General features: G+C 64.1%; 52 protein-coding genes, 1 other RNA gene and 1 riboswitch. Of the genes, 30 read left to right on the forward strand and 23 right to left on the reverse strand.

Annotated elements, in window-relative coordinates:
- The 6 genes from CIC12_RS14950 to CIC12_RS14975 all read left to right on the forward strand — a co-directional run.
- Positions 1-171, forward strand: a 171-nt coding sequence (locus CIC12_RS14950; RefSeq protein WP_168664866.1) for a substrate-binding domain-containing protein, incomplete at its 5' end; no start/stop codon positions are given.
- Between the two features lies 1 nt (position 172).
- On the forward strand, positions 173-1,660 hold the full coding sequence (locus CIC12_RS14955; protein WP_168664867.1) for a sugar ABC transporter ATP-binding protein: 1,488 nt from the start codon (positions 173-175) through the stop codon (positions 1,658-1,660).
- Positions 1,641-2,654, forward strand: a complete 1,014-nt coding sequence (locus CIC12_RS14960) for an ABC transporter permease (RefSeq protein ID WP_168664868.1) — start codon at positions 1,641-1,643, stop codon at positions 2,652-2,654. The genes CIC12_RS14955 and CIC12_RS14960 overlap by 20 nt, the downstream gene beginning before the upstream one ends.
- 102 nt (positions 2,655-2,756) lie before the next feature.
- Positions 2,757-3,719 (forward strand): substrate-binding domain-containing protein, encoded by a 963-nt coding sequence (locus tag CIC12_RS14965; RefSeq protein ID WP_168664869.1) that lies wholly within the window; start codon positions 2,757-2,759, stop codon positions 3,717-3,719.
- A gap of 81 nt (positions 3,720-3,800) precedes the next feature.
- Entirely contained in the window at positions 3,801-4,850 is a 1,050-nt protein-coding gene (locus CIC12_RS14970) for a sugar phosphate isomerase/epimerase family protein (protein WP_168664870.1), read from the forward strand.
- A 14-nt stretch (positions 4,851-4,864) separates the two neighbouring features.
- Positions 4,865-6,016, forward strand: coding sequence for a Gfo/Idh/MocA family protein (locus CIC12_RS14975; RefSeq protein WP_168664871.1), 1,152 nt, complete (start codon positions 4,865-4,867; stop codon positions 6,014-6,016).
- Between the two features lie 14 nt (positions 6,017-6,030).
- On the opposite strand, the gene CIC12_RS14980 is transcribed toward CIC12_RS14975, so the two are convergent.
- The gene (locus CIC12_RS14980) at positions 6,031-6,291 is read right to left on the reverse strand and encodes a hypothetical protein (protein ID WP_168664872.1); all 261 of its coding nucleotides are present in this window, start codon (positions 6,289-6,291) and stop codon (positions 6,031-6,033) included.
- A gap of 789 nt (positions 6,292-7,080) precedes the next feature.
- Here CIC12_RS14980 and CIC12_RS14985 point away from each other — a divergent pair.
- Genes CIC12_RS14985 through CIC12_RS14995 form a run of 3 tightly spaced genes read left to right on the forward strand, consistent with a single transcriptional unit; the run spans position 7,081 to position 10,258 of the window.
- Positions 7,081-9,132, forward strand: coding sequence for an alkyl/aryl-sulfatase (locus CIC12_RS14985; RefSeq protein WP_168664873.1), 2,052 nt, complete (start codon positions 7,081-7,083; stop codon positions 9,130-9,132).
- Positions 9,133-9,140: 8 nt separating this feature from the next.
- Positions 9,141-9,668, forward strand: coding sequence for a hypothetical protein (locus tag CIC12_RS14990; RefSeq protein ID WP_168664874.1), 528 nt, complete (start codon positions 9,141-9,143; stop codon positions 9,666-9,668).
- 29 nt (positions 9,669-9,697) lie between these two features.
- Positions 9,698-10,258 (forward strand): hypothetical protein, encoded by a 561-nt coding sequence (locus CIC12_RS14995; RefSeq protein WP_168664875.1) that lies wholly within the window; start codon positions 9,698-9,700, stop codon positions 10,256-10,258.
- Positions 10,259-10,556: 298 nt separating this feature from the next.
- On the opposite strand, the gene CIC12_RS15005 is transcribed toward CIC12_RS14995, so the two are convergent.
- Both CIC12_RS15005 and CIC12_RS15010 read right to left on the reverse strand, forming a co-directional pair.
- Positions 10,557-11,717: an ABC transporter substrate-binding protein gene (locus tag CIC12_RS15005; RefSeq protein WP_168664877.1), complete on the reverse strand. Its 1,161-nt coding sequence runs from the start codon at positions 11,715-11,717 to the stop codon at positions 10,557-10,559.
- A 35-nt stretch (positions 11,718-11,752) separates the two neighbouring features.
- Positions 11,753-12,694 carry a CysB family HTH-type transcriptional regulator gene (locus CIC12_RS15010; protein ID WP_168664878.1) on the reverse strand — a complete coding sequence of 314 codons (942 nt, stop codon included), beginning with the start codon at positions 12,692-12,694 and terminating at the stop codon, positions 11,753-11,755.
- A gap of 226 nt (positions 12,695-12,920) precedes the next feature.
- Here CIC12_RS15010 and CIC12_RS15015 point away from each other — a divergent pair, with 226 nt between their 5' ends.
- The 6 genes from CIC12_RS15015 (at position 12,921) to cobA (ending at position 19,175) form a co-directional block, all read left to right on the forward strand.
- Entirely contained in the window at positions 12,921-14,600 is a 1,680-nt protein-coding gene (locus CIC12_RS15015) for a nitrite/sulfite reductase (protein WP_168664879.1), read from the forward strand.
- A gap of 22 nt (positions 14,601-14,622) precedes the next feature.
- Entirely contained in the window at positions 14,623-15,162 is a 540-nt protein-coding gene (locus tag CIC12_RS15020; RefSeq protein WP_168664880.1) for a DUF934 domain-containing protein, read from the forward strand.
- Positions 15,159-15,905, forward strand: a complete 747-nt coding sequence (locus tag CIC12_RS15025) for a phosphoadenylyl-sulfate reductase (protein ID WP_168664881.1) — start codon at positions 15,159-15,161, stop codon at positions 15,903-15,905. The genes CIC12_RS15020 and CIC12_RS15025 overlap by 4 nt, the downstream gene beginning before the upstream one ends.
- 119 nt (positions 15,906-16,024) lie before the next feature.
- Positions 16,025-16,987, forward strand: a complete 963-nt coding sequence (gene cysD / locus CIC12_RS15030; protein WP_168664882.1) for a sulfate adenylyltransferase subunit CysD — start codon at positions 16,025-16,027, stop codon at positions 16,985-16,987.
- A 20-nt stretch (positions 16,988-17,007) separates the two neighbouring features.
- Positions 17,008-18,324, forward strand: coding sequence for a sulfate adenylyltransferase subunit 1 (locus CIC12_RS15035; RefSeq protein ID WP_168664883.1), 1,317 nt, complete (start codon positions 17,008-17,010; stop codon positions 18,322-18,324).
- Positions 18,325-18,419: 95 nt separating this feature from the next.
- A complete protein-coding gene (gene cobA / locus CIC12_RS15040; RefSeq protein ID WP_168664884.1) occupies positions 18,420-19,175 on the forward strand; it encodes a uroporphyrinogen-III C-methyltransferase in 756 nt (251 codons plus the stop codon).
- A gap of 119 nt (positions 19,176-19,294) precedes the next feature.
- Here cobA and CIC12_RS15045 read toward each other — a convergent pair whose 3' ends face one another.
- From CIC12_RS15045 to lptF, 4 genes are all read right to left on the reverse strand, one after another.
- The gene (locus CIC12_RS15045; RefSeq protein ID WP_168664885.1) at positions 19,295-19,747 is read right to left on the reverse strand and encodes a hypothetical protein; all 453 of its coding nucleotides are present in this window, start codon (positions 19,745-19,747) and stop codon (positions 19,295-19,297) included.
- Positions 19,748-20,206: 459 nt separating this feature from the next.
- The gene (locus tag CIC12_RS15050) at positions 20,207-20,587 is read right to left on the reverse strand and encodes a sirohydrochlorin chelatase (RefSeq protein WP_168664886.1); all 381 of its coding nucleotides are present in this window, start codon (positions 20,585-20,587) and stop codon (positions 20,207-20,209) included.
- 11 nt (positions 20,588-20,598) lie between these two features.
- Positions 20,599-21,747, reverse strand: coding sequence for an LPS export ABC transporter permease LptG (gene lptG / locus CIC12_RS15055; RefSeq protein WP_168664887.1), 1,149 nt, complete (start codon positions 21,745-21,747; stop codon positions 20,599-20,601).
- 3 nt (positions 21,748-21,750) lie between these two features.
- The gene (gene lptF / locus CIC12_RS15060) at positions 21,751-22,848 is read right to left on the reverse strand and encodes an LPS export ABC transporter permease LptF (protein ID WP_168664888.1); all 1,098 of its coding nucleotides are present in this window, start codon (positions 22,846-22,848) and stop codon (positions 21,751-21,753) included.
- Positions 22,849-22,985: 137 nt separating this feature from the next.
- Between lptF and CIC12_RS15065 the strand changes: the two genes are divergently transcribed.
- From CIC12_RS15065 to CIC12_RS15075, 3 genes are all read left to right on the forward strand, one after another.
- Positions 22,986-24,512 carry a leucyl aminopeptidase gene (locus CIC12_RS15065; RefSeq protein ID WP_168664889.1) on the forward strand — a complete coding sequence of 509 codons (1,527 nt, stop codon included), beginning with the start codon at positions 22,986-22,988 and terminating at the stop codon, positions 24,510-24,512.
- 64 nt (positions 24,513-24,576) lie between these two features.
- Positions 24,577-24,993: a DNA polymerase III subunit chi gene (locus CIC12_RS15070; protein ID WP_168664890.1), complete on the forward strand. Its 417-nt coding sequence runs from the start codon at positions 24,577-24,579 to the stop codon at positions 24,991-24,993.
- 108 nt (positions 24,994-25,101) lie between these two features.
- On the forward strand, positions 25,102-25,908 hold the full coding sequence (locus CIC12_RS15075; RefSeq protein WP_168664891.1) for a DUF2486 family protein: 807 nt from the start codon (positions 25,102-25,104) through the stop codon (positions 25,906-25,908).
- Positions 25,909-25,982: 74 nt separating this feature from the next.
- Here the strand turns inward: CIC12_RS15075 and CIC12_RS15080 are convergent, their stop codons facing one another.
- A complete protein-coding gene (locus tag CIC12_RS15080; protein WP_168664892.1) occupies positions 25,983-26,324 on the reverse strand; it encodes a c-type cytochrome in 342 nt (113 codons plus the stop codon).
- Positions 26,325-26,506: 182 nt separating this feature from the next.
- Positions 26,507-28,180 carry a dihydroxy-acid dehydratase gene (gene ilvD / locus CIC12_RS15085; RefSeq protein ID WP_168664893.1) on the reverse strand — a complete coding sequence of 558 codons (1,674 nt, stop codon included), beginning with the start codon at positions 28,178-28,180 and terminating at the stop codon, positions 26,507-26,509.
- 199 nt (positions 28,181-28,379) lie between these two features.
- On the opposite strand from ilvD, the gene CIC12_RS15090 reads away from it, so the two are divergent.
- A complete protein-coding gene (locus tag CIC12_RS15090; RefSeq protein ID WP_168664894.1) occupies positions 28,380-29,357 on the forward strand; it encodes a LysR family transcriptional regulator in 978 nt (325 codons plus the stop codon).
- Positions 29,358-29,506: 149 nt separating this feature from the next.
- On the forward strand, positions 29,507-30,412 hold the full coding sequence (lgt, locus tag CIC12_RS15095) for a prolipoprotein diacylglyceryl transferase (protein ID WP_168664895.1): 906 nt from the start codon (positions 29,507-29,509) through the stop codon (positions 30,410-30,412).
- A 102-nt stretch (positions 30,413-30,514) separates the two neighbouring features.
- Here lgt and CIC12_RS15100 read toward each other — a convergent pair whose 3' ends face one another.
- The 5 genes from CIC12_RS15100 to CIC12_RS15120 form a co-directional block, all read right to left on the reverse strand.
- Complete coding sequence (locus tag CIC12_RS15100; RefSeq protein ID WP_168664896.1) at positions 30,515-31,246, reverse strand: SIMPL domain-containing protein; 732 nt, start codon at positions 31,244-31,246, stop codon at positions 30,515-30,517.
- Positions 31,247-31,444: 198 nt separating this feature from the next.
- The gene (locus CIC12_RS15105) at positions 31,445-31,903 is read right to left on the reverse strand and encodes an EVE domain-containing protein (protein WP_168664897.1); all 459 of its coding nucleotides are present in this window, start codon (positions 31,901-31,903) and stop codon (positions 31,445-31,447) included.
- A gap of 134 nt (positions 31,904-32,037) precedes the next feature.
- Positions 32,038-32,219, reverse strand: a non-coding RNA gene (gene ssrS, locus CIC12_RS15110) — 6S RNA.
- Positions 32,220-32,334: 115 nt separating this feature from the next.
- Positions 32,335-32,649, reverse strand: a complete 315-nt coding sequence (locus CIC12_RS15115; RefSeq protein ID WP_168664898.1) for a cell division protein ZapA — start codon at positions 32,647-32,649, stop codon at positions 32,335-32,337.
- Positions 32,646-33,002: an ATPase gene (locus CIC12_RS15120; protein ID WP_168664899.1), complete on the reverse strand. Its 357-nt coding sequence runs from the start codon at positions 33,000-33,002 to the stop codon at positions 32,646-32,648. The genes CIC12_RS15115 and CIC12_RS15120 overlap by 4 nt, the downstream gene beginning before the upstream one ends.
- 207 nt (positions 33,003-33,209) lie before the next feature.
- A riboswitch (cobalamin riboswitch) is annotated at positions 33,210-33,467 on the forward strand.
- A 91-nt stretch (positions 33,468-33,558) separates the two neighbouring features.
- On the opposite strand from CIC12_RS15120, the gene CIC12_RS15125 reads away from it, so the two are divergent.
- The 6 genes from CIC12_RS15125 (at position 33,559) to cobC (ending at position 39,959) form a co-directional block, all read left to right on the forward strand.
- The gene (locus tag CIC12_RS15125) at positions 33,559-35,514 is read left to right on the forward strand and encodes a TonB-dependent receptor domain-containing protein (protein WP_168664900.1); all 1,956 of its coding nucleotides are present in this window, start codon (positions 33,559-33,561) and stop codon (positions 35,512-35,514) included.
- A gap of 27 nt (positions 35,515-35,541) precedes the next feature.
- On the forward strand, positions 35,542-36,603 hold the full coding sequence (locus tag CIC12_RS15130) for a FecCD family ABC transporter permease (protein ID WP_168664901.1): 1,062 nt from the start codon (positions 35,542-35,544) through the stop codon (positions 36,601-36,603).
- On the forward strand, positions 36,600-37,442 hold the full coding sequence (locus CIC12_RS15135; protein ID WP_168664902.1) for an ABC transporter ATP-binding protein: 843 nt from the start codon (positions 36,600-36,602) through the stop codon (positions 37,440-37,442). The genes CIC12_RS15130 and CIC12_RS15135 overlap by 4 nt, the downstream gene beginning before the upstream one ends.
- 37 nt (positions 37,443-37,479) lie before the next feature.
- The gene (gene cobT, locus CIC12_RS15140) at positions 37,480-38,541 is read left to right on the forward strand and encodes a nicotinate-nucleotide--dimethylbenzimidazole phosphoribosyltransferase (RefSeq protein WP_168664903.1); all 1,062 of its coding nucleotides are present in this window, start codon (positions 37,480-37,482) and stop codon (positions 38,539-38,541) included.
- Between the two features lie 66 nt (positions 38,542-38,607).
- Positions 38,608-39,384, forward strand: coding sequence for an adenosylcobinamide-GDP ribazoletransferase (locus CIC12_RS15145; RefSeq protein WP_168664904.1), 777 nt, complete (start codon positions 38,608-38,610; stop codon positions 39,382-39,384).
- Positions 39,369-39,959: an alpha-ribazole phosphatase gene (cobC, locus tag CIC12_RS15150; RefSeq protein ID WP_168664905.1), complete on the forward strand. Its 591-nt coding sequence runs from the start codon at positions 39,369-39,371 to the stop codon at positions 39,957-39,959. Before CIC12_RS15145 ends, cobC begins: the two co-directional genes overlap by 16 nt.
- A 149-nt stretch (positions 39,960-40,108) precedes the next feature.
- On the opposite strand, the gene CIC12_RS15155 is transcribed toward cobC, so the two are convergent.
- The 4 genes from CIC12_RS15155 to cobU all read right to left on the reverse strand — a co-directional run bounded on the left by CIC12_RS15155 (position 40,109) and on the right by cobU (position 43,644).
- Positions 40,109-41,029 carry a cobalamin-binding protein gene (locus CIC12_RS15155; RefSeq protein ID WP_168664906.1) on the reverse strand — a complete coding sequence of 307 codons (921 nt, stop codon included), beginning with the start codon at positions 41,027-41,029 and terminating at the stop codon, positions 40,109-40,111.
- A 77-nt stretch (positions 41,030-41,106) separates the two neighbouring features.
- Positions 41,107-42,162, reverse strand: a complete 1,056-nt coding sequence (cobD, locus tag CIC12_RS15160) for a threonine-phosphate decarboxylase CobD (RefSeq protein WP_168664907.1) — start codon at positions 42,160-42,162, stop codon at positions 41,107-41,109.
- Positions 42,155-43,090 carry an adenosylcobinamide-phosphate synthase CbiB gene (gene cbiB, locus CIC12_RS15165; RefSeq protein ID WP_168664915.1) on the reverse strand — a complete coding sequence of 312 codons (936 nt, stop codon included), beginning with the start codon at positions 43,088-43,090 and terminating at the stop codon, positions 42,155-42,157. The genes cobD and cbiB overlap by 8 nt, the downstream gene beginning before the upstream one ends.
- Complete coding sequence (cobU, locus tag CIC12_RS15170; protein ID WP_168664908.1) at positions 43,090-43,644, reverse strand: bifunctional adenosylcobinamide kinase/adenosylcobinamide-phosphate guanylyltransferase; 555 nt, start codon at positions 43,642-43,644, stop codon at positions 43,090-43,092. The genes cbiB and cobU overlap by 1 nt, the downstream gene beginning before the upstream one ends.
- A 344-nt stretch (positions 43,645-43,988) precedes the next feature.
- On the opposite strand from cobU, the gene CIC12_RS15175 reads away from it, so the two are divergent.
- Positions 43,989-45,446 (forward strand): cobyric acid synthase, encoded by a 1,458-nt coding sequence (locus CIC12_RS15175; protein WP_174772060.1) that lies wholly within the window; start codon positions 43,989-43,991, stop codon positions 45,444-45,446.
- 60 nt (positions 45,447-45,506) lie between these two features.
- Here CIC12_RS15175 and CIC12_RS15180 read toward each other — a convergent pair whose 3' ends face one another.
- Complete coding sequence (locus CIC12_RS15180) at positions 45,507-45,926, reverse strand: PaaI family thioesterase (RefSeq protein WP_168664909.1); 420 nt, start codon at positions 45,924-45,926, stop codon at positions 45,507-45,509.
- Positions 45,927-46,153: 227 nt separating this feature from the next.
- Here CIC12_RS15180 and CIC12_RS15185 point away from each other — a divergent pair, with 227 nt between their 5' ends.
- Positions 46,154-46,792: a nucleotide-binding protein gene (locus CIC12_RS15185; protein WP_168664910.1), complete on the forward strand. Its 639-nt coding sequence runs from the start codon at positions 46,154-46,156 to the stop codon at positions 46,790-46,792.
- Positions 46,793-46,960: 168 nt separating this feature from the next.
- On the opposite strand, the gene panD is transcribed toward CIC12_RS15185, so the two are convergent.
- The 4 genes from panD to CIC12_RS15205 all read right to left on the reverse strand — a co-directional run bounded on the left by panD (position 46,961) and on the right by CIC12_RS15205 (position 49,512).
- Complete coding sequence (panD, locus tag CIC12_RS15190; protein WP_007175926.1) at positions 46,961-47,347, reverse strand: aspartate 1-decarboxylase; 387 nt, start codon at positions 47,345-47,347, stop codon at positions 46,961-46,963.
- Positions 47,348-47,390: 43 nt separating this feature from the next.
- The gene (gene panC / locus CIC12_RS15195; protein ID WP_168664911.1) at positions 47,391-48,224 is read right to left on the reverse strand and encodes a pantoate--beta-alanine ligase; all 834 of its coding nucleotides are present in this window, start codon (positions 48,222-48,224) and stop codon (positions 47,391-47,393) included.
- Between the two features lie 210 nt (positions 48,225-48,434).
- Positions 48,435-49,310 (reverse strand): segregation and condensation protein A, encoded by an 876-nt coding sequence (locus CIC12_RS15200; protein ID WP_168664912.1) that lies wholly within the window; start codon positions 49,308-49,310, stop codon positions 48,435-48,437.
- A 16-nt stretch (positions 49,311-49,326) separates the two neighbouring features.
- The gene (locus CIC12_RS15205; RefSeq protein WP_168664913.1) at positions 49,327-49,512 is read right to left on the reverse strand and encodes a DUF3460 family protein; all 186 of its coding nucleotides are present in this window, start codon (positions 49,510-49,512) and stop codon (positions 49,327-49,329) included.
- Positions 49,513-49,736: 224 nt separating this feature from the next.
- Between CIC12_RS15205 and CIC12_RS15210 the strand changes: the two genes are divergently transcribed.
- Both CIC12_RS15210 and CIC12_RS15215 read left to right on the forward strand, forming a co-directional pair.
- On the forward strand, positions 49,737-51,572 hold the full coding sequence (locus CIC12_RS15210; RefSeq protein ID WP_168664917.1) for an autotransporter assembly complex protein TamA: 1,836 nt from the start codon (positions 49,737-49,739) through the stop codon (positions 51,570-51,572).
- Between the two features lie 28 nt (positions 51,573-51,600).
- On the forward strand, positions 51,601-54,615 hold a 3,015-nt coding region (locus CIC12_RS15215), incomplete at its 3' end, for a translocation and assembly module protein TamB (protein ID WP_168664914.1).

Consider the following 54,615-nt stretch of genomic DNA (forward strand, 5'->3'; position numbering starts at 1 on the left):
GACATCTCGCTCGCCGCGCAAATCGATCCGCCGCTCACCACCATCGCGCAACCGATGCGCGAACTCGGCGAAACCGCCGCGCGGCTGCTTTTGCAGCGGCTCGCGAATCCGTTGGCGACCGTGCCGGGCGTGCTGCTGCCGCATCGGCTCGTGATTCGCGGGAGCGCGTGACATGAGCCTCGCGATCCGCTTCGACGACATCCGCAAAGACTTCGGGCCGGTGCGCGTGTTGCACGGCGTGAGTTTCGAACTTGCGCCGGGGCGCATCTACGGTCTGCTCGGCGAGAACGGTGCGGGCAAATCGACGCTGATGAAAATTCTCGCCGGCTATGAAACGGCGACCTCGGGCAGCGTGCTGGTCGACGGCCACGCGCAGCAGTTCGCCGGGTCGCGCGACGCGCAAGCGCTGGGCATCGTGCTGATCCACCAGGAGTTCAACCTGGCCGAGCATCTGACGATCGCGCAGAACATGTACCTCGGCCACGAGACGCGGCGCGGCTGGTTCGTCGACGACGCCGCGATGCGCGCCGAGGCCGCCCGCTATCTCGCGCAAGTCGGGCTGGAGAAAACGCCCGATACGAAGGTGCGCGAACTGATCGTCGCGGAAAAGCAGATGGTGGAGATCGCCAAGGCGCTGTCGCGCCGCGCGCGTCTGCTGATCATGGACGAGCCGACCGCGACGCTCACGCCGTCCGAAACCGAACGGCTCTTCACACTGATGGCGAAGCTCAAGGCCGATGGGGTGACGATCGTCTACATCTCGCACAAGCTCGACGAAGTGGAGCGCATCACCGACGAAGTAATCGTCATGCGCGACGGCCGCTTCGTCGCGCGCGGCGAAACGGCGGGGCTCGCGCGTCAGCAGATGGCGAACCTGATGGTCGGGCGCGAGCTGTCCGACATGTTCCCCGACAAGCTGACCGTTCCCGCCGACGCGCCGCTCGCGCTGAAGGTGGAAGGGCTCGCGGTGCCCGATTGGGTCGAGGACCTGAGCTTCGACGTGCGCGCGGGCGAGGTGCTGGGCTTTGCGGGGCTGGTCGGCGCGGGCCGTACCGAGGCGTTCGAGGCGATCATCGGCTTGCGCAAGCGCACGGCGGGGCGCATCGAAATCGCGGGACAGCGCGCCGATCTGAAGAGCCCGCGCCACGCGATGCGCCACGGCCTCACGTATCTCAGCGAGGATCGCAAGGGCAAAGGGCTGCACGTGAACCTGAGCCTGCAGGACAACGTCACGTTGATGACGCTCGAACGCTACACGCATCCCTTATTGGACTTGAAAGCGGGGCGCGCGGCATTGACAAAGGCGGTCGGCGAATTCGGCATCCGCACCGGCGACCTGTCGAGTCGCGCGCGCATGCTGTCCGGCGGCAATCAGCAGAAGCTCGCGCTCGCCAAATTCCTGCAACCTGAGCCGAACGTGATCGTGCTCGACGAGCCCACGCGCGGCGTTGACGTCGGCGCGAAACGCGACATCTACTTCCTGATTCACCGGCTCGCCGCGCAAGGCCGCGCGGTGATCGTCATTTCATCCGAACTGATCGAGCTGATCGGCTTGTGCCACCGCGTCGCCGTGATGCGCGCGGGACGCCTGCAAGCCACGCTGACGCTCGACCATCTGACCGAAGAGGAGTTGATCGCCCATGCGACCGGCACCCACTGAAGCCGTGCAATCCGGCCGCGCGCTGCGTGTGGCTCATCGTCTGTATGCGCTCGGGCCGCTCGTCGGACTGATTCTGCTGTGCGTGACCGGCACGCTGCTGAACCGCGATTTCGCGACCGTCGACAACATGATGAACGTGCTCACGCGCACGTCGTTCATCGGCATCATCGCGGTCGGCATGACCTTCGTGATCATTTCGGGCGGCATCGATCTGTCGGTCGGTTCGATGGCCGCGCTGATCGCGGGCAGCATGATCTGGTTGATGAACGGGCTCGCGTCGGGCCCAGGCGGGCACACGTTCGCGCCGCTCGCGATCGTCACGATCGGCATCGTCGCGGCGCTGGTGCTGGGCGGGTTGTTCGGCTGCGCGCACGGGTTGCTGATCACCAAAGGACGCATCGAGCCGTTCATCGTCACGCTGGGTACGCTGGGGATTTTCCGCGCGGTGCTCACGTGGCTTGCCGACGGCGGTGCGCTGACTCTGGATAATTCGTTATCCGATCTATATGGACCGGTGTATTACGCAAGCCTGTTCGGCGTACCCGTGCCGATCTGGGTGTTCCTCGTGATGGCCGCGGGCGGCGCGCTGATCCTCAATCGCACCGCGTTTGGCCGGCATGTGCAGGCGATCGGCTCGAACGAACAGGTCGCACGCTATGCGGCGATTCGCGTCGATACCGTGAAGATCGTCACGTATGTGCTGCTCGGCATCTGCGTCGGCGTCGCCACCGTGCTCTATGTGCCGCGGCTCGGTTCGGCCACGCCGACCACGGGGCTCTTATGGGAGCTGGAGGCGATCGCGTCGGTGGTGGTCGGCGGCACCGCGCTCAAAGGTGGAGAAGGACGCGTGATCGGCACGGTGATCGGCGCGATTCTGCTCTCCGTGATCGCCAATATTCTGAATCTGACCAGCATCATCAGCGTGTATCTGAACGCCGCGGTTCAGGGCGTGGTGATTATTTTCGTCGCGTTCGTGCAGCGCGGACGGCGATAGTTTTAGTGCTTCAGGCTGCAATACCAGGCAATAGCGGGCAAAACCAGCAGGTCCAAAAATCGGGGCGCCGGAACGCCTCACCAACTGGATGGAGACACAACCATGAAACACGTCATTCGAGCGGTCGGCGCCGGCATGCTGGCGTTGGGGATACTGGGCGCAGCGGGCGTCGCGCGTGCCGATGAGAAAGTCACGCTGGGCGTCGCGATTCCGACAGCCGACCACGGCTTCACGGGCGGCATCGTCTGGTGGGCGAACAAGGCGAAAGCCGATCTGGAGAAAGCGCATCCGGATCTGAAGGTGATCGTCAAAACCGCAGCCGGCGCGCCCGAACAGGCCAATCAATTGCAGGACCTCGTGACGGTCAACAAGATCAACGCGCTGGTGATCTTCCCGTTCGAATCGGCATCGCTGACGCAGCCGGTCGCGCAGGTGAAGAAGAAGGGCGTGTACGTGACGGTGGTCGATCGCGGGCTGACCGACACCAGCGCGCAGGACGCGTACGTGGCGGGCGACAACACCGCGTTCGGCAAGATTCCCGCCGAGTTTCTGGCGAAGGAGTTGGGCGGCAAGGGCAACATCGTCGCGCTGCGCGGCATTCCGACCACGCTCGACAACGAACGCTGGGCCGCCTTCACCGGCGTGCTGAAGAACTATCCGGAGATCAAGATTCTCGACGGCAAGTACGCGAACTGGAATCGCGACGACGCGTTCAAGGTGATGCAGGACTACCTGACGCGCTTCAAGCACATCGACGCCGTCTGGGCCGCCGACGACGACATGGCGGTCGGCGTCATCAAGGCGATCGATCAGGCCAAGCGCACCGACATCAAGATCGTGTTCGGCGGCGCGGGTTCGAAGGGCATGGTGAAGAACGTGATGGACGGCGCGCCGATGATCAAGGCCGACGTGTCGTACTCACCGAAATTCATCTACGACGCGATCAAGCTCACCGCCGAAGCGCGTTTAAAGGGCGAGAAGCTGCCGGCGACGACGATCATTCCGTCTGTGCTGATCACGAAGGAAAATGCGCAGCAGTTCTATTTCCCGGACTCGCCGTTCTGAGCGTGAGTGCTGAGCCAGCGCGCTCGCCGTGATTTTGCCGTACATGCACGGCGAGCGCGTGATCGTTCGAGGAACCGTACGATGAAAACCATCAAAGGGCCGGCGATCTTTCTGGCCCAGTTCATGGGCGACGAGGTGCCGTTCGACAATCTCGCGCATCTGGCGGGCTGGGCTGCGGGTCTCGGCTTCAAGGGCATTCAGGTGCCGTGCGATGCGCGCCTGATCGATCTGGAACAGGCGGCCGCGAGCCAGGCCTATTGCGACGAGTTGCGCGAGACCGCCGACGATGCGGGCATGACGATCACCGAACTGTCGACGCATCTGCAAGGGCAACTGGTTGCCGTGCATCCGGCGTACGACACATTGTTCGACGGCTTCGCCGCGCCGCAGGTGCGCGGCGATCCGGCAGCGCGCACGCAGTGGGCGATCGACCAGCTGAAGCTCGCGGCGAAGGCGTCGCAGCGTTTGGGCCTGAGCACGCACGTGTCGTTTTCCGGCGCGCTGGCGTGGCCGTATCTGTACCCGTGGCCGCAGCGTCCGGCAGGCCTCGTCGAAGCGGCCTTCGATGAACTCGCGCGCCGCTGGACGCCGATTCTCAACGCGTTCGATGAGGCCGGCGTGGATGTCTGCTACGAATTGCATCCGGGCGAAGACCTGCACGACGGCGTTACGTTCGAGCGCTTTCTCGACGCGCTCGGGCAGCACGCGCGGGCGAACATCCTCTACGATCCGAGCCATTTCGTTTTGCAGCAGCTCGACTACCTGGCGTTCATCGACATCTATCACGAGCGCATCAAGGCGTTCCATGTGAAGGATGCGGAATTTCGGCCGAACGGCAAGCAGGGCGTGTATGGCGGATATAGCGGCTGGGTCGAACGGGCGGGGCGTTTCCGGTCGCTCGGCGACGGGCAGATCGACTTCGGCGCGATCTTCTCGAAGATGGCGCAATTCGATTTCCCGGGCTGGGCCGTGCTCGAATGGGAGTGCGCGCTGAAGCATCCGCACGACGGCGCGCGTGAAGGCGCGGAGTTCATTCGCCGGCACATCATTCGCGTGGCCGAGCATGCGTTTGATGATTTTGCCGGGAGTGGCGTGAATGATGCGCAGGTCAGGCGTGTGCTGGGCCTTTGATGGGGAGTAACGCGATGCCACACAGAAGGCTCAGATTGGGCATGGTCGGCGGCGGGCAGGGCGCGTTCATCGGCGCGGTGCATCGGATCGCCGCGCGGCTCGACGATCGTTTCGAACTGGTGGCGGGCGCGTTGTCGTCCGACCCGCGGCGCGCGCAGGCGAGCGCTGCCGAGGCGGGCGTCGCGCGCAGCTATACGGACTGGCGCGAGATGGCGCGCGCCGAAGCCGCCCGCGACGACGGCATCGACGCGGTCGCAATCGTCACGCCGAACCATCTGCATGCACCGGTGGCGACGGCGTTCCTCGACGCGGGCATCCACGTGATATGCGACAAGCCACTGGCGATTTCACTCGCCGAAGGCGAAGCGCTCGCGAAGCTCGCACGCGACAAGGGCAAGCTCTTCGCGCTGACGCACACATACTCCGGCTATCCCATGGTGCGTCATGCGCGCGAACTGGTCGAGCGCGGCGAGCTGGGCGAGATTCGCGTGGTGCAGGTCGAATACGCGCAGGACTGGCTGGCCGAGCCGGTCGAGACGGGGGGCGCGAACAAACAGGCGGGCTGGCGCACGGATCCGTCGCTGGCGGGACCGGCGGGCTGTCTCGGCGATATCGGCACGCATGCGTATCAGCTCGCGTCCTTCGTCACGGGGATGACACCGCGGGCGCTGTCGGCGGAGCTGCACACCTTCGTGCCGGGACGCCGCATCGACGATCACGTGCAGGCGATGCTGCGTTACGCGAACGGCGCGCGCGGCATGTTGTGGGCGAGCCAGGTGGCGAGCGGCGCGGAGAATGCGCTGCGTCTGCGGGTGTACGGAACGAAGGCCGGCCTCGCATTCGATCAGGAGCAGCCGAACGAATTGTGGTTCACGCCGCTAGGCGGGCTCGCGCAGCGGTTGACGCGAGGGCGGGTGCAAAGCGCGCTCGCCGCGCACGCGACGCGCGTGCCGTCGGGGCATCCCGAAGGTTATCTGGAAGCGTTCGCGCAGTTGTACAAGGATGCGGCGTTGCAAATCGAAGCGTTGGACCAAGGTCGCGCGTTGCCTGTGCAAAGTCTGCTACTCACGACGGTGGACGATGGCGTCGCGGGGCTGCGCTTCATCGATGCCGTGCTCGCGAGTAGCGCGGCGGATGGGCAGTGGCGCGAAATCGTAGGGACGTGAAGCGGAGGGGGCGCTTAGCCACCCTTACTTTTCTTGATCTGCTCTTCGAACGCGATATCGAGCTTACTCGCCTTGCGCGGCTTCTGCGGACCGTATGCGTCGACGAACTTGACGAAGTCGTCGAGCGTCAACGGGTCGGAGACTTTCTTGTCGGAGCCGCTCGATTTGTCGACCAGATAGAACAGGCCGCCGGACAGGCTGATCGCGGCAAACAGCGGATTGCCGCTGCGCGTTTTCAGCCGTTCGACGGCGTGGATGGCTCGGGTGGTGCGCATGGTGTGGGACTGCTGATCGGGGAGAGACTGCTACTTTAACAATTTCGCCGACGCCGCGCGGCAGGGCGTCGGCGGGCATCATCCGGATCTCTCTAGCGTCGATGTGCTTTGAGCGGTCAGGAAACGGAGCGGCTGGCCATATTCGTTCCCTTCGAGATGGATCTGATTTTTACCGCGCGCGCACTCTGATCGGGCAAGGTGACCGGAAGATGACGATGGTCAAGCTCCACGAAGTGATCAGCGGGTGGCTTGACAGCAGGCAGCCGTGACAGCGCAGCGCTTGCGATGAGTGCTACGGCCAGGCATCTTCCTTGGACCGACTCGTATCGTTGAAGAACAATCAACGAAGGCGCCCCGGATAACTTCGCGGCGCCGTATCGTGGACACCCATCCAAGTGACTTCCGGCTTTGCGAACTCCCGGGGGATAAATTCGCGCAAAAAATGCGAGGCATATTAAAAAAAATTGTCCTATGTTTACAAACGCGGACATGTGAACCGCGTTTTGAACCCTCCTCTTTCGTCGGTCATTCATACGTTACGAGGTAGCGGGCATTGATCGCTCTGGCAATTCGCCATCGAGGCGGCCTGTGACGAGCGCATAACCTTCATTGATTCCGCTTTACATGGCCGGAGGCCAAAAAGCCTGCTTCAGGCGAACGGTGCTACAGATTGCGGTGTAGTCAGCTGTCAGTTGAATAATCCATCGAGTTTCTGGATCAATAAGAGGGCGGGCAGGGCACTCTCACCGGCCATCAAGCGTCCGCTCTTCCAAATGACGGGAGGTGGGCATGTCCCAATCGGATGATGCAGCAAAGCCTGTAGCACGCAGGGCGTTCCTGAAAAACGTGGCGGTTGTCGGCGTAGCAACCGGATTTTCCGGGGTAGTAGGTGAAACGCTCGCGCAAACCAGTTCGACAAACTCAACCAGTCCGGCCTCAAAGCCCGCGTCGCCTTCGACCATTGCATTGAATAAGCAATACGCGGATTTTCTTTCTTTCGCTGACGCCCAGGATTTCGAAGACGCAAAGCGCGGCCTCATCGCCACGCTCCCCGAGCCGGTCATCATCAAGGGACAAGGCGAATTTCCGGCGTGGGACCTTCAGCAGTTCGCGTTTGTGAACGGCGGTCCGGAAAACAACGCTCCATCGACGGTCAATCCGAGCCTCTGGCGTAACGCCAAGCTGAACATGAATCACGGGCTTTACACGGTGGTCGATGGCATCTGGCAGGTGCGCGGCTATGACCTCTCCGTGATGAGCATTATTCGCGGAGATCACGGCTATATCGTCGTCGATCCGTTCATTACGACCGAAGTAGCCTCGGTGGTGTGGAAGCAGCTCGTCATCCCGCATCTCGGCGACAAGCCGATCACTCACGTCGTCTACACGCACAGCCATGTCGATCACTATGGCGGTGTGCGAGGCCTCGTCAGTGACGACGATCTGAAATCGGGCAAGGTGCAGATTGTGGCGCCGGTCGGTTTCACTGAAGCTGCGGTCGGCGAGAACATCATCGCCGGCAATGCAATGGGGCGCCGCGCCAGCTACATGTATGGCTCACTGCTACCGCGCAGCCCGACGGGGATTGTCGATGGTGGTCTGGGAAAGACGACTTCGGTCGGTACCATCACGCTCGCCGTGCCTTCCATGTTTGCGGAAAAGACCGGCCAGAAACTTACGCTTGACGGTGTGGACATTGAGGTTCTAATGGCGCCGGAATCGGAGGCGCCTTCAGAGTTCATGTTTTATCTGCCGAAGTTCAAGGCGTTCTGCGCGGCGGAAGATGCCACCCACACGCTGCACAATCTCTATACGTTGCGAGGCGCAAAGGTTCGTGACGCTCTGCTCTGGTCCAAGTACCTGCAAACGGCGCTCGACCTGCACGGTGACGATATGCAGGTCATCTTTGCCTCGCATTACTGGCCGACCTGGGGCAACGACCGAATCAACGCGTTCCTGCGTGCGCAACGCGACATGTATCGCTATCTGCACGACCAGGTCATGCGCATGGCCAACATGGGCCAGACGCCGCTTGAGATTGGTGAGGCCATCCGTTTGCCGGACAGCCTTGCAAAACACTGGTATTGCCGAAGCTACTACGGCACGGTCTATCACGACGCCGTTGCACAGTACAACCTGCGCCTTGGATTCTTCGACGGTGTCCCTGCAAATCTGCACCGGTTGCAGCCCACCGACAGCGGCAAGCGCTATGTCGAGTACATGGGTGGAGCGGCTGCCGTTCTGCGAAGGGCGCACGATTCGTATAACCAGGGCGACTACCGTTGGGTCGCGGAAGTCGTCAACCACGTGGTGTTCGCAGACCCGCAAAATACGGCTGCGAAACAACTGCTGGCGGACGCCTATGAACAGCTAGGCTACCAGTCGGAGTCTGCGCCCTGGCGCAACTTCTATCTGACGGGAGCCATGGAATTGCGCAACGGCGTCAGGAAGGGACAGGCGCCCGCGCCGCAGAGCCCGGATACCATCCAGGCCATGCCGCTCGACATGTTCCTTGATTACCTAGGTATCCGGCTTAATGCTGAGCGCGCGAACGGTAAAACGGCGTCGTTCAATCTTGTGCTGACCGATACGAAGGAAAACTGCGTGCTGGGGGTCGAGAACAGCGCGTTGCACTATTCAAAGGACCGAACCTCGAAATCAGCGGACGCGACGGTCACCATGACGCGCGCGGACCTCAACAGCATCATGATGGGACAAACCAACATGCAGAAGCTGGTGATGGCAGGCAGCGCCAAGATCGACGGCAATAGTCAGAAGCTCGGCGAGTTCGTCTCATGGCTCGACAATTTCGATTTCTGGTTCAATATCGTCACGCCTTGAGGCTAGCCATGTGCGCAATCTGCAACTTCAACATCGATTTCGGGGTCGGCCATCCGTTTGCGCTGACGGTCGCAGTGTCGACCCGAAATGCAATCGAGGCCGGACTCATCGAGCCGATCGATGCCACGCAAGGCGCGCTCTCCGCGGCGCGAATGCGAATGTCCTCCGTCGAAGCGATGAACCTGCTTCAGGCGCGCATAGAGGAGACTCATAGTGAAGACGCGCTTCTGGCGCTCCCGGACTTCTATGTGTTGCTCATCGAGAATGACACGTGGGGGTTTTTTCATGCGACCACAAATGGCTTCGACCCGGACATCGTTCCCGAGATGCCTGACGTAACGACCACGGACGAAGCGAAGCGCGGCAACATCGTCCTCACGTCCGAGGCCTGCTTGCGAGCGTGGCTGGATTACCGTTTTGATATCGAAAAAGCGTTGCGCGAATCGCTGTTCATGATCGACGCGTCTGCTAACGCGAACGTGTCGCTGACGCAAATGCTCACGATGGCGGAGTCGACGGTCACCGACAGTTACTGATCCGTCCGGCGGGCAGCGAGGAACACATCATGAGTACGCTGACAAACAAGATCAAGCATGAATTCATGAAAGCGCTTCCGCCGACAATCTTCTTTTTCATCATCCTTCACATTGTCGCGATCGTCAGGGCGCTCATGATCAGAGGCTCGGGTATCTCGCTGCCTACGTCGACTTCGGTGCTCGTCGCGTCATTGATATTGGGTAAATCGGTTCTGGTTGCAGACATGTTGCCGTTCATCAATCGCTTCCCCGACAAGCCGCTTGTCTGGAACGTCGGCTGGAAGACGCTGATGTATGCGACCGTCGCGCTCATCGTTCATTACCTTGAGCGGCTCTATGACTACTGGAAGGAAACGCCCAGTCTCATCGCGGCCAATGCGCAACTCTGGGCCGATGTCAGTTGGCCTCGCTTTTGGGCCGTCCAGATCCTCCTCGCAACGCTGATCTTTATGTATTGCGTCATCGCCGAACTTGCGCGGGTGATCGGCCGAAAAACGCTGAGCGCGATTTTCTTCGGGCCGGTACCTAAAGGCCCGAATGAACAAACTTGTATGAACCGCCCGTGGAGAGCCACTGGCACGTCGCATTGAAAGGCCGCGCCGCGGACGGTCCTGACAGGGAGATATCGAATGGCAGCGTTCGTAGCCTGTTCGCGCTTCAAGTTGATCGCGACGATCGGCTTGTTGGCCGACAGGTTCGAATCGAGATCGACGAGCCGAGGAATCTTCGCCATCCGGACTTGCGCGGCCTCCGGGAGCCGCCGCAGTTCGCGATGTCGTCGCCCTGCAAGCTCCACTGGCTCGCCTTGGTGCCGCCCGATGCGTCCGGCAGGCCGAGTTCGGTCATCGGGATGTCCCCATCGCCGCCTGCACGGGCGTATCCGCGTGCTTACTGGCTCAGATAAACAAACTTGCCGTTCTTGATGGTGCCCATCACGCTAGCGCGCTGATCCAGACCGACGTGGTCCTTCGGGCTCGTGTTCACCACACCGTTCGGCACCACCAGTTCATGCGCGTGCTCCAACTCGTCGCGCAACGCGACGCGAAACGCCGGCGTGCCCGGCTGCGCCGTCTTCAGCGCGCGCGCTACCGCGTCCTGCAAACGCGGATACACGCCTGCCGCGTCGCCCGCGAACTGGGTCACGCTGCCTGCGCCATACTTCGCTTCATACTCGTTGGTGAAGGCGAGCGCCGCTTTCTTCGCCGGATGATCGGCCGGCAGCGTGCGCGCGACCACCACCGGCTGGGTCGGAAACAGCGTGCCTTCGACGTCCTTGCCGCCCAGCTTGATGAACTCGGGTGTGGCGATGCCGTGCGTCTGGTAAATCGGCCCCTTGTAGCCGCGTTCGATCAGCGTGCGCTGCGGCAGCACCGTCGGCGTGCCGGCACCGGCGACCAGGATTGCATCGGGCTTCGCGGCCATCAGCTTGAGAATCTGCCCAGTGACGCTCGCGTCCGTGCGGTTATAGCGCTCGGTCGCAACCAGCTGGAGATGGCGCAGCGCCGCGAACTTGCTGAACTCGTTGAGCCAGCTCTCGCCGTAGCCGTCCGCGAAACCGATGAAGCCCACCGTCTTCACGTTGTGATTGGCCATGTAGCGCGTCATCACGTCGGCCATCGCGCTGTCGGTCTGCGCCATCTTGTAGGCCCACACCTTCTTGCCTTCCTGCGGCTCGACGACGCTGGCCGAGCCGATCAGCGTGATCATCGGCGTCTGGCTTTCGGCGACCGGATCGAGCGCGGCCATTGCGGCCGGCGTGATGTTCGGGCCGACGATCACGTCCACGTGGTCCTCGTTGATCAGCTTGCGGATGTTGCGCACGGCAACGCCCGGGTCGGATGCGTCGTCGAGGAAGATGTAGTCGGCTTTCTGGCCGGCGATCGTCGCCGGCCACATCAGCATCGCGTTCTTGCTGGTGATGCCGATCACGGCCGCCGGGCCGGTGCTCGACAGATCGATGCCGACCTTGAGGTCGGCATGGGCTGCGGTGGCGAGCAACAGCGCGCCGAGAGCGGCGATGCCGCGAAGTTTGTTTTTATGCGACTTCATCGGGGAGGGTCTCCGTGGCAGGAAGCGGGGTGATATCAAAGTTCGTAGGTTTCGTGCTCGCCCTTGAGCGCCTGTTCGATCAGCTTGCGGTTCATGCTCGGCGACAGCAGCTCGACGAGCGTGTACACGTAGCTGCGCAGATAGGCGCCCTGTTTGAGCGCGACGCGCGTCACGTTGCTGCCGAACAGGTGGCCGACCGGCATCGCGCGCAAATGGCGGTCGCGCTCGGCGTTGAACGCGATATCCGCCATGATGCCGACGCCGAGGCCCAGTTCCACGTAGGTCTTGATCACGTCGGCGTCGATCGCCTCCAGCACGATGTCCGGATGCAGCCCGCGCAGACGGAACGCCTCGTTGATCTTGGTGCGGCCGGCGAACGCGTTGTCGTACGTAATCAGCGGATACTGGGTCAGATCATCCAGCGCCAAAAGTTTGCGCTCAAGCAGCGGATGATCCGGCTGCATGACCGCGATGTGGTGCCACTGGAAGCAGGGCAGCGACACCAGTTCCTTATAGTTGGCGATTGCTTCGGTGGCGATCGCAAGATCGGCCTGGTCGTGCAGCACCATCTCGGCGACCTGGGTCGGGCTGCCTTGCAGGATTGAAAGGTGGACCTTGGGGAAGCGTTTTTTGAACTCTGCGATCGCGGCCGGCAGCGAGTACCGCGCCTGGGTATGGGTCGCCGCGATGACGAGATTGCCCTGATCCTGCGCCGCGTAATCTTTACCGACGCGCTTTAAGCTCTCGACTTCCTGCAGGATCTTCTCGACCGACTGCAGGATGATGCGTCCCGGCTCGGTCAGCGAGCGTACGCGCTTGCCGTGCCGCGTGAAGATTTCGACGCCGAGTTCGTCCTCGAGCTCGATGATCGCCTTGGAAACGCCCGGCTGGCTGGTGAACAGCGCCTTGGCAGCTTCGGTGAGGTTGAAGTTCTGCCGCACAGCCTCGCGGACGAAGCGGAATTGATGCAGGTTCATATATAACCTCTCCGCATATAAAAAGAATTTTTTAGTCGTTTGAAATATAAGGCGAGTTTATTACGATCTGTCCATCTTTTTCAATATGGATATCTGTATTTGTCATAAGCAAATGAGAGATGGGTCTAAACCCTCGTTTGCGGTTGCTGACTAACACGGATATTCAAGGCACGGCGGAACCGGACCGCCGTGTGTCTCGCAAGTTACGAAAAATTGGGGTCCCCGAATGTACCAATACGATCAGTACGACCAGACCATCGTCGATGAACGGGTCGCGCAATACGCCGATCAGGTTCGCCGCCGCTTGTCGGGCGAATTGAGCGAAGAGGAGTTTCGTCCGCTGCGCCTGCAGAACGGCCTGTACTACCAGCGCCACGCATACATGCACCGTATCGCGATTCCGTACGGCAACCTGCGCAGCGACCAGATGCGCGTGCTCGCGCAGATCGCACGTGAACACGACCGCGGCTATGGCCATTTCTCGACGCGCTCGAACATCCAGTACAACTGGATCAAGCTCGAAGAAACGCCGGAAATCCTGCGCAAGCTCGCCGCAGTGCAAATGCACGGCATTCAGACCTCGGGCAACTGCATTCGCAACATCACCGCCGACCAGTTCGCGGGCGTCGCGCCCGACGAAGTGGTCGATCCGCGTCCGTGGGCGGAAATCCTGCGCCAATGGTCGACGTTTCACCCGGAATTCGCGTGGCTGCCGCGTAAGTTCAAGATCGCCGTGTCGGGGTCGAAGGAAGACCGCGCCGCCGTGCAGATTCACGACATGGGCGTGTATCTGAAGAAGAACGAGCAGGGCGAACTGGTGGTCGACATCCTGGCCGGCGGCGGCATGGGCCGTACGCCGATCATCGGCGCGATCATCCGCAAGGATTTGCCGTGGCAACATCTGCTGACGTACTGCGAAGCCGTGCTGCGCGTGTACAACCGCTATGGCCGCCGCGACAACATGTACAAGGCGCGCATCAAGATTCTCGTGAAGGCGTTGAGCCCGGAGAAATTCTCGGCGCAGGTCGAAGAAGAATGGCAGCACCTGAAGGACGGCCCGTCGACGCTCACGCAAGCCGAAGTGGATCGCGTGGTCCAATACTTCCAGCCGCCTGTCTACGAGAAGCTGCCGGACACCGACGCGTCGTTCGAAAACCATCTGCTGGAAAACCGCGCGTTCGCGCGCTGGGTCGAGCGTAACGTGCGGCCGCACAAGGTGTCGGGCTACTCGTCGGTGACGCTGTCGCTGAAGCCGACCACGATCGCCCCGGGCGACGCGACGGACGTGCAGATGGAAGCGGTCGCCGATTGGGCCGACGAGTATTCGCTCGGCGAAATCCGCGTGTCGCACGAGCAGAACCTGATCCTTGCCAACGTCAAGAAGCGCGATCTGTTCGCGCTGTGGGAAAAGGCCAAGGCGCAAGGTTTCGCGACGCCGAACATCGGCTTGCTGACCGACATCATCGCGTGCCCGGGCGGTGACTTCTGCTCGCTCGCGAATGCGAAGTCGATCCCGATCGCACTGGCCATCCAGGAACGCTTCAACGATCTCGACTACGTGTACGACCTCGGCGACGTGTCGCTGAACATCTCGGGCTGCATCAACGCGTGCGGTCACCACCACGTCGGCAACATCGGCATTCTGGGCGTCGACAAGGACGGCTCGGAGTGGTATCAGGTGACGCTCGGCGGCGAGCAGGGCACGGGCGCGACAGGCGCGCACCTCGGCCGCGTGATCGGCCCGTCGTTCTCGGCGGAAGAAATGCCGGACGTGATGAGCAAGGTGATCGACACCTTCGTGGAAAACCGCCACGAGGGCGAGCGCTTCATCGAAACGTACAACCGCATCGGCATCACCCCGTTCAAGGAACGTGTGTACGCCTCGCGTCAACCGGCTCACGCGTAACCGCGAAAAGGATACTGAACAGATGGCTTCTATCATCAAGAACCGCGCAATCGTCAACGATGACTGGACCGTTGTGCGTCCGGCGGAAGACGGCGCGCTGCCTGCGGTGAACGAATTGCCGGCCGGCAAAGTGCTGGTGCCGCTCGCGCTGTGGCAGGCCGAACGTGAAGCGCTCGCTGCGTCGCGCAGTGCCGCCGAGATCGGCGTGTGGCTCGCGCCGGACAGCGAACCGGCGGATATCGTCGCCGACTTCGACAAGATTGCGCTGATCGCCGTGGATTTCCCGGTGTTCCGCGACGGCCGCGGCTACAGCATCGGCCGCCTGCTGCGCGAGCGTTATGGCTACAAGGGCGAACTGCGCGCGATCGGCGACGTGCTGCGCGACCAGATCACGTTCATGTTCCGTTGCGGCTTCGACGCGTATGCACTGCGCGCGGACAAGGACTTCGACGACGCGCTCAAAGCATTCGACGAATTCAGCTTCAACTATCAGGGCGCGGTGAATTCGTCGCCGCTGTTCCGCCGCCGCGAGGCGGGCGAACTGCAAAAGGCGTCGGCATGACCGGCGCACACACGCTCACGCCGGAACTCGCTGCGAAGGTCGAGCGCCTCGATGCGCTGCTCGACTCGATCGCCGCGCGTCACGCGAACGTGAAGCTTGCCAGCAGCCTCGCAGCGGAAGACATGCTGCTCACGCACGCGATCCTCTCGCGCGGCGTGAGGATCGGCATCTTCTCGCTGAACACGGGCCGTCTGCATGCGGAAACGCTCGGTATGCTCGATCGCGTGAAAGAGCGCTATGGCTACGAGATCGAACAGTTTCATCCGCAAGCGGCGGCAGTCGAGGAATACATCGGCTCGTACGGTTTGAACGCGTTTTACGAAAGCGTCGATCTGCGCAAGCGCTGCTGCGAGATTCGCAAAGTCGAGCCGTTGAATCGCGCGCTGTCTGATGTCAGCGCCTGGGTGACGGGCCAGCGCCGTGAACAGTCGGTGACGCGTGCCGAACTGCATGCGGAAGAGCACGATGCCGCGCGCAACATCGCCAAGTTCAATCCGCTGACGGACTGGACCGAAGCAGAGGTGTGGGATTACCTCAAAGCGTTCGACGTGCCGGTCAATCCGCTGCATGCGCGCGGTTATCCGAGCATCGGCTGCGAGCCGTGCACGCGCGCGATCCGTCCCGGCGAGGACAGCCGCGCAGGGCGCTGGTGGTGGGAGTCGCGTGATACGAAGGAATGCGGCCTGCACATCACGACGATTACCCCGATAGCGGTCGAACGCGGCGAAAACGCTTCGGTCTGATATCTCGCTACACTAAGGGCAGGCTCCCGGTTTGAACGGGTTGAACGCCGCCCGGATCGATTTGAATACTTGTGCTCCGGCGGGCAACCGCTCGCCGGGCAATCAACGAAGGACCCGACATGAGCACCACGCTCGATTCCACTGTGAACGCTCCGCTTACCAACACGGCGAACCGTATGGATCACCTCGACTGGCTCGAAGCCGAGTCGATCCACATCCTGCGCGAACTGGTCGCCGAATGCAGCAAGCCCGCACTGTTGTTCTCGGGCGGCAAGGACTCGGTCGTGGTGTTGCACCTCGCGCTGAAGGCCTTCGGCATCGGCGCGAATCGCAAGACCGTGCTGCCCTTCCCGCTCGTGCATATCGACACCGGCCACAACTACGACGAAGTGATCGACTTTCGCGATCGCCGCGCGCAAGAGATTGGCGCAGAGCTGGTGGTGGGCCACGTCGAAGATTCGATCAAGCGCGGCACCGTGCGTCTGCGTCGCGAAACGGATTCGCGCAACGCCGCGCAAGCGGTGACGCTGCTCGAAACCATCGAACAGTACGGCTATACCGCGCTGATCGGCGGTGCGCGCCGCGACGAAGAGAAGGCCCGCGCGAAAGAACGCATCTTCTCGTTCCGCGACGAGTTCGGTCAATGGGACCCGAAGGCGCAACGCCCGGAACTGTGGAGCCTGTACAACGCGCGTCTGCATAACGGCGAACATCTGCGCGTGTTCCCGATCTCGAACTGGACCGAACTCGACGTGTGGCAGTACATCGCTCGCGAACAGCTCGAATTGCCGTCGATCTACTACGCGCACCAGCGCGAGATCGTGCGCCGCAACGGCCTGCTCGTGCCGGTCACGCCACTTACGCCGATGCGTGAAGGCGAAGTCAGCGAAAACGCGCAGGTGCGTTTCCGCACGGTCGGCGACATCAGCTGCACGTGCCCGGTGGAAAGCGATGCGGACGATATCGAGAAGATCATCGCCGAAACGGCCGTGACCGAAATCACGGAGCGCGGCGCGACGCGGATGGACGATCAGGTCTCCGAAGCCGCGATGGAACAGCGTAAGAAGCAAGGTTATTTCTAAGCACACGAGGTAAGACAATCATGAGCAGTATTCACCAACCAGAAGACCTCGGCGTGCTGCGTTTCATCACTGCGGGTAGCGTCGACGACGGCAAGAGCACGTTGATCGGCCGCCTGCTGTACGACAGTAAGGCTGTGCTGTCCGACCAGCTCTCGGCGCTGTCGCGCGCGAAGAACAAGCGCACCGTCGGTGATGAAATCGATCTGTCGCTGCTGACCGACGGCCTCGAAGCCGAACGCGAGCAGGGCATCACGATCGACGTCGCATACCGTTACTTCGCTACCGCTAAGCGCAAGTTCATCATCGCCGACACCCCGGGCCACGAGCAGTACACGCGCAACATGGTGACGGGTGCGTCGACCGCGCATGCGGCGATCATTCTCGTCGACGCGACGCGCGTGACGTTCGTCGACGGCGTCGCGCAATTGCTGCCGCAAACCAAGCGTCATAGCGCGATCGTCAAGCTGCTCGGTTTGCAGCATGCAATCGTCGCGATCAACAAGATGGATCTGGTCGACTACAGCGAGCAGCGCTTCAACGAGATTCGCGACGCGTATGTCGAACTCGCGCGCCAACTGGGTCTCGCCGATGTGCGCTTCGTGCCGGTGTCGGCGCTCAAGGGCGACAACATCGTAACGGCGAGCGAAAGCATGCCGTGGTATGCGGGCGAACCGCTGCTGGACCTGCTCGAAGCGCTACCGGTCGAAGTGCCGACTGGCCAGGCGCTGCGTTTCCCTGTGCAATGGGTGGCGCGCCAGGACGGCAGCCAGGCCGACGATTTTCGCGGCTACATGGGCCGTGTCGAAGCGGGCGAAGCGAAGCTCGGCGACACGATCGTCGTATTGCCGGCCAACCGCGAAGCAACGGTTGCCGAGATCATCGCGCCGGTGGTGGGCGGCACGGCAGCAGTGGATCGCGCGTTCGCGGGCCAGACGGTGACGATCCGTCTTGCGGAAGACGTCGACGTGTCGCGCGGCGACACCTTCGTGCTGCGTGAAGCGGCGCCGGAACCGGCGAAGAAGCTCGAAGCCGACCTGTGCTGGTTCGACGACACGCCGCTGTCGACGCAACGCAAGTATCTGTTGAAGCAGACCACCAACACGGTGTTCGCGCGAATCGGTGCGATCAAGGAAGTGCTCGACGTGCATACGCTGTCGCAGGCGACCGATCGCAAGGAACTCGCGATGAACGATATCGGCCGCGTTGCGCTGACGTTGCAGAAGCCACTGGTGTGCGATGTGTACGACTCGCATCAGGGCACGGGCGCATTCGTGCTGATCGACGAAGCGACCCACCACACCGTCGCGGCCGGGATGATCCGGGCGTTTTCGGCGTAGGCGGCGAGGGGCGGCCGGCGGCGCGATGCAGCGTTGCGCTGTGATGCAATGCGTCATACCGCGGCGCTCGCACCCTAACCAACAGGTTGATGCAAATGGGTAAGGTTTATCTGATCGGCGCGGGACCGGGAGCGGCGGACCTGATTACGGTGCGCGGCGCGCGGCTTCTCGGCGCCGCCGATGTCGTGCTGCACGACGCGCTGGTCGAGCCGGCCATGCTCGACTACGCGCCTTCGCACGCAAAGCGGATTGCGGTGGGCAAGCGTTGCGGGCAATTGTCGACGGCTCAGCAGTTCATCAACAAGCAGATCGTCGATGCCGCTTTGGAGCACGAGGTAGTGGTGCGTCTGAAGGGCGGCGATCCGATGCTGTTTGGCCGGGCCGATGAAGAAATGCGCGCGCTGGAAGCGGCGGGCATCGAGTATGAGGTGGTGCCCGGGATTACCGCGGCGCTCGCAAGTGCGGCTTCGCTGAAGCGTTCGTTGACGCTAAGAGGCGTGTCGCGCAGTGTGGCGCTGGCGACGTTCAGCCGTGCGCCCGGGTCCGATGAGATTCGCGAGCAGGTGAATGCGGATTCACTCGTGTTTTACATGGGCCGTGATAGCGGGGTGGAAATCGCGCAACAACTGATCGATGCGGGGAAGCCAGTCACGACGCCGGTCGCGATCGTCGAGGCTTGCAGCACGGCGCGCGAGCGGATGCTGACGCTGACGCTCGAGGACCTGGCTGCGGGTGAGGCGCAACAGTGGGTGGATGCCTCGCAACCGAGTTTGCTGATGATCGGCGAGGCGTTTGCTGAGCGGCGGCAGACGGAGGTTCGGATCGTGGATGGAATGTTGGTGGCGGCTTAGGTTTCTCTTGCCCGAGCGGCCGGAGTGACCGGCGTTCGGCGACATCGCTTGCTTGCTACGGGAAAGGCGCATTGATTGCGCCTTTTTTCACGTCTGGGGCACGGTGCAGCGAGGCGGGGTCAATGTGCTGTAGCGTTGGACCTTGGAGTGGTTTTGAAGCGAGCCTGCTTGATCTGCACGGCCTTGGAGGCGCTGATCCGCTTGCGACGCTCTGATGCAGCCCTTGCCGCTTTTGCCAGGAGGCTTATTGCGCGGCGGGCGGTGATTCGGCTTTGCGGGATTCCCTTCGCATCCAGTGCGATGACCCGGTACAACTCGAGGTCGGTCTCTACTTCTCGCTGGTAATCCTCGCCGGTATCGATCAATAGTCCCAGCAGTCTCCGCTGGCGGGACCTTTCGTCACGCGTCAGAGGGGGGCTTCTGTAGATCGATGCTGCGAGAGTGACCAGCTTGTCCAACTGGCTTATTTGTCGTTCGATGAGTCCGAAAGCGGATAGCGCGAGTTTTTCGTATTGGAGAGCGTCGACAGGTGGGCGCGAGGCGGTTCCAAAATGCTTGGCGAATTTACTCATGTGCGTTCTCCCTGAAACTTGACTGGATCACCCGACACTCGCATGCAAGGGGTGAGCGGGCACAGTGACAAGGTTGGCAGACTGGCTCACACCCACACCAGCAGACCCCGGAGGTCTCCTACATCACGGCCCGCCCGCAGAAGGACGTGCAGAAGCAGACGCATTCTGCTGAGCCCAGGGTATGAGGTGTGCAGGCTGCCAAGCCTGGCCGTCGCTGTCTTGACGGCAAAATGAGTTTAGAACGTATCGCTTGGAGAGCGATTGCAGGGGCACGCTAAAGAGTGCGCGAAGCCAACATTTCTGAAATTTCCGAATGAATGAAGGCCACCGCGCCGAGGAAGAAATTTCAGCGAAAACATAGAGGATGTTTGATGAAGTACTGCGCCAGCGAGCGCAGCGTCGAAAAAAGGCCAACGCCCAAAGAGCACCCGCAAAGCGCGCAACAGAAAGACAGGACGGTCAAACCTGCCGCAAACAATAAAGCGCGACGGCATCGAGCACACCCTCATCCTCACCCACAGCGCCGGCGCATTTAATCTCGACAGAAGGGTGCAACTCACGACACCGCTGGATGATCTCAGGCAAATCCTTCCTGACATGCCCACCTTGCCCAAAAAAAACAGGCACGACGGTAACCCCATCACATCCCTGAGCAACAAGCCCACCCACCGCAGTCGGCAAATCCGGCTCCATCAACTCAAGAAAGGCCAACATCACAGGGCCGCCAGCATCGCCAGAACCACGCACGGCCCGCAGCTTGTCGGCAAGCCTCTCAAACGGCTCCCGCCACCGCACATCCCTCGCGCCATGCCCAAACAGAACCAACCCACGCATAGCCATGACGATAACCCCTAATGCCGGTCAACCCACTTCAGCCCAACCAACCCAAGCACCAGATAAACGAGCCCAGGCGTCGCGGCAGTCAAAGGCGCGGGCCAGGTATTCAACGTCCCGATATGCGAGAACAGTGTATTGAACAACTGGAAGCTCATGCCGAGCATAATCCCGCCGAACACCTTCACACCCACCACCCCAGCCCGCGTGTGCAAATACGCAAACGGCAACGACAACACCAGCATGACGAACACCGCAAACGGATACAGCACCTTGCGCCACAGCGCGATCTCATAACGCTGCGTGTCCTGATGATTCTCGGTCAAATGCTGAATATAGCGGAACAGATTGAACATCGACATCCGATCCGGCGCCACCAGCAGCACCGACAGAATCTGCGGCGTCAATTCCGAGCGCAGCGAGTACTCCGGCAACGAGACCTGCTTTGCGCGATATACCGGATTGAGTGCATCGGCCGGCGTGCCGGCAGGAGGGGGCACATCGATCAGTTGTGTATCGGTCACGCCCGTCAGTTGCCAGTGCCCCGGCGGCTGAAAGCGGCCGCTCTGCGCGGTCCGCACGTTCGACAACCGGAACTTCGAATCAAACTCGTAAATCCGCACGTTGGCGATCGTCGCGTCCGGCTTCAACTCGCCGACGTTCACGAAGCGCGTCACCTGCTCGCCGTCCGCGCGCGCGGTGAGCGTGTCCTTCACCCACACGCCCGACTGAAAGTTGGTCGACACCGACGAACCCAGCGCCTCGAGCCGCACCCGCTCCGACAACTGATCCGTGTACGGGCCGACCACTTCGCCGATCAGATACGTGAGGAACACGAGCGGAATGCCGATCTTCATCAGCGAGCGCAGCGCCTGATTGGTGGCGAGGCCCGACACGCGAAAAATCGTGTACTCGGAATTCGCCGCCATCTGCGCGAACACGTAGATCGCGCTGATCAATGCGGCGACCGGAATGATTTCGTAGAAGCGCGACGGCGTTTGCAACGCGACGCGCAGCACCGCGTATTGAAACTTGTAGTTGCCGTGCCCGACCGAGTTCAGTTCGTTGATCAGGTCGAAGAAGAAGAACAGACCCGAAAAGGCAAACAGAATGAAGATGAACGTGAGATAGATCTGACGCGCGAAATACCTTTCATAGATGCGCATCGGTCAGGCTCCCTGCGAACGGCTGAACATGGCCCGCGTGAAGAGCGGCCGGTTGCGCACGCGCAGCCAGAAGATGAACGCGACGATCGCCGCCACGATGACGTGCAGGATCACGAGCCCCACCCCGAACGACATCTTGCCCTGCTCGATCCACGACTGCACCACGTTCAGCAGATTCGAATACGTCAGATAGATCAGCACGGCCATCACCAGATTGATGGTGCGGCTGCGGCGCGGATTCTGGTGCGCAAGCGGAATGGCCAGCAGCATCAGGTTGATCGCGATCAGCGGCAGCCCCGCGCGCCAGGCGAATTCCGCGAGGTTTTCTTTGGTCGGATTGCGCAGCAGCGTGAGCGTGGGCGTGCCGGTGGTGGTCGGCGTATTGACGACCGGCTGGCTCTGGATCTTCACGCCATAGCGCTCGAACTCCATGATGCGGAAGTCGGGATGGCCAGGCTCGCCGTCATAGCGCCGCCCGTTCTCCAGCACGACGAAGCGGTCGCCATTCTTGTGCGTCTCGGTATGGCCGAACTTCGACACCACCACGTTGACCTTGCCGCCTTCCGTGCTGGTCACGAACACGTTCTCGACGCGCCCCTGGTCGGGCGACATCTTCTCGATGAAGAACACCCGGTGACTCGCAGCCGACTCGCGGAACTGCCCCGGCGCGAGCAGCGAGACCTCGTCGCGCTGCTGGAAGCGCGCGCGGATCAGCTTGCTCTGCTGGTTCGACCACGGCCAGCCGACGAACACGAAGAACATGATGAGGATGATGATCGGCGTGGCAAAAATACCGATCGGCTTGATGAATTGCGTGAGGCTCACGCCCGAGGACAGCCACACGACCATCTCGGAGTCTTTGTACCAGCGCGTGAGGACGAACAGGATCGACACGAACAGGGTCGCGACGAGCATGATCGCCAGATAGCCGATCACGGTGAGACCGATCAGGACCAGCACGTCGCGCGGGTCGATCTCGCCCTGGGCCGCGAAGCCGACGATGCGGATCATCATCGTCGTCAGCACGAGCGTGAGGAGAACCATGAACACGGCACCAGCCGTATACGCGAGTTCGCGCTGGAGGGAGCGTTCGAAGATCATTATTGATGACGAGAGGGGGCGCTCTCAGTGACGCGCGGGTTCGTTCCCGTCACGCCTCCGGTGCAGCCGCCGCGGGAAAAATAGCGGATAATTGCGGCTTTCATCCTAAGCCCAGATTTTATCCGAGGACAAGCGCGATGGACTTTAGCATAAAAGCCTGTGATTGGACCAAAGGCTCGTCAAACGGTTTCCTGACCGGGAAGTCGGATTGCATCGTAATCGGTGTGTTCGAGTCGCAAACGCTCTCGGGCGCGGCGCTTGAGATCGACGAGGCCACCCGCGGCCTGCTGACCCGCATCATCAAGGCGGGCGACATGGACGGCAAGGCCGGCACCACGCTGTTCCTGCACGAAGTGTCGGGAATCGGCGCGTCGCGCGTGCTGCTCGTCGGCCTCGGCAAGCAGGATGCCTTCAGCCAGAAAGCCTACGGCGACGCCGTGCGGGCCGCATGGCGCGCGCTGCTGCCCACCAAGATCGTCCAGGTCACCTTCACGCTGGCCCAGTTGCCGGTGCTCGAGCGCACCGCCGATTGGGGCGTGCGCGCCGCGATCCTCGCCCTGCGCGAGCTGACCTACAAGTTCACGCAGATGAAGAGCAAACCGGACAACTCGGCGCGCGCGCTAAAGCGCATCGTCTTCAGCGTGAACACCGGTGACGAGAAAGCCGCCAAGCTGGCCGCGAAGCAGGGCGCGGCGCTCGCCAACGGCATGGACCTCACGCGCGACCTCGGCAACCTGCCGAGCAACGTCTGCACGCCGACTTACCTCGCCGGCACCGCGAAAAAGCTCGCCAAGGACTGGAAGCTGAAGGTCGAAGTGCTCGGCGAGAAGCAGTGCGAAGCGCTCAAGATGGGCTCGTTCCTGTCGGTCACGGCCGGCTCGGTCGAACCGGCGCAGTTCATCGTGCTGCAGTACCAGGGCGGCGGCGCCAAGGCCGCGCCGGTAGTGCTGGTCGGCAAGGGCGTCACGTTCGACACGGGCGGCATCTCGCTGAAGCCGGGCGAGGGCATGGACGAGATGAAGTACGACATGTGCGGCGCCGGCTCGGTGCTGGGCACGTTGCGCGCGGTTGCCGAAATGGGCCTGAAGATCAACGTGGTCGGCATTATCCCGGCGGTCGAGAACATGCCGTCGGCCACCGCCACCAAGCCGGGCGACATCGTCACCAGCATGAAGGGCCTGACGATCGAAGTGCTGAACACCGACGCCGAAGGCCGCCTGATCCTGTGCGACGCGCTGACTTACGCCGAACGTTTCAGGCCGGCCGCGGTGATCGACATCGCCACGCTCACGGGCGCGTGCATCATCGCGCTCGGCCATCACAACAGCGGCCTCTTCTCGAAAGACGACGCGCTCGCGGGCGAACTGCTCGATGCCTCGCGTGAGGCGTCCGACCCGGCCTGGCGTCTGCCGCTCGACGACGAGTATCAGGACCAGCTGAAGTCGAACTTCGCCGATATCGCCAATATCGGCGGCCGCCCGGCGGGCAGCGTCACGGCGGCCTGCTTCCTGTCGCGCTTCACGGACGCTTATCCGTGGGCGCATCTGGATATCGCTGGCACCGCGTGGAAGAGCGGCGCGGCGAAGGGCGCCACCGGCCGCCCGGTGCCGTTGCTCGCACAGTTCCTGATCGACAGGGCCGCTGACGGTCGCGCTGCACAATGACGCATTGCAGTCAGCCCGCGGGAGCAGTCACAACCGCCGAGGCAGAAGCAGGGAAGAGCCGCCGATGACGAGAATCGATTTTCACTCGAACGTCGGCGACTCGCTGCTGTATGCGTGCCGGCTGTTGCGCAAGGCATATCAGGCGGGCCAGCCGACCATCGTGCTGGCCGAGCCCGCGCGCCTGCGGGCGCTCGACGAACAGCTGTGGACCTTCTCGCCGCTCGACTTCGTGCCGCACTGCATGGCCGGCACGCCGCTCGTCGCGCAAACCCCGATCGTGCTGACCACGGGTCTCGACGACGTGCCGCATCACCAGATACTGCTCAATCTCGGCGCGACGGTGCCGGCGCAGTTCGCGCGCTTCGAAAGACTGCTGGAAGTGGTCGGTAACGCACACGAAGAACTCGTTGCGGGCCGCGAGCGTTATCGCTTCTATCGCGATCGCGGCTATGCTTTGAACAACTACAAGCAAGGCAGTTAGGTTTCATCCGCCTTCATCGCGCCGGGTTCGTCGTGCGGAGTTGCATGACCGCCGGTTTCGATTTGCTGGCATCCTGCTTCGGCTTCGACCCAAACACGGAGAGCGCACGTGTCCGACCCCAACGACAATTCAATTCCGGTTCTGCACGAGATTCTCGTACCGGGCCGCGTGCCCGCGGCGCGCGAAGGAACCGCTGGTGCATCGGCGGCTCAGCCGGCGCCGCCTGAACAAGCCGACATGCCGCGGGAACCCGGTTTCAGGGTGGAATCGGCGCTTGCGCCGCAACCGGCGCTGGCGAATGAACCCGGCCTGACACCGGAGCCCGCGTTGGCGCCGCAACCGGTGCTGGCGCCGGAGCAGACGCGCGCGCCGAAGCCGGTTCTTGTGCCAGAGCCTGCGCATGCGGCAGAACCTGTTTTCCCGCCTGCCTCGTTGGCCCCCTCACAAGCCGTGCACCCTGCGGAGCCCGTGCTCGCACCGGAGCCGCAATCGCTGCATGCGGCGGAGCACGCTCATCCGAAGAGGCGTTTGCGGCTGCATCACGGCACTGAGCACGAAGACCACGGGCATGTATCGCCGGGTGTTTTCGACCGAACCGAACCCGCCGCACCGCTTGAAGCAGGCACGATCGTGCCGCCGGACATCGCTCGCGAAGCCGCAGTCGCAGCGCCACCGCGACAGGATCTCGATGCGGACGTGATCGCCGGGCGTCTGCGCGGACGCTTCGCGGATTTCCTGACAGGCGAGGGACGCGGCATCATCGAAGCGCGTTGCCATGACGCCTTGCAGGAGCACACTACGTTGCTCGTCAGCCGGATCACCCGTGAAGTGGCGCTGACGCTGGAAACCGAAATGGCCGGCTGGGTGCGGGAAGCGGTGGAAGAGGAGATCAAGCGACGCGCGGGCCGCGGCTAGGCGTGCGCGACTGATCATACAAGGCGGCGTGGCTAAGGACGCTCGCACCGGGCGCCTTCAATGCGGCGCCCGCTTCATTTGAGCGTCAGCACCCAGACCGCCAGCGTGGCCGCCTGATCGGGCGTGAGTTGGGTATTCGCGGGCATCGGCACCGGACCCCACACGCCCGTGCTGCCATCCAGAATCTTGCGCTTCAGGTAAAGGGCGGCGTCTTCGCGTCCCGCATATTTCGCCGCGACCTCGTGCAGTGCCGGTCCCATGAAGGAGCGCGTGACCGAATGGCAACTCATGCAGTTCTGCTGCTGGGCCAACACGAGGCCGGCGGCGGCCTCGGCATGCGCCGCCGGACTGCCGGTGCTCAACGTGGTGCCCAGCATGACGGCTGCTGCGACCGCTGCATACGACATTGATTTCATTGTGGTCTCCGTCGGTGCAGGTGCCCGACTCGTGGTGCGAGCATTATAAAAGGAAAGGGGCGCACGTTTTTCCGTGCGCCCCTTTGCGCTTTTACGTAGCACTCGCAGGCCCTTTGCCGCCATCAATGCCGCGTCGAACTTGCCCTGAAAATTGCGCGTGCCGACAGTTCACCTCCCTGGGCTCAGCCTGTCACCGCGCCCCGGTTCGCCGGCAGCGCCAGCGCGAAATACTTCGCGAGCACGCCACGCGTGTAACGCGGCTGCGGTTGCTGCCATGCGGCACGGCGGCGCTGCAATTCGGCATCGTCGACGTTCAGTTGCAGCAGCAGCTTGTGCGCGTCGATTGTGATCGAGTCGCCTTCCTGCACGAGTGCGATCGTGCCGCCCACGAACGCTTCCGGCGCGACGTGGCCGACGACCATGCCCCACGTGCCGCCCGAGAAGCGGCCGTCGGTGATCAGGCCGACGGTTTCACCTAGACCTTTGCCGATGATCGCCGAGGTCGGCGCGAGCATTTCCGGCATGCCGGGGCCGCCCTTCGGGCCGAGGTAGCGCAGCACTACCACGTCGCCGGCGACGATCCTGTCGGCCAGAATCGCTTCCAGCGCGCTTTGCTCGTCGTCGAAGACACGTGCGGGCCCGGTGATGACCGGGTTCTTCAGGCCGGTGATCTTTGCAACCGCGCCGTCGACGGCGAGGTTGCCCTTCAGGATCGCGAGATGGCCTTCCTTGTACAGCGCCTTCTCGATCGGGAAAATCACCTGCTGATCGGCGCGCGGCCTGGCCGGCACGTCCTTGAGTTCTTCGGCCAGCGTCTTGCCGGTGATGGTGATGCAATCGCCGTGCAGCAGACCCGCGTCGAGCAGAATCTTCATGACTTGCGGGATGCCGCCGGCCTTGTGCAGATCGGTCGCGACGTATTGGCCCGACGGCTTCAGGTTGCAGATCACCGGCACTTTCTTGCGCATGCGCTCGAAGTCCTCGATCGACCATTCCACTTCCGCCGCGTGCGCGATCGCCAGATAGTGCAGCACGGCATTGGTCGAGCCGCCGGTCGCCATGATCAGCGCGACGGCGTTTTCAATCGACTTCTTCGTGATGATGTCGCGCGGCTTCAGATCCTGTTTGACCGCTTCGACCAGTACGCGCGCCGATTCGGCGGCCGAGTCGACCTTTTCCTGATCCGGATTGGCCATCGTCGACGAATACAGCAGCGACATGCCGAGCGCCTCGAACGACGAGCTCATCGTGTTGGCGGTGTACATGCCGCCGCACGAGCCGGTGGACGGGCACGCGTTCTTTTCGATCCCTTCGAAATCCTCTTGCGACATCCGGCCCGCGGTGAATTCGCCGACCGCTTCGAATGACGATACGATGGTCAGGTCGGTGCCCTTCCAGTTGCCCGGACGGATCGTGCCGCCGTACACATAGATGCCCGGCACGTTCATACGGGCGAGGCCGATCATGCCGCCCGGCATGTTCTTGTCGCACCCCCCGATCACGACCACCCCGTCCATCCATTGGCCTTGCACGCAGGTCTCGATGCAATCGGCGATCACTTCGCGCGACACGAGCGAGTACTTCATGCCCTCGGTGCCCATCGACATGCCGTCCGAGATGGTCGGCGTGCCGAAGATCTGCGGGTTCGCGTCGGCGCGCTTGACTGCGACCACAGCCGCGTCGGCCAGACGCTGCAGGCCGGCGTTGCATGGCGTGATGGTCGAGTGGCCGTTGGCGATGCCGATCATCGGCTTGTCGAAATCGTCTTTCTGGTAGCCGAGCGCGTAGTACATCGAGCGGTTTGGCGAACGCGCCACGCCTTGCGTGATGTTCTTCGAACGACGGTTGTATGCCATGGGGAATCTCCAATCTGTTTTGTTTTGAGCCGCGCTGCGCGCTGCATGCACTCCGATCTGCGGTATCGCCGCATCGGCCGGCCTGCTGGCCGATGCTCCAGTCCAGTGTAGTTCCGCAGCGTCGAGCAAGGTTGCAGATTTGCAAACTGCGTGTCCAATATATTATTCACACGCAATTAGGTCGTAAAATGTATTAATCATGCTGCCTGCCGTTCCCGACCTGCGCCAGTTGCGCTATTTCGTCACCGTCGCCGAAGAGATGCACTTCGGGCGCGCGGCCACGCGCCTCGCGATGACCCAGCCGCCGTTGTCGCAAGCGATCCGCGCGCTCGAAGAGACGCTCGGCGTCGAGCTGTTCGCGCGCACCAAGCGCTCGGTCGAACTGACCGCGGTCGGCGCGGATCTGCTGCCCGAGGTGCGGCGTCTGCTGGCGAGCGCCGAGGGCTTGCGGCCGCTCGCGCAGAGCCTCGCGCGCGGCGAGGCGGGGGTGTTGTCGCTGGCGTTCGTGTCCACCGCGGATTACGGCCTGCTGCCTCCGCTGCTGCGGGATTTCGGCGCGCGCTATCCGCGGGTGCGGCTCGAATTGACCGAGGCCACCAGCGATGTGCAACTGGACGAGCTGACGGCCGGCCACATCGACGCCGGCCTCGTGATCGCGCCGCTGCCGTCGCGTCATGCGAAGCAACTCGCGTGGCTGCCGATCGTGCGCGAGCCGCTGGTGATCGCGATGTCGGCGGACATGGCGGAGCAGGTGAGCCACGCCACCGGCTCGGACTCGCGCGCCGAATGGCTCGACACGCCGGTCAGCCTGCGCGATGTCGGCGACACGCCGCTCGTGATCTTCCCGAGACGTCTGGCGCCAGGCTTTTATGACATCATTATGGATTGCTATGGCGTGGCGGGCCTCGCACCACGGATCGGCCAGGAGGCGATCCAGATGCAGACCATCGTCAGCCTCGTGTCGGCCGGCATGGGCGTCGCACTGGTGCCGCAATCGTTACGTAATCTGCGCCGCACGGGGGTCGTGTACCGGCCGCTGTCCGAGGCGGTACCCGCGATCGAGACGGGGCTCGCGTGGCGCACCGACGAGGTGAGTCCGGTGCTGGCCGGCTTCATCGACATCGTGCGCGCGTATGCCGCCACCGTCGGCGCGCAGGGTCTCGCGTCAGATGATTAGCGGCGCCCCGGCGAACGCATCGTGGCCCGCACCGTCCAACGCATGCGCCGGATAATGCGCGAACCGCTGACGACCGACTAACCAGCCGCACGCAATCCGACCCATTACACCCACCCCGCTTCTGAACCTGAACTGCCCATAACAACACGATGCTCATTCATCCGAATTTCGACCCTGTGGCCATTCATCTGGGGCCGCTCGCCGTGCGCTGGTATGGACTGATGTACCTCGTCGCGTTCATCGCGGCGATCGTCGTCGGCCGGCTGCGGCTGCGTTTGCCGTTTGTCGCGGCGCAAGGCTGGACCGTCAGGGATATCGACGACATGCTGTTCTACGGCGTGCTGGGTACGATCCTCGGCGGCCGGCTCGGCTATGTGCTGTTCTACAAGGCGAGCTTTTATTTCGCGCATCCGCTCGACATCTTCAAGGTGTGGGAGGGCGGTATGTCGTTCCACGGCGGCTTTCTCGGCGTGACGCTCGCGATGGTGCTGTTCGCTTATCAGCGCAAACGCTCGTGGCTGCAGGTCACCGACTTCGTCGCGCCGATGGTACCCACCGGGCTCGCGGCAGGGCGCCTCGGCAATTTCATCAACGGCGAGTTGTGGGGCCGCGTGACCGATCCGTCCGCGCCGTGGGCGATGCTGTTTCCCGGCGCAGCGCCCGACGACGCCGCCTGGCTCGCCGCGCATCCGCAACTGGCCGCGCAATGGCATCTGAACGAGGTGTTCGCGCAATATCACATGCTGCCGCGGCATCCGTCGGAGCTGTATGAGATCGCGCTCGAAGGCGTCGCACTGTTCTTCGTGCTGTTCTTCTTCTCGCGCAAACCGAAGCCGCTGGGCGCGATTTCCGCGGTGTTCCTGATCGGCTACGGCCTCGCGCGCTTCACGGTCGAATTCGCCCGCGAGCCGGACGACTTCCTCGGACTGCTGGCGATGGGTCTGTCGATGGGCCAATGGCTATCGCTGCCGATGATCCTCGCAGGCATCGGCATGCTGGTGTGGTCGTATCGCCGTGCGCGCCGTGAGCCGGCGCAGGCGGTCAACGCGAGCTGAGCGCTACGGTTTGTCGTAGCGAGCGCATGATGAAAAAACGCCACGGCATGCCGTGGCGTTTTCTTGTGCAGGAGAAATGCTGAGCGCGCCAGCGCGTTAGCGTTATTTCATTTGCACCGAGCCCGATACGTTGACCGTTACCGTCGACGTGCCGCCTTCTAGTGGCATTGGCGCCATGGTCTTCGCGTCGGCGCTCATGGCGCGGGCGCTCATCATCATCATGGGGCGGGGCATCACGCCGCCGTGATTCACGTTGACCTCGCGAATCGAATAGCCGCTGAAGCCGAATGCCTGCGCCGACGACGCAGCCTGATCGCGGAACGACCGGATCGCTTCGCCGGTGAGCTTCTGCTCGGCGGCGCGTTGCGCCTCCGGCGACAGCGAGAACTGCACGTTGCCGACTTGCATGACCGAGGCCATGTGTCCCGCGAGCTTCGACGCCGCGGCGAAGTCGTGCGATTCGAGCACGACCTCCGTGCGGCCGCGCCACGCCGAAATGCGCCCATCACGATCGGTGGACGGGAAGATGGCGAACGAACCCGTGCGCGCCGTCACGCCGCTCACGCCGCGCGCCTTCTGCAACGCCGCGTCGGCGCGCTGATTCAGCGTGGCGGTGAGCGCGGACGGGTCGCTCGCTTCCTGCTCGTAAAACAGCGTGATATCGACGACGTCCTGCGGGATTTCCGCGCTGGCCTGAGCGTTTAGCGACAGCACGCCCGATGGCTGGGCCTGCATGACGCCCTGCGCGCGAGCCATGGCCGGGGTGAGCGCGAGCGCGACCGGCGCTGTGCAGACGAGAGCGAATGCGAGTGCCCGTGCGGTTTTTTTCGACATTGCTGGACTCCTAGCTTGAACAGGGTTGTGCACGATTGGCGCGAATGCCATGCAAGTGGTGGCATGACGTTTGCGGCCTCGTTTGTGCGCCTGTTAGGCGCTTGTAACCGGAGCTTGGTTCCCTGATTGATGTTGCCGGTCAGTCGCGACCGCTCGTCGAAGCACAGCGTTCGACGCTTCCCCGAGGTGATCGAGCCTTCAGGCGAGCCGCGTGGTGATGAAGCGCCATTCGGCTTCGGTCACGGGCGTGATCGACAGGCGATTGCCTTTGGCGAGCACGCGCATGTCCTGCAGTTCCGGATGCTCGCGCAGCGCGGCCAGCGGAATCAGCGGGATTTTCTTCTTGAACACCACGTCGACCAAGACCCAGCGCGGCGTTTCCTGCGACGACTTCGCGTCGTAGTACGGACTCTTTTTATCGAACTGGGTTGGGTCCGGATACGCGGTGGACGACACTTGCGCGAGCCCCGCAATGCCGGGTTCAGGGCAGCTCGAGTGATAGAACAGCACGCCGTCGCCGACCTGCATCATGTCGCGCATGAAGTTGCGCGCCTGGTAATTGCGCACGCCGGTCCACGGCAACGTGCGATGCGGCGCGCGGGCGAGGTGGTCGATGCTCGCCTCGTCCGGTTCGGACTTCATTAGCCAGTAGCGCATGAATCGAATTGAACGTTAAGGGTTGGACGATGTGAAAAAAATCGAAGCCGATGAGGCGAGGCGCGCCCACAGACACGCGAGCGGACGCACAAAGAAAAAACGGCATCGAACCGAAGTCCGATGCCGTTCTAGATAAGGTCCCCGCCTTAGCCGCTAGGCCGGCATCCTGAACCGGGGGTTCAGAATTGGTCGCAGTTAGCAACACTTCGGGTACATCAGACAGAGTGACGCGCACACCCGTGCTACAAATTTCCGCAACCGTGCACATGGCATTGGTTCAAGGAATATATGACCTTGGCGAACCAGGCAGGGAAGCTAAACCGATGAAGCTTAAACGATAGAACTCAAACGTTTGCGAAGACTTGACTCATACACCTGCTTTTAACTTCGCTTCGTTTGAATTCGCGGCAGATCTCAAGACCGGCCGATACTTACTGCATGCTGTACTGCTGAATCACAGTACCCAGTTGTTCGTTCATTTGCTGCATTGTACGCCGGATTTCCTCAGCGGGAAATGCTTCTCCGTGTCGTACGCTCGATTGCAGCTTAAGCAGTTCCGATGCCAGCGACAGCGCAGCCATGACAGCAATGCGATCCGTGCCGCGCACGTTGCTGTTATTGCGGATCTTCGACATTTCCGCGTCGACGCGCGCCACCGCTTCGAGCAGTGCGCCTTCCGTTTCCGGCGAGCACGCGAGGCGATAGGGCACGTCGAGAATCGATACTTCGATCTGCTTGGCGGTCATGCGTTTTCTCCGTGGCGGGTAACCTCGCTTTGCGCGTCGGCGGTGTCCTGAACCGGCTCGAGCAGATCGAGCTGGTTGTCAGGCTCGCTGCTCGCGCGGGCCCGCGGCAATTTCTCGAGAATCGCATTCAGGCGCACCTGAGCGTCGTCGATCTTGGCTGAGAGCGTGTCGCGCTCCGCTTGCAGTGCATCGCGCTCCTCGCGCAGCAGCGCAAGTTCCGTGCGCGTGGCTTCCGCTTCGGCACGCGATTGGGCGAGTTGCTCTTCGAGCGCGAGCCGCGCTTCATTGTGGCGCTGGCTGATCGCAATCAACTTGCCGATATTCTGTGAGAGTGATTCGAGTTCGGTGAGCATGTGCTGCGTCCTCTAAAGACATCGCATTTTAGCGCGGAATATTGCAGGTTCCGACAATTGTCTCGTTTCGAGACGTAACAACATCGCTATGTGCAGGCTTTTCCCGACCATATGATGAAAAAGTACTCGCCCATCGGACAATAACCTGCACTTAACAGAACGGATTGCGGCCGGTTTGACCTTTCTTGACGCGCGCCGAGGGCGCTCCTAAACTGCCGGCACTCTGGTGCCCGCGCCGCTGTTCACAGCGCGCGCAGTTAAACGGGAAGCAGGGCGCGCCATTATCGAACTGAACGCGCGAACCTGCGCTGCCCCCGCAACGGTAAGCGACCGCATTCGTCATGCAGGTCGATCCTGATCGCGTGTCTGACGTTCGACATGCGAGTGTGCCACTGCGCGTTACGCGTGGGAAGGCGGGATCGATGTGTCGTTAGCCCGGATACCGGCCAGAGGGAGAGGCACGTCCCCCGCGAAATGCAAAAAGCGTGGGCGCTTCGTTATGCATCGGCCTGCGGGGAAGCGGGCCGCGCGAGCTATCCACAGGAATCGTCATCCCATGCTGTCCCCCATCGCCCGCGCGACGCTGCTCGCTTTTGCGGGCTTGCCGCTCGTCGTGCACGCGCAAACCGCCGACTCGTCGCCGGGTTCGTCCTCTGATTTGTCGGCTGCTTCGGCCAGTGCTTCGTCCGCCTCCGATGCCGACGCGCAAACCGACATACCTGCGAACGCCGTCGCTCGGAAAGCCGTGCCCGCCGTGTTGTCACCAGTCGTCGTGACCGCGGAGCGCGGGCCGCAAGCGCTCGCGGACGCGATCCCGCAGACCTCGCTGTTCGATCAGCAGGATCTCGCCGACACCACCGCGACCGACTTGCCCGGCCTCCTGCAACTCGCGCCAGGTGCGCAAATCTCGCGTACCGGTGGTCCTGGCTCGACGACGAGTCTTTATTTGCGCGGCGCGTCGTCGACGCAATCGCTATTGTTGATCGACGGCGTGCGCGTCGACTCGGTGAGCCTCGGAGCGCCTCAGCTCGCGCAGATTCCGCTCGATCAGATCGACCACGTCGAAGTAGTGAACGGCAACGTGTCCGCTTTATACGGTTCGGGCGCGATCGGCGGCGTGGTGCAGGTGTTCACGAAAGAGGGTGGCGATCATCCGCCGCGTTTCAATTTTTCGGTGGGCTACGGCAGCTATCACACGCAGACGCAGCAGGCCGGCGTGAACGGGGCACTCGACAAAGACGGCCGCACGACCTTCAGCCTATCGCTCGCGCGTTCGAAGGACGACGGCTTTTCGTCGCTTGATCCGCAGCGTGCGCCCGGCGCCAATCCGAACGCGAACGGCTATCTGAACGAGAGCGTCACGGCGTCGTTGCGTCACAAGTTCACCGACCGCTGGGACGCGGGCGTCAACTATTTTCAGTCGAACGGCAATAACAGCTACGACAACGCGTACGGCGTGCCGACCGATCTGAACAACCTGTACAGCAAGGTGCGCCAGGCGTCGGTGTTCGCGAACGGCAAGCTGACCGACTGGTGGACCACGCACTTCATCGTCTCCGAGGGCGACGACCGCAGTGTGTCGAAGACCAACGGCATCTACAACGGCCGCTTCGATACCGACAATCGCCAGTACACCTGGCAGAACGATTTCGCGTTCGCCGCGCGGCAGAAACTGCAGGTGGGCTACGAGCATCTCGATCAGAGCCTTGACTCAGATACGTTCGCAGCGCCGGACCGTCATGTGGATTCGGGCTTCGTCGGCTACACGGGACGCTTCGGGCGCAACCAGTTTCAGGCCAACGTGCGGCACGACCAGTATTCCGATTTCGGCGGGGCGAACAGTTACTATCTCGGCTACGGTTTCGACATCACCGAACACTGGAAGGCAACCGCAAGCTATTCGGATTCGTTCCGCGCGCCGAGTTTCGACGATCTGTACTATCCGCTCAGCGGCAATCCGTCGATCCAGCCCGAGCATAGTCATTCGCTCGAAGCGGCGTTGCAGTACGCGTCGAACGCGCTCGGCGTGATGCGTCTGAGCGCGTTCCAGACGCGCTATTCGAATCTGATCGACTACGCGCAGGTGACGCCCGGCATCTATCTGGCCGAGAACGTCGGTCGTGCGAAGGTGCAGGGGATCGAAGGATCGTGGAGCGGACATGTCGGCAAGACGGACTTGCGCGCGTCGTTGACGCTGCAAAATCCCGTCGACCTCGACAACGATGTCGACCTCGTGCGGCGCGCGCGGCGGTTCGGCTCGCTGACGGTGAATCGCAGCATCGCGGGATGGCGGGTCGGCGGCGAGTGGATCGTGAGCGGCCCGCGCGAGGACAGCAGCGGCAAGCTGGGCGGCTACGGCGTCGTGAATCTGTCGGCGCGCTACACCATCACGAAAGCGTGGTACGTGACCGCGCAAATCCAGAACCTGTTCGACAAGGACTATGAAACGGCCTACTCGTATAACTCGCCGGGACGCGGTGCATATGTCACGATCGGTTGGCAGCAGCAGTGATGCCGGCGCCGCGCTGAGCGTGCGCGAATGAGCCGGCATCCTGGTTCGGTGCCGGCCGCCGTGCGCCTGATGAACGCGAAGCGGGCGGCCGCGATCTGGCTCGTACTTGCGGTGCTCGCGCTGGCGGTGCTGATGGCGTCGCTCGCGCTGGGTAGCGTGTCGCTCGCGCCGTCGCGCGTGCTGACGGCGCTGCTGCCGTCGCATGGGTCGCCTGGGTTGCCGGGTGAGTCGGCGGATCTGGCGAGCGAGATCGTGCGCACGCTGCGTTTGCCGCGCGCGCTGGCCGGCTTCGCATGCGGCGCGTTGCTCGCGTTGGCCGGTGCGCTGTTGCAGGTGCTGTTGCGCAACCCGCTCGCCGAACCCTACATATTGGGCGTGTCGGGTGGCGCGGCGAGCTTCGCGCTGGTGGCGATGATCGCCGGCAGCGCAGGGTGGATCGTCGATGCCAGCGCCTTCGCCGGCGCCTTCATATCGATCCTGCTGGTGCTCGGTCTCGCGCGCCGCGAATTGTGGCGCGGCGAGCCGCAGGACACGTCGCCGCGTTTGCTGCTGACCGGCGCGGTGATCGCGGCGGGGTGGGGCGCGCTCATCACGCTGCTGCTCAACCTCGCGCCCGACAGCCGTTTGCGCGGCATGTTGTTCTGGCTGACCGGCGACCTCAATGGCGGTGCGCCGCCGTGGACCGCACTCGTTGCTTTGATTGTCGCGTTGCTGGCGATCGTGCCGGTGACCCCGCGCCTCAACGTGCTGCTGCGTGGCGACGCTGCTGCGCAAGCGTTGGGCGTCGCGGTGATGCCGCTGCGCTTGCGCGTCTATCTGGTGGCGTCGCTCGCGGCGGCGGCCGCAGTCACCACGGCGGGCACCATCGGCTTCGTGGGCCTGGTGGTGCCGCATATGTTGCGGCTCGCGTTCGGCAACGATCAGCGCATGCTGTTGCCTGCGGCCGCGCTCGGCGGCGGCGTCGCGGTGATGGGCGCGGACCTGATCGCGCGCACCGTGATTGCGCCGGCGCAATTGCCGGTCGGCGTGATCACGTCGATCGTCGGCGTGCCGGTGTTCCTCTGGATGCTGTTGCGCAAACGCCGATGACGCAAGCTCATACCAACCTCGAACCCGCCGCGCTCAGCGCGCAACGCCTGACCTTGCGCGCTGGCGCGCGCACCTTGCTCGATGCGTTCACGCATACTTTCCATGCCGGCGAGATCTGGTGCGTCGCGGGCCCGAACGGCGCGGGCAAGACCACGTTGCTGTCCGCGCTCGCGGGTCTGTTGCGCCCCGCGGCGGGCCATGTCGAACTGGATGGCGTGCGCCTGTCCGACTGGCCGCCGTTGCCGCTCGCCCAGAGGCGCGCATTGATGCCGCAAAGCGCACCCGATGCGTTCAGCGCGAGCGTGCTCGACATCGTGACGCTGAATCGCTTTCCGCATCTGAGCGGCTGGGGTTGGGAGCGCGAAGCGGATCGCGCTGCCGCGCGCGCCGCGCTGGACCTGCTGGGTCTCGCCGACTTCGCCGCGCGCGACGTGCTGTCGTTGTCGGGCGGCGAGCGTCAACGTGTCGCGCTGGCAGCGGTGTTGTGTCAGGACGCGCCATTGTTGCTGCTCGACGAACCGTTGTCGCATCTCGATCTGCATCATCAGATCGACTGTCTCGACGCGCTCGCAGCATGGACGCGCGAGCCGCGCCGCACCGTGATGTTCTCATGCCACGATCTGAATCTGGCGCGCCGCTTCGCGACGCACGCGTTGTTGCTCGACGGCGCGGGCGGCGCGTATGCCGGGCCGGTGCATGACGTGCTCACGCCCACGCTGACGAGCCGCGCATTCGGCTATCCGTTGATTCTGATTCGCGACGGCGAACACGAGGCGCTGATTCCTGCGCCGCGTGCGCGTCACGAATCGCCCGCCGGCGATGACAGCCCGGCAGGATAATCGCCCGATCAAAACACTCTCATTTCAGACCACGCTTATGACCTCTTTGCCACGCCCGGCCGGCTTGCCCGAAGTCACACCGCTCGATCAAACGCTGCGCGCCGAGCTGCAGCACATCATCGATACCAGGACCAAGCCGCCTGGCAGTCTCGGGCGGCTCGAAACGCTCGCGCGTCAAATGGGCCTGATTCAGCGCAGCACGAAGCCGACGGTGCAGCGCCCGGCGATGATCGTGTTCGCCGGCGACCACGGCATTGCCGCGGAAGGCGTGAGCCCGTATCCGCAAGCGGTGACCGCGCAGATGGTCGCCAATTTTCTCGCGGGCGGCGCGGCGATCAACGCATTGAGCCGGGTCGCCGGTATCGAACTCGAAGTGGTCAACGCCGGCATTGCGACGCCGCTGCCGTCGACTGACGGCCTCGTCGATATTCCGGTGGCGAGCGGCACGCGCAACTTCGCGCACGAACCCGCGATGACCCAGGCCCAAGCGCTCGCCGCGATGCAGGCGGGCGCGGCGCGCGTGCGTCATCACGCGGCGCTCGGCAGCAACGTGATCGGCTTTGGTGAGATGGGGATTGCGAACACGTCGTCGGCCGCGTGTCTGATGAGCCGTGTATGCAACGTGCCGATCGACGAATGCGTCGGCCGTGGCACCGGTCTCGACAACGCGGGGCTCGCGAAAAAACGCAACGTGCTCGCGTCGGCGCTCACGCGGCATGCCGGAGCCACCGCGCCGCTCGACGTGCTCGCCACCTTCGGCGGTTTCGAAATCGCGATGATGGCCGGCGCGTATCTCGCTGCCGCTGAAGCTCGGATGACGATCCTCGTCGACGGTTTCATCGCGAGCTCCGCGTTGCTGATCGCCGATGCGTTCGCACCGAGCGTGCGCGAGTACTGCGTGTTCGCGCATGCGTCCAATGAAGCGGGGCACCGGCGCATGCTCGATCATTTCGGCGCGCTGCCGTTGCTGTCGCTCGAACTGCGTCTGGGCGAAGGCACCGGCGCGGCGCTCGCGGTGCCACTCTTGCGCGCTGCCGCGGCGTTCGTCAACGAAATGGCCAGCTTCGATTCGGCGGCCGTCGCAAATCGCGATGCGTGAACCGTTTCACGGTGACTCACCAGCCGCTCGCAGCCACTCACCGATACCCAGGCACCCGGGCCATTCATGAACCCCCTCGCGGAACTGCGCTATTTCTTCACGGCGCTCGGTTATTTCACGCGCTTGCCCGTGCCGCGCTGGGTCGGCTATGAGCCGCATTATCTGAATGCGGCCGCGCGCTACTTCCCTTTGGTCGGCGCGTTGGTCGGCGCGTTCAGCGCGCTGGTCTATCTGGCGGCACTGCGCGTGTTTCCGGCGGGCGTGGCCGTATTGCTGTCGATGGCCGCGTCGTTACTGGCGACAGGCGCCTTTCATGAGGATGGTCTCGCCGATTGCGTCGATGCGTTCGGTGGCGCATATAACCGCAGCGATGCGTTGCGCATCATGCATGACTCACGCATCGGCGCTTTCGGCGCCATCGCGCTGGTGATCGCGCTCGCGTTGAAGTGGCAGGCGCTCGCGGAATTGCCGCCGTTGCGTGCCACAAGTCTGATGATAGCCGCACATGCGGCGAGCCGCGCGTGCGCGATCAGCTATCTGGCCACGCTCGACTATGTTCGCGCCGAAGGCAAGGCCAAGCCGGTCGCGCAGCGCCTGAGCGGCCCTGCGTTGCTGTGCGCGGCATTGTTCGGCTTTCCCTGGCTGCTTTGGCCGAACGGGCCTGGCGTGCCGGACTGGCGCTTCGCGGCCGTGACGTTGGCGGTGCTGATCGCGCTGCGGTTTGCTCTGGGCCGCTATTTCGTCAAACGCATTGGCGGCTATACCGGCGACTGCCTCGGCTTGGCGCAGCAGATCTTCGAATTGATCATCTACCTGGTGGGGCTTGCATGGATATCGTCCTGATTCGTCATCCCGCCGTGGCGCTCGATGCGGGCGTGTGCTACGGCCACAGCGACGTCGCGCTCGCCGCCGACGCCGCGAATTCCTCGAGCGCGCTCGCGTTGAAGCTCGCGAAGTTGCAGGTGCCGGCGCCGCGCGTGTTGATCTCGAGTCCGCTCACGCGCTGCTCGGCGCTCGCCGCCGAAATAGCGAACGACTTCGGTTGCGTGCTCAGTCACGATGCCCAGCTGATGGAAATGAACTTCGGCGAATGGGAAACGCAGCGCTGGGACGAGATCGATCGCACGCTGCTCGACGACTGGGCCGCGAATTTCGAACACGCGCGTGCGCATGGCGGCGAGAGCGTGGCGCAATTCGTCGAGCGCGTGCGCGCGTGGGTCGATGCGTTCGCGCAGACACGCGAGCTGTCGCCTGCTTATGTCGTCACGCATGCCGGCGTGATGCGCGTGATCGCGTCGCTGGTGCTGGACGTGCCGCTGGAGCGGTGTCTGAAATGGTCGCTCGAAATGGCGGGGGTCGTCTGGTTGCGCCGGAATGATGACGCGCAGCGGTGGTCGCTGGTGCGGTGGAATGCGTGACGGTGACGGTGGCGGGGACGGGTGGTGCAATTCAGGCGGGTAGGTTGATTGCGAGCTGCGTGGCTTGCGCTTGAGGTCGGGTTGAACGCGCGACGCGCGGCATGCCGTTATGCGATGGCCCTCGCGCCGCGCGTCGGCATGCCTTCACATCACTGCGCCCCCGGCTTCCTGCGCGAGCGCGCCGTCTCGAGATCTTCACACAGCCGCTGCGCGCCCTGCACGATGCGCGGCGCTGGCCGGTTGATCAGATCGCCGTCGATTGCAAAGAGGTTCTGATTCACGACAGCCGTGAGCGCGGGCCACGCGCGCCATGTGTCGAGTTGCGGCAAGCGCGTATCCGGCTGCGTCGCGCCGGGCGCCGACGTGACGATCGCTTCGGGATTCGCGGCGAGCACCGCTTCGGTCGAGACGGTCGGCACCAGCGGCTGAAGTCCCGCGAACACGTTGCGGCCGCCGCACAGCATGATCACGTCGCTGAGCATATGCTCGCCATTGAGCGTCATCAGTGGCTTGTCCCACACCTGATAGAACACGCTGACCGGCGGCCGGCTCGCATACCGCGTGCGCAACCGTGCGATGTCCTGACGATACGCGGCCGCCGCGGCATCCGCAGCCGGCGACGTGCCGAGCAATTGCCCGAGCTTCGTCAGCGATACGGCCACGTCGTCGAGATGATGCGGCTCGCTGAAGAACAGCGGCACGTGCAGCTCGCGCAGGCGTTCGAGTTGACGCTGCGCATTGCCATGCCGCCAGACGACGATCAGATCGGGCTTCAGCGCGACGATGCGTTCGAGGTCGAGCGCCTTGTTGTCGCCGACGCGCGGCAGCTGCTGCGCTTGCGGCGGGTAGTCGCTGTACGACACCGCGCCGACCATTTTTGCGCCGCCGCCGGCCGCGTACAACAGCTCCGTGACGTGCGGCGCGAGGCTGATCACGCGCTGCGCGGGAGCGGGCAAGGTGACGGTTGCGCCGCTGTCGTCGGTGACGGTGATCGCGGCGTGGGCGTGCAGCGAGCTCACGCAAAGCGACGCGGCGATGAAGCACGGAATGAGGCGGGCGAGTCGGGTCATCGGGCGAGGAGGTGGGTGTGCGTGAAAGGCATGAGGGGCATGGGGAGACGCTGCAGGGTCGTGCCAGCCTCGCTACGTCAACTGGCTCTCGCGGTATCGAGTGCCTGCATCGCTTCGCGCAGGCTTTCTTCGAAGCGTGTCCATTCCGCTTCGCTAGCGGGCAAGCCGAAACGCACGCTGCCCGACGCCGTGAAGAGCCGGGTCCATACGCCACGCCGCGCCAGCGCTTCGTGTAAAGCGGCGGCGCGCGCGTCGTCGGTCCATGCGAAAAGCGGGGTGCCGTGTGTGGCAAAACCGTGAGCATGCAATAGCTCGACCAGTCGCGCGCTTTCGCCGTCGAGTCGCGCGCGCATTTGCCGTTGCCACGCTTCGTCGGCGAATGCGGCCTTGACTGCGTGGCGTGCCGGGCCGCTGACCGTCCATGCGCCCAGCGTGCGCCGCAAGGTGGCGAGCCACGCAGGCGCACCGAGCACGAAGCCTGCGCGCACGCCGGCGAGCCCGAAAAATTTCCCCGGCGAGCGCAACACGAGCAGTCCGTCGAGACGCGTGTTGGCCGCGAGCGACGCCTCGGGCATCGTATCGGCGAAAGCTTCATCGACCAGTAGCGTGCCGCCGCGTGTGCGCAATTGCGCATGCCAGTGCAGCAGTTGGTCGGCGCTCAGATGCGCGGCCGTGGGATTGTTCGGATTCACGACGATCGCGTGAGTGAGCGCATCCGGCAACCGCTCGCAGCGCACGTCGAGCGGCGCGACGCGATGTCCGGCTCGTGCGAATGCGGGCGCGTATTCGCTGTAGGTGAGCGGCGCGATGCCGACGCTCGCGCGCGGCAGTAACGCGGGCAACGCGCGAATCGCCGCCTGGCTGCCGGCGACGGGCAGCACATGCGCCGCATCGGGCGCGCGGTAGTAGCGCGCGGCGCAGGCGGCGAAGTCGTCGCCCTCGTCGGGCAGACGCCGCCACGCATCGGCGGGCACCGGCGGCACCGGATAGCCGTGCGGATTGATGCCCGTCGAGAGGTCGAGCCACTGCGCGTACGGGATGCCGTAGCGTTCGGCGGCTTCGTGCAGATTGCCGCCGTGGGCCACGATGTCGTTTGCCGCGCTGCCCGGGCCATCCGCGATGTGATCAACCATGAAAGGGCACGCTCAGCAACGCCAGCACGATCAGCACCGCCAGCCACAGAATGATCGTGCGTTCGACCAGCGCCAGCGCGGCCGTCACGTGGCTGGCCGTGGCGGGGTGGCCGAAGCCGAGGGTCGGGCGCTGTTCGAGCGCGCCGTGATATACCGCCGGCCCGCCGATCAGCACGTTCAGACTGCCGGCGCCGGAGGCCATCACCGGTCCCGCATTCGGGCTGTCCCAGCGCGGTGCCTGCTCGCGCCAACAACGCCAGGCGGTGTGGGTGTCGCCGAGCAATGCATAGCTGGCGGCGGTCAGACGCGCGGGGATCCAGTTGAGCACGTCGTCGAGGCGCGCCGCGGCCCAGCCGAAACGCAGATAGCGCGGCGTGCGATACCCCCACATCGCATCGAGCGTGTTGGCCAGACGAAACCCGAGCGCGCCCGGGCCACCCGCGATCGCGAACCAGAACAGCGCGCCGAAGATCGCATCGTTGCCGTTTTCGAGCGCCGATTCGACGGCCGCACGCGAGAGCGCGGCTTCATCGGCATGCGCGGTTTCGCGCGACACGATGCGCGCGGTCAGTTGACGCGCTTCTTCGAGATCGCGTTGCAGAAGAGCCCGTGCGATCGGCGCAATGTGGTCGTGCAGGCTGCGCGCGCCGAGCGCGAACCACAGCAGCATGACGTGCACCGCGCAGGCGGCGAACAACGGCAGCACCGCGACCAGCCACCACGCGATCAGCACCGGCGGCAGCACCGCCAGCGCCCACGCGAGGAGTCCTTTGAGCCGCAAGCGCCGGCCCGTGTTGTAGCGCTTCTCGAGACGCTTCGCCCAGTTGCCGAAACCCACCAGCGGATGCGCGACGCGCGGCTCGCCGAACCAGCGGTCGATGACCACGCCCGCGGTCGCGAGCGTCGCGAGGAGAGGAAGCGAGAGCATCATGCGCGGCCCGCTGTTTTCAGCGCGAGCGGCAGGCCGGCGACCATCATCGTGGCCGTGGTGCTCAATGCGGCGATGCGCTGATTGAGGCGGCCGAGTTCGTCGACGTAAAGACGCGTGGCCGCGCCGAGCGGCACCACGCCCAGGCCAATTTCGTTGCTGACCACGATGATCTTGCCGTGAGCGTTCACGAGCGCCGCTTCGAGCGCGGCGACATGCGCGTGATAACGATCGATCGGCAGCGCTTCGCCTTCGGCCGGACAGAGCAGATTGGCGAGCCACAGGGTCAGGCAGTCGATCAGCAGGCAATGGCCGGGGGCGTCGCTTTGCGTGACGGCGCCCGCGAGGTCGGCGCCTGCTTCGAGCAAGTGCCAATGCGCGGGACGCCGCGCGCGATGATGCGCAATGCGCGCGCTGAATTCGGCGTCGTCGGCCACGCGCGCGGTGGCGATGTAGGTGACGGGGAAAGCGCTGTCGTCGGCAAGCTGTTCGGCGTGCATGCTCTTGCCCGAACGGGCGCCGCCGAGGACGAAAGTGAGGTCGCGGGGAGTCATCGCGTGATTGTACCGGCGTGCGGCGTGGGCCGGCGCGATGGGATAATGCGGCGGGCGGGGTGATGTGTGTGGGCGAGAGACACGCGGCGCGGCAGTCTGAGCGCCGATGTACATGTTGTGCCTCAACGCCCCGCGCGATCTGTTTTTCCGCTGCGAGTTCGTTGTCATGTCTTGCCGCGTCCTTACCGCCTCATCGCCGCACGCACACTGCTTGCCGTTTCGCTACAACCTTCATCACTCTTTGCTTCACTGCCTTTTCACCGCTGACCCGACCTCCCGTGACCACCACTTCAATTTCGCTTCCGCTCCCGCATGACGCCGTCACCGTGCCGCGCGGCACGCTGATGATCCAGGGCACCACGTCCGACGCCGGCAAGAGCACGCTGGTCGCGGGCCTCTGCCGGCTCGCACGCCGCGCCGGTGTACGGGTCGCGCCGTTCAAGCCGCAGAACATGGCGCTCAACAGCGCGGTGACCGTCGACGGCGGCGAGATCGGCCGCGCCCAGGCGTTGCAGGCGGTGGCCGCGGGGATTGCCGCGCACACGGACCTGAACCCGGTGTTGCTCAAGCCGACCAGCGATCGCGGTGCGCAGGTGATCATCCACGGCAGGGCGCGCATGAATCTCGACGCACGCGCGTATCACGACTACAAGCCCGTCGCGTTCGAAGCGGTGCTGCAGTCGTATGCGCGTCTGCAGGCCGCGTACGACACGATCTTCGTCGAAGGCGCGGGCAGTCCCGCCGAGATCAATCTGCGCGAGCGCGACATCGCCAACATGGGTTTCGCGGAGGCCGTCGATTGCCCGGTGGTACTGGTCGCCGATATCGATCGCGGCGGCGTGTTCGCGCATCTGACCGGCACGCTCGCGTGTCTGTCGGCGAGCGAGCAGGCGCGAGTGCGCGGCTTCATCATCAACCGGTTTCGCGGCGACATCAGCTTGCTGCAGCCGGGGCTCGACTGGCTCGAAGCGCGGACCGGCAAGCCGGTGCTCGGCGTCGTCCCGTATCTGCACGGCCTCACGCTCGACGCGGAAGATATGCTGCCGCCCGAGCTGCGCGCGGCGCACAGTGACGCGGGACGAATGCTGCGGGTCGTCGTGCCGGTGCTGCCGCACATCAGCAATCACACTGATTTCGACGCGCTGCGCGCACACCCGCAGGTCGACTTTCACTACGTGCGTAGTGGCACGCCGCTGCCGCCGGCCGATCTGATCATTCTGCCAGGCTCGAAAAACGTGCCCGGCGACCTCGCGTTTCTGCGCGCGCAAGGCTGGGACGCAGTGCTGCAGCGGCATCTGCGCTATGGCGGGCGCGTGATCGGCATTTGCGGCGGCATGCAGATGCTCGGGCGCGAAGTGGCCGACCCGCATGGCGTGGAAGGCGCGCCGGGAACGTGGGCGGGGCTCGGCTGGCTCGATTACTCGACGGTGCTCACACGGGAAAAGACGCTGAAGAACGTGGCCGGAAGCCTCGCGCTGCCCGGATCGCCCGAAGTGGCCGGCTATGAAATTCACATGGGCGAGACGCATGGTCCGGCGCTGGACACGCCCGCGCTGCGTCTGCAAACCGCGCAGGGGACGCATCCCGACGGGGCAAAGTCAACTGATGGCCAGATCCTCGCCACCTATGTGCACGGCCTGTTCGACACGCCGGCCGCATGTGCCGCGTTGCTCGCGTGGGCGGGTCTGAGCGACGCGCAGCAGATCGACTATCCGGCGCTGCGCGAGGCGTCGCTGGAGCGCCTCGCCGATACGCTGGCCGGCCATCTCGACCTCGCGAAGCTGTTTGCGGCAATTGGCTGAGCGGGATCGGTTCGGGGTGAGGGGTTAAGTTCCGCCGCGCCCCGAGCCGCGCTCGAACGCTCAATACAACACGATCTGCGTGCAGCGAAACAGCGCCATCGTCTTGCCGTTCGGGTCGGTGACGGTCGCGTCCCAGACCTGCGTGCTGCGTCCCAGATGCACACCCTTGGCGACCGCGCGGATCGTCCCTTCGGTCGCCGTGCCGAGAAAATTGCTTTTCAGTTCGACGGTCGTGAAATTGCGCGCCGTTTCCGGCAGGTGCGCGAGGCAAGCGTAGCCACACGCGGTATCCGCGAGACCGATCACCGTGGCCGCGTGCAGGAAGCCGTTCGGCGCGAGCAATTCGGGGCGCACGGTCAATTCGGCGGTCAGAACGCCTTCTTCAAGCGACAGCACGCGTACGCCCAGCAAGCCTGGCAGCTTGCCCTGCTGGCGTTCGTGCAGGCGTTCGACGGTGTATTCCGGGCGGAGCTTGCTCATGAGATTCGGGTCCTTGAGTGAAAAAGACGGCAGGGCAAAGCGGTCGATTAGCCCCGATTCGCCATGTGGGGGCTTCACCGCAGTGCATTTGTCGATATTATCAACGCCTGGATCGGCGGGCGAACCCGAGAACGGTACGGATCGGAACCCGCCGGCGCAAGTCACAGCAATAAGCAATCGCGCGGCAAACCGGCTGGCGGCGACCAGCCTTCTTTCCGGGAGCATTCATGACGGTGATCGTGGTGGCGAATCCAAAGGGCGGCGTCGGTAAGAGCACGCTTTCGACGAATCTGGCCGGCTATTTCGCCGCGGCCGGCGAATGGGTCGCGCTTGCCGACCTGGACAAGCAGCAGTCCGCGCACGCCTGGCTGGCATTGCGGCCCGACACGTTGCCGGCCATCGAGACTTGGGAAGTCAATCAGAACGCGCCGACCAAACCTCCAAAGGGGCTCGAGCACGCGGTCATCGACACGCCGGCGGGCCTCCACGGCCATCGCCTGAGCATCGCGCTGGATCTGGCCGACAAGGTGATCGTGCCGCTGCAGCCGTCGATGTTCGACATTCTCGCTACCCAGGAATTTCTCGAGCGGCTCGCGAAGGAAAAAGCGGTCAGGAAAGGCGCGATCGAAGTCGGCGTGGTCGGCATGCGCGTCGATGCGCGCACGCGTTCGGCGGAGCAGCTGCATCGCTTTGTCGAGGGGCTGAAGCTGCCGGTGCTCGGCTTTCTGCGCGACACGCAGAACTATGTGCAACTGGCGGCCCACGGGCTGACCCTGTGGGATGTCGCGAAAAGCCGCGTCGAGAAGGATCTGGAGCAGTGGCAGCCAATCGTCGAATGGACGAATGGGGCAGCGCGCAACGGTTGAGGCGGAGCAGGCTTGAGGTGGCGAGGCAGGCGGCTGTGGCCGCCCGCTCGCCGCGCGCTTGCACCATCGCGGGCGCGTGCCGGTGAAATGAAAACGCGCGTCAAAAAAGCAACGCGCGTGCAAAGCGAACTTAAGGTGCCGACCGAAGAAGACGAACGACCGCCCCGCTCAGGTCCAGTTCTGCGTCGGCACGTGATCGCGGCTGCCCTTGATCCTGTTGTTATCGTCGACGAACACCAGATCCGGCTTCCAGCCCGCTTTCAGTTCCGCTTCATCGACCACGGCGAAGGCCGCGATGATCACCAGATCGCCCAGTTGCGCGCGTCGCGCGGCCGAGCCATTGAGCGAAATCATGCCGCTGCCGCGCTCGCCCTTGATCGCGTAGGTCGAGAAACGCTCGCCGTTGTTGATATTCCAGATGTCGATCCGTTCGTTTTCTACGATGTTCGCCGCCTCGAGCAGATCTTCGTCGATCGCGCACGAACCTTCGTAGTGCAGCTCACAGTGCGTGACCGCGACGCGGTGGATTTTCGACTTCAGCATGTTGCGTTGCATGACCAATCCTGTATGGCTTCAGTGACTGCTTTCGGTGACGGCTTCAGATTTCGAGGTTGTCGATCAGGCGGGTCGCGCCGAGCTTGGCCGCGGCCAGCACGACCAGTTCCGCGCTCGCGTCCTGCGCGCCGGGCGGCAGCAGGTCCGAGCGCTTGCGCACCGCGATGTAATCGGGCTCCCAGCCGCGCGCGGAGAGCGCCGCCATGGCCGCCTGTTCGAGTTTCGCGAAGTTGCGCTCGCCCGACAGCACCGCGTCGCGCACGCGATTGAGCTCGGCGGCCAGCACCGGCGCCTCGGCGCGTTCGGCTGCCTGCAGATAGCGGTTGCGCGAGCTGAGCGCGAGGCCGTCCGCGTCGCGCACGGTTTCGGCGGCGATGATGTCGGTCGGCAGCGCGAATTGATGGCACATGCGGCGCACGATCATCAACTGCTGGTAATCCTTCTTGCCGAATACTGCGACGCGCGGCTGCACGCACGACATCAGCTTCATCACCACGGTGCACACGCCCTGGAAGAAGCCCGGCCGGAATTCGCCTTCGAGGATGTCGCCCAGATCGTGCGGCGGATGCACGCGATACTCCTGCGGCTCCGGATACAGATCCCGCTCGGTCGGCGCGAACAGGACGTAGACGCCTTCCTTCTGCAGCTTGTCGATGTCGGCTTCGAGCGTGCGCGGATATTTGTCGAAGTCTTCGTTCGGGCCGAACTGCAGCCGGTTGACGAAAATGCTCGCCACCACCGGGTCGCCGTGCTGGCGCGCGAGGCGCATCAGCGACAGATGGCCCTCGTGCAGGTTGCCCATGGTCGGCACGAAGGCCGTGCGATTCTGGCCGCGCAACTGGTCGCGCAATTCATGGATCGAGCTGATGACTTTCATGATCGGACAGGGATTTCCTCGCGCGGCGCGCGACTCGGTTGGCGCAAGACTTCAGGGAATCGCGCGGGCCGCCGTCTCATTGACGATGACGGGTTTGAAGCGCGGGATTGTAGTGGATTTGTGGGCTTGGCGCACCGAAACGAGGCAAGCCGTGAGGCCGCCGCCGGTGCGCAGGCGCGAGCGGCTGCGGTGCGCGTGGCATTGACGGCGTCAGGCCGGCAAATAGGCGAGCCGCACATAGATCGGCGCAAACGGCTCCGCCTGGGTGATTTCGACGAGCGACTCGCGGCACAGCTCGAGCACGGCGATGAAGTTCACCACCACGACCGGCACGCCCTTGCTGGTGTCGAACAGATCGGAGAACTCGACGAAGCGCGCGTTTTGCAGTTGCCGCAGGATCGAGCTCATATGCTCTCGCACCGACAGCTCCTCGCGCGAAATCTTGTGATGCTGCACGAGCTTCGCGCGCTTGATCACATCGGCCCACGCGCTGCGTAGATCCTCGCTGTTCACGTCCGGAAAACGCGGCGTGATGCTCTGCTCGATATACACCTCGGCGCGCAGGAAGTCGCGCCCGAGTTGCGGCAACTGGTCGATGCGTTGCGCGGCGAGCTTCATCTGCTCGTATTCGAGCAGGCGGCGCACCAGTTCCGCGCGGGGATCCTCGGCTTCCTCGCCGCTGTCGGCCTTCTTCACCGGCAGCAGCATGCGCGACTTGATCTCGATGAGCATCGCGGCCATCAGCAGATATTCGGACGCGAGTTCGAGGTTGGTCTGGCGCAACTGGTCGACGTAGCCGAGGTATTGCACCGTGACGTCCGCCATCGGGATGTCGAGCACGTTGAAGTTCTGCTTGCGGATCAGGTACAGCAGCAGATCCAGCGGTCCTTCGAATGTTTCGAGGAACACCTCGAGCGCATCCGGCGGGATGTACAGGTCGGTCGGCAGCTTGAACAGCGGCTCGCCGTACAGGCGCGCGAAGGCGATGCCGTCGACGGTGTCGGGCGTCGAATCGGTGGCGGGCGCGGCCAGCGCGGCGTCGGCGGGGGCCGGCGCGGGGCCGTGTACCTCGTCGGCGTGAGTCATTGCGGCGACGGGGCGCTTAGAAGTTCTGATAGTACGAGTAAGACGTCTGTTCCACGCGCGAGGCTTTCTGCGCGGCGCGTTCTTCGAGATCGATCGGCTGTTTGTCCCACAGCAGCGCGCGGCCGCGGCGCTGCTCGGCTTCCAGATTGGGCTTCTGTTGCTTGAGCTGGTTCAGGAACTGGGTGATGTCCGATTGATACATGGCTCGACGTCCGTGAGTGGGTGAGTGGGCGGCTGCCCGGCAGGAACCTGGCAAGGCGCAGCACCGTTGTACTGGAATTTTACCGCATGCGCCGCGCGCGGTCGAAAAACGGCGAGAGCGGCCCTTTTTGAGATATCACGGCCCGCCAATGTGGTCAAATAGCATGCCACGGCCGCCGCGCGGCCAGGCGGGAAAAATCATCAATCATGGCTGGGAGGTCCCGTTTGGCGGGAGGTGCGATCGACAAGCCGCGTCTGCGGCGCGGCAAGGCCGGCTCGGGGCCCGGGCGTGCGGCGTCCGTGCTGTGCCGGCTGCACGCGTGGCTGGCTTTCGGGATCGTCATGCTGACGCTGGCGGCCGGCGACGCGCATGCCGCGCGCGCGGCGGCAAGCTACAAGGTCGACGTCGTGGCCACGCCGCGTTCGCTGCGCCGGCTGCTCGAAGCGCACCTGGACATTGCCCGTTTCGCCAAACGCCCCGACGTCAGCGCCGACCAGTTCGCCTTCCTGATTACCGCCACGCCGCAGCAGGTGCGTGATCTGGCCGCGACGCAGGGCTATTTCACGCCGGTCGTCAGCACGGATGTGCGTACCGTCGACGACACACGGCGCGTCACGGTCAACGTCGATCCGGGCCCGCAAACCATCGTCAAGTCGGTTACGCTGGCGTTTCGCGGCGCGGTACTCACCGAAGACCCTGAGCAGGAAAACGCCACGCGCTTCGCATTTTCGCTGCATGAGGGCGAACCGTTCTCGCAGAGCGCCTGGGACGACGCCAAGAACGCGTCGCTCAGAGTCCTCTCTTCGCGCCGCTATCTGGCCGCGAAGATCTACCACTCCGAGGCGCGGGTCGATCCGCGCACGCATGAGGCGACACTGTCGGTCACCTACGAAAGCGGGCCGACCTTCACGATGGGCGAGCTCGACGTATCGGGCACGCGGCACTATCCCGAGCGGATCGTCCACAACGTCAATCCGATTTCGCCCGGCGACATCTACGACACGCGCCGCGTCGCCGAACTGCAGCGGCAGTTGCAGAACACGCCGTACTTCGCGAGCGTCGCGATCGACCTGGATAACGACCCGACCAAGCCGATCAACACACCGGTCCATGTGAAGATCTCGGAGTTTCCGTTTCACGGTTTCCGCGGCGGGGTGGGCTACTCGACCGATAACGGCCCCCTCGTCCAAGGCGCGTACACCTATCTGAACACGTTTGGCAAGGCATGGCCGTTCACCGTCGAAGGCCGCGCGGACCAAACCCAGCAATACGGGCAAATCCAGCTCTCGATGCCCCCGGGGCTGCGCGGGTGGACCAACAGCGTGCTGGCGTCCTACACCACCACCGACGTGTCCGACACACGTATCTACAGTATCCGGGGCGGCGTTCAGCGCGCCCGCACGTCGCAGTTCCTCGACTACAACTACTCGCTGCTGTACTACCAGGACCGGCTCGACCAGAACACGGCTCCGCCTTCCACCGCGCGCGCGCTGGTGCCCGCGTGGTCCTGGACCCGGCGCGACACCGACGACCCCCTGTTCCCGCGCAGAGGCAATCTGATTCATGCTGAGGCAGGCTTCGCGATCAAGGGCGTGCTGACCGATCAGACCTTTATCCGCGGCTACGCGCGCGGCCAGCAATACCTGCCGATCGGCAAGGACGACATCGTGCTGATCCGGGCCGAGCTCGGCGGCGTGTTCACGAGCGGTCCGTCGAGCGGCATACCGGCGTCGCTGCTGTTTCGGGCGGGCGGATCGAACTCGGTACGCGGCTACGGTTTCCAGAGCATCGGCAACAACGTCGGCGGTTCGGTGCTGCCCACCAAATATCTCGTGACGGCGGCGGCCGAGTATCAGCACTGGTTCTCGCACGACTGGGGCGCGGCCGCGTTCTTCGACATCGGCACCGCCACCGACACCTGGGGCGAAAAAGTCTTCTATCCGGGTGTCGGCATCGGGGCGCGCTGGCGCAGTCCGGTCGGCCCGGTCAATGTCGATATCGCTTATGGGATCCGCGACAATCGCGTGCGGCCATATCTCACGCTTGGTATCGCCTTCTGATGAAAACCTGTTTTGACATGATTCGCGCATGACCACGGACGCGGCCGACCCGCCCAACCCGCAGCCGCCCGGCGCCAATCCGCCCGGACAGCGGCCCCCGCCCGAGCCGCCGCCGCGCAGGCATCGGCTCGGCCGTGTGCTGCTGAAAACGTTCGTCTCGACGGTGCTGGTGTTGGTGCTGTTGCTCGGGCTGGCGGTCGGGCTGCTGTATGGCGCGCTGACCACCGAGCGCGGCACCGCCTATGTGTGGCAGGCGGCGCTCAGGCTGCTGGACGGTCGGCTGGGCGGCACGCTGGAGGGCGGCACGCTCGCGAACGGCGTGCAACTGCGGCAGGTGCGCTGGCGCAGCCTCGACGGCAGCGGCACCGATATCCAGATCGATCGCGTCGCCGGCCGCTGGGCGCTCGCGCGCGAACCGTGGCGCTTCACGATCGAGTACCTGCATGTCGGTACGATCGACGCGCGGATCGGCGCGTCGTCGTCGAGCAGCAGTGAACCGCTGAAGTTGCCGCAGGACCTGCGCTTGCCGATGCAGCTCGACGTGCGCGACGTGCAGGTCGACAAGCTGCTGCTGCACCAGGGCGCGTCGACCACCGAACTGACGCGCTTCGCATTTCATGGACGCAGCGACGGACGCCATCACGAGGCCGCCATCGAGCGGCTCGATACGCCGTTCGGCGCGGTGACGGCGTCGGCGAAGCTCGACGGCGTGCAGCCGTTCCCGCTCACCGGCGAGGTCGGCTATTCGGGCAAGGTCAATAACGAGGCGGTGGAGGTACGCGGGCATCTGGGCGGCTCGCTCAAACAGCTTGTCGCCGAGCTCGACGCCACCGGTATGAAGCTCGCCGGCCATGCGCGGGTGGAGGCTACGCCGTTCGCCGCGGTGCCCTTGCAACGTGCGACGCTGAGCTTCGACCATGTCAACCCGCAAGCCTTCGCGCCCGGCGCGCCGCTGGCCGATCTGGCTGTGCGCGCGGAGTTGCAGCCGGTGGGGCAGGATGAGGCCGGGGCGCCGGGCGCGAGCGGTGTCGCGGGGGCGCGCGCTGCCAGCGGGACGGTCGCGGATCGTCCGGGCGGTGCGCCGGAGGTCGCCCGCGGCGCGGTGGGCGGCGCGTCGGGACAGGCCAGCGCCGTCGTTCCAGGCGGCAGCGCGACTGCGAACCACGCCGCCGGCCACGGCAAGCACGACGCCGCGCAAACCGGCGCCGCAGGCTTCGCGGTCGCCGGCCACGTATCGATCGTCAATGCGAAACCCGGCGCGATCGACCAGAACCTGCTGCCACTGATCGACGCCAACGCCGACGTGCGGCTCGACGCCCAGGCCCAGCGCATCTCGAACCTGAACGTGCGGATCGTCCGCAACGCGACGATCACCGGCGGCGGCGAGTTGACCGGCCGGCGCGGGCAGTTCGATCTGCGCGTAGCCGGGCTCGACCTGAATGCGCTGCAGGCGACGGTGCGCCCCACGCAGCTCGCCGGGACCATCGGCATCCGCCTGAACGACGACATTCAGAGCCTCACGCTCGATCTCGCCGATTCGCGCGCGGCGCTGCGCGCCCAGGGCAAAGTGACGTTCGATCCCGCCCGGATGAGCTTTAACGACGTGCGCATCACGTCGGGACGCGGGCGCATCGATTTGTCCGGCGCGCTCAAGCACGACGCGAATTCCACCTACAACCTGAAAGCGCAACTGACCGATTTCGACCCGCTGACGCTGGCTTCGCAGATGCCGTCGCGCGAGCCGGTCGCGGGGCCAGCGCCCGCGGCGAGCGGCGCGCAGCGCGCGCGCACCGCGCAGGCCGCGGCGCAAGCCGGCAGCACCGCTGGCGCAAGAAGCGCGGCGCCGGGCGACCAGGCCGCCGCGATAGCGAAACACACGGCCAAAGTCGCGGTGCAGACCGAGGTGGTGCAGCGCAGGACGCCCGCGCCGGCTCGCGCCGCCACACGTGCCGCGCCTGCCGCACGCAAGATCGAAGCGCGAGTGAACGGCACGCTCACCGCAGCCGGCGTGCTCGGTCCCGTCTTCACGACCAGGGCCGAATTCAAGTTGGGCCCGAGTGTCTATGACAATCTGCCGCTGACTGGCGGCGGTACGATTCAGCTGGCCGGCTCGCGGATTCTGCCGAGCCGCGCGAATCTGTCGGTGGCGGGCAACCAGGTCGATGTGCAGGGCAGCTTCGGCGCGAGCGGCGACCGGCTGCGGTTTCGCATCGACGCGCCGCAGCTCGAGCGGCTCGGTTTCGGCCTCGCAGGGCTCATCGCCGCCGATGGCGACGTCACCGGCTCGTTCGCGCACCCGAACGTCACGCTGAGCTACAAGGCCGACAGCGTGGTGTTCGGCAGCAACCGCTTGGGCCATGCGGAAGGCCGCGCTGAACTGCGCGACGGCGCGAACGGCGCGCTCGCGTTCACCACCGACGCGCGCAATCTCAGCGCGGGCGGCGTCGACCTGAGCACGCTCACCGCGCGCCTGTCCGGCACGCGCGCCAATCACACGTTCGAAGCGGCGGCCACCGGCAAGCTGCAGGACCGGCCACTCGACTTGACGCTCGCCGCCAACGGCAAGCTGACCGAAGCGCGCGACGGCACGCGCTGGGACGGCAGCGTGACGCGTCTGCAGAACCGTGGCACGCCGGCGTTGAATCTCGAGTCGCCGCTTGCGGTAAGCGCCGCGCCGAACCGGCTGACGCTCGGCGCGACGCGGCTGACGCTCGAAGGCGCGGTGCTGAGTCTGAAGTCGTTCGCATTCGATCACGGCAGGATCCAGTCCGCGGGCAGCCTGACCGACATTTCGCTCACGCGTTTGCAGCAGTTGCGCCACGAGATCACCGGCGAGCCGCCAGCCGTCAAAACCGATCTGGTGTTCGACGGCGACTGGGATTTCTCGCTCGGCGCCACGGCGAGCGGGCACATCCAGTTGCGACGGCGCAGCGGCGACGTCACGGTCGAGATCGGTCGTGGGCTCGCGTCGACCGGCATCTCAGAGATCAGCGCGCGCGCCGAATTCAGCGGCGGCAACCGGCTCAACGCGACGCTGCACGCA

Source organism: Paraburkholderia sp. SG-MS1, from assembly GCF_012275575.1.
GTDB lineage: Bacteria > Pseudomonadota > Gammaproteobacteria > Burkholderiales > Burkholderiaceae > Paraburkholderia.

Coding starts and splice junctions, on each gene's coding strand:
- CIC12_RS15200 (WP_168664912.1), bottom strand. CDS start 49,310: ATGACTCACGCCGACGAGGTACACGGCCCCGCGCCGGCCCCCGCCGAC.
- CIC12_RS15090 (WP_168664894.1), top strand. CDS start 28,380: ATGCTGCCTGCCGTTCCCGACCTGCGCCAGTTGCGCTATTTCGTCACC.
- CIC12_RS15035 (WP_168664883.1), top strand. CDS start 17,008: ATGAGCAGTATTCACCAACCAGAAGACCTCGGCGTGCTGCGTTTCATC.
- CIC12_RS14975 (WP_168664871.1), top strand. CDS start 4,865: ATGCCACACAGAAGGCTCAGATTGGGCATGGTCGGCGGCGGGCAGGGC.
- CIC12_RS15080 (WP_168664892.1), bottom strand. CDS start 26,324: ATGAAATCAATGTCGTATGCAGCGGTCGCAGCAGCCGTCATGCTGGGC.
- CIC12_RS15185 (WP_168664910.1), top strand. CDS start 46,154: ATGACGGTGATCGTGGTGGCGAATCCAAAGGGCGGCGTCGGTAAGAGC.
- CIC12_RS15135 (WP_168664902.1), top strand. CDS start 36,600: ATGACGCAAGCTCATACCAACCTCGAACCCGCCGCGCTCAGCGCGCAA.
- CIC12_RS15025 (WP_168664881.1), top strand. CDS start 15,159: ATGACCGGCGCACACACGCTCACGCCGGAACTCGCTGCGAAGGTCGAG.
- CIC12_RS14960 (WP_168664868.1), top strand. CDS start 1,641: ATGCGACCGGCACCCACTGAAGCCGTGCAATCCGGCCGCGCGCTGCGT.
- CIC12_RS15010 (WP_168664878.1), bottom strand. CDS start 12,694: ATGAACCTGCATCAATTCCGCTTCGTCCGCGAGGCTGTGCGGCAGAAC.
- CIC12_RS14995 (WP_168664875.1), top strand. CDS start 9,698: ATGAGTACGCTGACAAACAAGATCAAGCATGAATTCATGAAAGCGCTT.
- CIC12_RS14965 (WP_168664869.1), top strand. CDS start 2,757: ATGAAACACGTCATTCGAGCGGTCGGCGCCGGCATGCTGGCGTTGGGG.
- CIC12_RS15175 (WP_174772060.1), top strand. CDS start 43,989: ATGATCCAGGGCACCACGTCCGACGCCGGCAAGAGCACGCTGGTCGCG.
- CIC12_RS14990 (WP_168664874.1), top strand. CDS start 9,141: ATGTGCGCAATCTGCAACTTCAACATCGATTTCGGGGTCGGCCATCCG.
- CIC12_RS14985 (WP_168664873.1), top strand. CDS start 7,081: ATGTCCCAATCGGATGATGCAGCAAAGCCTGTAGCACGCAGGGCGTTC.
- CIC12_RS15045 (WP_168664885.1), bottom strand. CDS start 19,747: ATGAGTAAATTCGCCAAGCATTTTGGAACCGCCTCGCGCCCACCTGTC.
- CIC12_RS15145 (WP_168664904.1), top strand. CDS start 38,608: ATGAACCCCCTCGCGGAACTGCGCTATTTCTTCACGGCGCTCGGTTAT.
- CIC12_RS15015 (WP_168664879.1), top strand. CDS start 12,921: ATGTACCAATACGATCAGTACGACCAGACCATCGTCGATGAACGGGTC.
- CIC12_RS14970 (WP_168664870.1), top strand. CDS start 3,801: ATGAAAACCATCAAAGGGCCGGCGATCTTTCTGGCCCAGTTCATGGGC.
- cobT (WP_168664903.1), top strand. CDS start 37,480: ATGACCTCTTTGCCACGCCCGGCCGGCTTGCCCGAAGTCACACCGCTC.
- CIC12_RS15115 (WP_168664898.1), bottom strand. CDS start 32,649: ATGACCGCCAAGCAGATCGAAGTATCGATTCTCGACGTGCCCTATCGC.
- cobU (WP_168664908.1), bottom strand. CDS start 43,644: ATGACTCCCCGCGACCTCACTTTCGTCCTCGGCGGCGCCCGTTCGGGC.
- lgt (WP_168664895.1), top strand. CDS start 29,507: ATGCTCATTCATCCGAATTTCGACCCTGTGGCCATTCATCTGGGGCCG.
- CIC12_RS15205 (WP_168664913.1), bottom strand. CDS start 49,512: ATGTATCAATCGGACATCACCCAGTTCCTGAACCAGCTCAAGCAACAG.
- lptF (WP_168664888.1), bottom strand. CDS start 22,848: ATGATCTTCGAACGCTCCCTCCAGCGCGAACTCGCGTATACGGCTGGT.
- panD (WP_007175926.1), bottom strand. CDS start 47,347: ATGCAACGCAACATGCTGAAGTCGAAAATCCACCGCGTCGCGGTCACG.
- lptG (WP_168664887.1), bottom strand. CDS start 21,747: ATGCGCATCTATGAAAGGTATTTCGCGCGTCAGATCTATCTCACGTTC.
- ilvD (WP_168664893.1), bottom strand. CDS start 28,180: ATGGCATACAACCGTCGTTCGAAGAACATCACGCAAGGCGTGGCGCGT.
- cobC (WP_168664905.1), top strand. CDS start 39,369: ATGGATATCGTCCTGATTCGTCATCCCGCCGTGGCGCTCGATGCGGGC.
- CIC12_RS15065 (WP_168664889.1), top strand. CDS start 22,986: ATGGACTTTAGCATAAAAGCCTGTGATTGGACCAAAGGCTCGTCAAAC.
- CIC12_RS15100 (WP_168664896.1), bottom strand. CDS start 31,246: ATGTCGAAAAAAACCGCACGGGCACTCGCATTCGCTCTCGTCTGCACA.
- cbiB (WP_168664915.1), bottom strand. CDS start 43,090: ATGCTCTCGCTTCCTCTCCTCGCGACGCTCGCGACCGCGGGCGTGGTC.
- CIC12_RS15125 (WP_168664900.1), top strand. CDS start 33,559: ATGCTGTCCCCCATCGCCCGCGCGACGCTGCTCGCTTTTGCGGGCTTG.
- CIC12_RS15020 (WP_168664880.1), top strand. CDS start 14,623: ATGGCTTCTATCATCAAGAACCGCGCAATCGTCAACGATGACTGGACC.
- CIC12_RS14980 (WP_168664872.1), bottom strand. CDS start 6,291: ATGCGCACCACCCGAGCCATCCACGCCGTCGAACGGCTGAAAACGCGC.
- cysD (WP_168664882.1), top strand. CDS start 16,025: ATGAGCACCACGCTCGATTCCACTGTGAACGCTCCGCTTACCAACACG.
- CIC12_RS15050 (WP_168664886.1), bottom strand. CDS start 20,587: ATGGCTATGCGTGGGTTGGTTCTGTTTGGGCATGGCGCGAGGGATGTG.
- CIC12_RS15120 (WP_168664899.1), bottom strand. CDS start 33,002: ATGCTCACCGAACTCGAATCACTCTCACAGAATATCGGCAAGTTGATT.
- CIC12_RS15155 (WP_168664906.1), bottom strand. CDS start 41,029: ATGACCCGACTCGCCCGCCTCATTCCGTGCTTCATCGCCGCGTCGCTT.
- CIC12_RS15180 (WP_168664909.1), bottom strand. CDS start 45,926: ATGAGCAAGCTCCGCCCGGAATACACCGTCGAACGCCTGCACGAACGC.
- CIC12_RS14955 (WP_168664867.1), top strand. CDS start 173: ATGAGCCTCGCGATCCGCTTCGACGACATCCGCAAAGACTTCGGGCCG.
- CIC12_RS15005 (WP_168664877.1), bottom strand. CDS start 11,717: ATGAAGTCGCATAAAAACAAACTTCGCGGCATCGCCGCTCTCGGCGCG.
- CIC12_RS15130 (WP_168664901.1), top strand. CDS start 35,542: ATGAGCCGGCATCCTGGTTCGGTGCCGGCCGCCGTGCGCCTGATGAAC.
- cobA (WP_168664884.1), top strand. CDS start 18,420: ATGGGTAAGGTTTATCTGATCGGCGCGGGACCGGGAGCGGCGGACCTG.
- CIC12_RS15070 (WP_168664890.1), top strand. CDS start 24,577: ATGACGAGAATCGATTTTCACTCGAACGTCGGCGACTCGCTGCTGTAT.
- cobD (WP_168664907.1), bottom strand. CDS start 42,162: ATGGTTGATCACATCGCGGATGGCCCGGGCAGCGCGGCAAACGACATC.
- CIC12_RS15105 (WP_168664897.1), bottom strand. CDS start 31,903: ATGCGCTACTGGCTAATGAAGTCCGAACCGGACGAGGCGAGCATCGAC.
- panC (WP_168664911.1), bottom strand. CDS start 48,224: ATGAAAGTCATCAGCTCGATCCATGAATTGCGCGACCAGTTGCGCGGC.